This window comes from Rhizobium sp. BK176 (assembly GCF_024808055.1).
The window spans coordinates 279,744-336,086 of record NZ_JANUBV010000004.1; the positions used below are offsets into that span (position 1 = coordinate 279,744).

Annotated in this window: 53 protein-coding genes (1 of these 53 cut by a window edge); 31 read left to right on the forward strand and 22 right to left on the reverse strand. The window is 61.5% G+C overall.

The genetic code is table 11. From position 1 onward, the window contains the following. Positions 1–94, reverse strand: the start of a protein-coding gene (locus FHT76_RS16775) for an Rrf2 family transcriptional regulator (RefSeq protein WP_183752856.1). It extends 407 nt beyond the left edge of the window; 94 of the gene's 501 nt are visible here — the first part of the coding sequence; the start codon lies at positions 92–94; the stop codon falls past the left edge of the window. 174 nt (positions 95–268) lie between these two features. Between FHT76_RS16775 and FHT76_RS16780 the strand changes: the two genes are divergently transcribed. From FHT76_RS16780 to FHT76_RS16800, 5 genes are all read left to right on the forward strand, one after another. Then, complete coding sequence (locus FHT76_RS16780) at positions 269–1,024, forward strand: ABC transporter substrate-binding protein (RefSeq protein WP_183860344.1); 756 nt, start codon at positions 269–271, stop codon at positions 1,022–1,024. Between the two features lie 63 nt (positions 1,025–1,087). Further along, positions 1,088–2,341, forward strand: coding sequence for an FAD-binding oxidoreductase (locus tag FHT76_RS16785; RefSeq protein ID WP_183860342.1), 1,254 nt, complete (start codon positions 1,088–1,090; stop codon positions 2,339–2,341). Between the two features lie 51 nt (positions 2,342–2,392). Continuing rightward, positions 2,393–4,903, forward strand: coding sequence for a ligase-associated DNA damage response DEXH box helicase (locus FHT76_RS16790; protein WP_183860340.1), 2,511 nt, complete (start codon positions 2,393–2,395; stop codon positions 4,901–4,903). Positions 4,904–5,005: 102 nt separating this feature from the next. Then, entirely contained in the window at positions 5,006–5,731 is a 726-nt protein-coding gene (pdeM, locus tag FHT76_RS16795; RefSeq protein ID WP_183860760.1) for a ligase-associated DNA damage response endonuclease PdeM, read from the forward strand. Between the two features lie 158 nt (positions 5,732–5,889). After that, complete coding sequence (locus tag FHT76_RS16800) at positions 5,890–6,540, forward strand: glutathione S-transferase family protein (protein WP_183860338.1); 651 nt, start codon at positions 5,890–5,892, stop codon at positions 6,538–6,540. A 63-nt stretch (positions 6,541–6,603) separates the two neighbouring features. On the opposite strand, the gene FHT76_RS16805 is transcribed toward FHT76_RS16800, so the two are convergent. After that, complete coding sequence (locus tag FHT76_RS16805; RefSeq protein ID WP_114711272.1) at positions 6,604–6,834, reverse strand: hypothetical protein; 231 nt, start codon at positions 6,832–6,834, stop codon at positions 6,604–6,606. 392 nt (positions 6,835–7,226) lie between these two features. On the opposite strand from FHT76_RS16805, the gene FHT76_RS16810 reads away from it, so the two are divergent. Then, positions 7,227–7,529 carry a hypothetical protein gene (locus FHT76_RS16810; RefSeq protein WP_183752846.1) on the forward strand — a complete coding sequence of 101 codons (303 nt, stop codon included), beginning with the start codon at positions 7,227–7,229 and terminating at the stop codon, positions 7,527–7,529. 57 nt (positions 7,530–7,586) lie between these two features. Here FHT76_RS16810 and FHT76_RS16815 read toward each other — a convergent pair whose 3' ends face one another. After that, a complete protein-coding gene (locus FHT76_RS16815; RefSeq protein ID WP_183752844.1) occupies positions 7,587–8,168 on the reverse strand; it encodes a transglycosylase SLT domain-containing protein in 582 nt (193 codons plus the stop codon). Positions 8,169–8,407: 239 nt separating this feature from the next. Between FHT76_RS16815 and FHT76_RS16820 the strand changes: the two genes are divergently transcribed. Then, positions 8,408–9,475, forward strand: a complete 1,068-nt coding sequence (locus FHT76_RS16820) for a cyclic nucleotide-gated ion channel (RefSeq protein ID WP_183860336.1) — start codon at positions 8,408–8,410, stop codon at positions 9,473–9,475. Between the two features lie 38 nt (positions 9,476–9,513). On the opposite strand, the gene FHT76_RS16825 is transcribed toward FHT76_RS16820, so the two are convergent. Beyond that, positions 9,514–10,071 carry a dihydrofolate reductase family protein gene (locus tag FHT76_RS16825; RefSeq protein WP_183860334.1) on the reverse strand — a complete coding sequence of 186 codons (558 nt, stop codon included), beginning with the start codon at positions 10,069–10,071 and terminating at the stop codon, positions 9,514–9,516. 89 nt (positions 10,072–10,160) lie between these two features. On the opposite strand from FHT76_RS16825, the gene FHT76_RS16830 reads away from it, so the two are divergent. Beyond that, entirely contained in the window at positions 10,161–10,667 is a 507-nt protein-coding gene (locus FHT76_RS16830; protein WP_183860332.1) for a helix-turn-helix domain-containing protein, read from the forward strand. Here the strand turns inward: FHT76_RS16830 and FHT76_RS16835 are convergent, their stop codons facing one another. Next, the gene (locus FHT76_RS16835; RefSeq protein ID WP_183752830.1) at positions 10,668–11,474 is read right to left on the reverse strand and encodes a TIGR02186 family protein; all 807 of its coding nucleotides are present in this window, start codon (positions 11,472–11,474) and stop codon (positions 10,668–10,670) included. After that, positions 11,474–12,394, reverse strand: coding sequence for a sulfite exporter TauE/SafE family protein (locus tag FHT76_RS16840; protein ID WP_183860330.1), 921 nt, complete (start codon positions 12,392–12,394; stop codon positions 11,474–11,476). Before FHT76_RS16840 ends, FHT76_RS16835 begins: the two co-directional genes overlap by 1 nt. Positions 12,395–12,672: 278 nt before the next feature. Here FHT76_RS16840 and FHT76_RS16845 point away from each other — a divergent pair, with 278 nt between their 5' ends. Further along, positions 12,673–13,266, forward strand: coding sequence for a DUF922 domain-containing Zn-dependent protease (locus FHT76_RS16845; RefSeq protein WP_183860328.1), 594 nt, complete (start codon positions 12,673–12,675; stop codon positions 13,264–13,266). A gap of 24 nt (positions 13,267–13,290) precedes the next feature. Here the strand turns inward: FHT76_RS16845 and FHT76_RS16850 are convergent, their stop codons facing one another. Continuing rightward, on the reverse strand, positions 13,291–13,923 hold the full coding sequence (locus tag FHT76_RS16850) for a TerC family protein (RefSeq protein WP_183752827.1): 633 nt from the start codon (positions 13,921–13,923) through the stop codon (positions 13,291–13,293). Positions 13,924–14,203: 280 nt separating this feature from the next. Between FHT76_RS16850 and FHT76_RS16855 the strand changes: the two genes are divergently transcribed. Beyond that, entirely contained in the window at positions 14,204–15,826 is a 1,623-nt protein-coding gene (locus FHT76_RS16855; protein ID WP_183752825.1) for an ABC-F family ATP-binding cassette domain-containing protein, read from the forward strand. Between the two features lie 104 nt (positions 15,827–15,930). Here FHT76_RS16855 and FHT76_RS16860 read toward each other — a convergent pair whose 3' ends face one another. Further along, complete coding sequence (locus FHT76_RS16860) at positions 15,931–16,413, reverse strand: hypothetical protein (RefSeq protein WP_183860326.1); 483 nt, start codon at positions 16,411–16,413, stop codon at positions 15,931–15,933. A 535-nt stretch (positions 16,414–16,948) separates the two neighbouring features. Here FHT76_RS16860 and FHT76_RS16865 point away from each other — a divergent pair. The 3 genes from FHT76_RS16865 to FHT76_RS16875 all read left to right on the forward strand — a co-directional run bounded on the left by FHT76_RS16865 (position 16,949) and on the right by FHT76_RS16875 (position 19,507). Beyond that, positions 16,949–17,761 carry an arginase family protein gene (locus tag FHT76_RS16865; protein WP_183860324.1) on the forward strand — a complete coding sequence of 271 codons (813 nt, stop codon included), beginning with the start codon at positions 16,949–16,951 and terminating at the stop codon, positions 17,759–17,761. 79 nt (positions 17,762–17,840) lie between these two features. Beyond that, a complete protein-coding gene (locus FHT76_RS16870) occupies positions 17,841–18,956 on the forward strand; it encodes an NAD(P)/FAD-dependent oxidoreductase (protein WP_183860322.1) in 1,116 nt (371 codons plus the stop codon). Between the two features lie 122 nt (positions 18,957–19,078). Next, complete coding sequence (locus tag FHT76_RS16875; RefSeq protein ID WP_183860320.1) at positions 19,079–19,507, forward strand: plastocyanin/azurin family copper-binding protein; 429 nt, start codon at positions 19,079–19,081, stop codon at positions 19,505–19,507. 69 nt (positions 19,508–19,576) lie between these two features. Here FHT76_RS16875 and FHT76_RS16880 read toward each other — a convergent pair whose 3' ends face one another. From FHT76_RS16880 to FHT76_RS16895, 4 genes are read right to left on the reverse strand one after another with little or no spacing between them, the layout of a single operon-like run. Beyond that, the gene (locus FHT76_RS16880) at positions 19,577–21,793 is read right to left on the reverse strand and encodes a 3-hydroxyacyl-CoA dehydrogenase NAD-binding domain-containing protein (protein WP_259126450.1); all 2,217 of its coding nucleotides are present in this window, start codon (positions 21,791–21,793) and stop codon (positions 19,577–19,579) included. A 34-nt stretch (positions 21,794–21,827) separates the two neighbouring features. Next, positions 21,828–22,046: a hypothetical protein gene (locus tag FHT76_RS16885; protein ID WP_153269414.1), complete on the reverse strand. Its 219-nt coding sequence runs from the start codon at positions 22,044–22,046 to the stop codon at positions 21,828–21,830. 11 nt (positions 22,047–22,057) lie between these two features. After that, positions 22,058–23,266, reverse strand: coding sequence for an acetyl-CoA C-acetyltransferase (locus FHT76_RS16890; RefSeq protein WP_153269413.1), 1,209 nt, complete (start codon positions 23,264–23,266; stop codon positions 22,058–22,060). A 36-nt stretch (positions 23,267–23,302) separates the two neighbouring features. Further along, positions 23,303–25,099: an acyl-CoA dehydrogenase C-terminal domain-containing protein gene (locus tag FHT76_RS16895; protein WP_259126453.1), complete on the reverse strand. Its 1,797-nt coding sequence runs from the start codon at positions 25,097–25,099 to the stop codon at positions 23,303–23,305. Between the two features lie 204 nt (positions 25,100–25,303). On the opposite strand from FHT76_RS16895, the gene FHT76_RS16900 reads away from it, so the two are divergent. From FHT76_RS16900 to FHT76_RS16920, 5 genes are all read left to right on the forward strand, one after another. Then, a complete protein-coding gene (locus tag FHT76_RS16900; protein WP_183860314.1) occupies positions 25,304–25,777 on the forward strand; it encodes a VOC family protein in 474 nt (157 codons plus the stop codon). 138 nt (positions 25,778–25,915) lie between these two features. Continuing rightward, positions 25,916–27,409: a CHASE3 domain-containing protein gene (locus FHT76_RS16905; protein ID WP_259126456.1), complete on the forward strand. Its 1,494-nt coding sequence runs from the start codon at positions 25,916–25,918 to the stop codon at positions 27,407–27,409. Beyond that, the gene (locus FHT76_RS16910) at positions 27,406–27,843 is read left to right on the forward strand and encodes a response regulator (RefSeq protein WP_183752807.1); all 438 of its coding nucleotides are present in this window, start codon (positions 27,406–27,408) and stop codon (positions 27,841–27,843) included. The genes FHT76_RS16905 and FHT76_RS16910 overlap by 4 nt, the downstream gene beginning before the upstream one ends. Before the next feature lie 16 nt (positions 27,844–27,859). Next, positions 27,860–28,879 carry a histidine kinase dimerization/phosphoacceptor domain -containing protein gene (locus FHT76_RS16915; RefSeq protein WP_259126458.1) on the forward strand — a complete coding sequence of 340 codons (1,020 nt, stop codon included), beginning with the start codon at positions 27,860–27,862 and terminating at the stop codon, positions 28,877–28,879. Between the two features lie 236 nt (positions 28,880–29,115). Next, the gene (locus FHT76_RS16920; RefSeq protein WP_183860308.1) at positions 29,116–29,487 is read left to right on the forward strand and encodes a hypothetical protein; all 372 of its coding nucleotides are present in this window, start codon (positions 29,116–29,118) and stop codon (positions 29,485–29,487) included. Between the two features lie 13 nt (positions 29,488–29,500). On the opposite strand, the gene FHT76_RS16925 is transcribed toward FHT76_RS16920, so the two are convergent. Continuing rightward, positions 29,501–30,784 (reverse strand): cystathionine gamma-synthase family protein, encoded by a 1,284-nt coding sequence (locus FHT76_RS16925; protein WP_259126459.1) that lies wholly within the window; start codon positions 30,782–30,784, stop codon positions 29,501–29,503. A 120-nt stretch (positions 30,785–30,904) separates the two neighbouring features. On the opposite strand from FHT76_RS16925, the gene FHT76_RS16930 reads away from it, so the two are divergent. The 4 genes from FHT76_RS16930 to FHT76_RS16945 all read left to right on the forward strand — a co-directional run bounded on the left by FHT76_RS16930 (position 30,905) and on the right by FHT76_RS16945 (position 36,766). Next, entirely contained in the window at positions 30,905–31,363 is a 459-nt protein-coding gene (locus tag FHT76_RS16930; protein WP_183860305.1) for an Lrp/AsnC family transcriptional regulator, read from the forward strand. Positions 31,364–31,421: 58 nt separating this feature from the next. After that, entirely contained in the window at positions 31,422–32,123 is a 702-nt protein-coding gene (locus FHT76_RS16935) for an SDR family NAD(P)-dependent oxidoreductase (protein WP_183860303.1), read from the forward strand. A gap of 343 nt (positions 32,124–32,466) precedes the next feature. After that, on the forward strand, positions 32,467–36,264 hold the full coding sequence (locus tag FHT76_RS16940; protein ID WP_183860301.1) for a peptidoglycan-binding protein: 3,798 nt from the start codon (positions 32,467–32,469) through the stop codon (positions 36,262–36,264). Positions 36,265–36,550: 286 nt separating this feature from the next. Further along, on the forward strand, positions 36,551–36,766 hold the full coding sequence (locus FHT76_RS16945; protein ID WP_016552681.1) for a hypothetical protein: 216 nt from the start codon (positions 36,551–36,553) through the stop codon (positions 36,764–36,766). Positions 36,767–36,883: 117 nt separating this feature from the next. Here the strand turns inward: FHT76_RS16945 and FHT76_RS16950 are convergent, their stop codons facing one another. Then, positions 36,884–37,384, reverse strand: coding sequence for a MarR family winged helix-turn-helix transcriptional regulator (locus tag FHT76_RS16950; RefSeq protein ID WP_183860299.1), 501 nt, complete (start codon positions 37,382–37,384; stop codon positions 36,884–36,886). A gap of 54 nt (positions 37,385–37,438) precedes the next feature. On the opposite strand from FHT76_RS16950, the gene FHT76_RS16955 reads away from it, so the two are divergent. Beyond that, a complete protein-coding gene (locus tag FHT76_RS16955; protein ID WP_183860297.1) occupies positions 37,439–37,843 on the forward strand; it encodes a GFA family protein in 405 nt (134 codons plus the stop codon). A gap of 13 nt (positions 37,844–37,856) precedes the next feature. On the opposite strand, the gene FHT76_RS16960 is transcribed toward FHT76_RS16955, so the two are convergent. Further along, on the reverse strand, positions 37,857–39,062 hold the full coding sequence (locus FHT76_RS16960; protein WP_016552684.1) for an MFS transporter: 1,206 nt from the start codon (positions 39,060–39,062) through the stop codon (positions 37,857–37,859). 131 nt (positions 39,063–39,193) lie between these two features. On the opposite strand from FHT76_RS16960, the gene FHT76_RS16965 reads away from it, so the two are divergent. Continuing rightward, on the forward strand, positions 39,194–39,748 hold the full coding sequence (locus FHT76_RS16965) for a TetR/AcrR family transcriptional regulator (RefSeq protein ID WP_183860293.1): 555 nt from the start codon (positions 39,194–39,196) through the stop codon (positions 39,746–39,748). Positions 39,749–39,752: 4 nt separating this feature from the next. Here FHT76_RS16965 and FHT76_RS16970 read toward each other — a convergent pair whose 3' ends face one another. Continuing rightward, a complete protein-coding gene (locus FHT76_RS16970) occupies positions 39,753–43,256 on the reverse strand; it encodes a PAS domain-containing hybrid sensor histidine kinase/response regulator (RefSeq protein ID WP_183860291.1) in 3,504 nt (1,167 codons plus the stop codon). Between the two features lie 217 nt (positions 43,257–43,473). Between FHT76_RS16970 and mscL the strand changes: the two genes are divergently transcribed. Continuing rightward, positions 43,474–43,914 (forward strand): large conductance mechanosensitive channel protein MscL, encoded by a 441-nt coding sequence (mscL, locus tag FHT76_RS16975; RefSeq protein WP_183752784.1) that lies wholly within the window; start codon positions 43,474–43,476, stop codon positions 43,912–43,914. A gap of 124 nt (positions 43,915–44,038) precedes the next feature. After that, positions 44,039–45,205 carry a pyridoxal phosphate-dependent aminotransferase gene (locus tag FHT76_RS16980; protein WP_183860289.1) on the forward strand — a complete coding sequence of 389 codons (1,167 nt, stop codon included), beginning with the start codon at positions 44,039–44,041 and terminating at the stop codon, positions 45,203–45,205. 74 nt (positions 45,206–45,279) lie between these two features. On the opposite strand, the gene FHT76_RS16985 is transcribed toward FHT76_RS16980, so the two are convergent. The 4 genes from FHT76_RS16985 to FHT76_RS17000 all read right to left on the reverse strand — a co-directional run bounded on the left by FHT76_RS16985 (position 45,280) and on the right by FHT76_RS17000 (position 48,900). After that, the gene (locus tag FHT76_RS16985; RefSeq protein WP_183752780.1) at positions 45,280–45,591 is read right to left on the reverse strand and encodes a potassium channel family protein; all 312 of its coding nucleotides are present in this window, start codon (positions 45,589–45,591) and stop codon (positions 45,280–45,282) included. 134 nt (positions 45,592–45,725) lie between these two features. Further along, the gene (locus tag FHT76_RS16990; RefSeq protein WP_183860288.1) at positions 45,726–46,067 is read right to left on the reverse strand and encodes a hypothetical protein; all 342 of its coding nucleotides are present in this window, start codon (positions 46,065–46,067) and stop codon (positions 45,726–45,728) included. 97 nt (positions 46,068–46,164) lie between these two features. Continuing rightward, entirely contained in the window at positions 46,165–47,310 is a 1,146-nt protein-coding gene (cax, locus tag FHT76_RS16995) for a calcium/proton exchanger (protein WP_183860286.1), read from the reverse strand. 87 nt (positions 47,311–47,397) lie between these two features. Continuing rightward, positions 47,398–48,900: a DUF1254 domain-containing protein gene (locus tag FHT76_RS17000; protein ID WP_183860284.1), complete on the reverse strand. Its 1,503-nt coding sequence runs from the start codon at positions 48,898–48,900 to the stop codon at positions 47,398–47,400. A gap of 260 nt (positions 48,901–49,160) precedes the next feature. Here FHT76_RS17000 and FHT76_RS17005 point away from each other — a divergent pair, with 260 nt between their 5' ends. The 3 genes from FHT76_RS17005 (at position 49,161) to FHT76_RS17015 (ending at position 51,881) form a co-directional block, all read left to right on the forward strand. Then, positions 49,161–49,352 (forward strand): hypothetical protein, encoded by a 192-nt coding sequence (locus FHT76_RS17005; protein WP_183860282.1) that lies wholly within the window; start codon positions 49,161–49,163, stop codon positions 49,350–49,352. 292 nt (positions 49,353–49,644) lie between these two features. Beyond that, on the forward strand, positions 49,645–50,676 hold the full coding sequence (gene galE, locus FHT76_RS17010) for a UDP-glucose 4-epimerase GalE (protein ID WP_183860280.1): 1,032 nt from the start codon (positions 49,645–49,647) through the stop codon (positions 50,674–50,676). Between the two features lie 140 nt (positions 50,677–50,816). Beyond that, positions 50,817–51,881, forward strand: a complete 1,065-nt coding sequence (locus FHT76_RS17015; RefSeq protein WP_183860278.1) for an enoyl-CoA hydratase/isomerase family protein — start codon at positions 50,817–50,819, stop codon at positions 51,879–51,881. A gap of 3 nt (positions 51,882–51,884) precedes the next feature. On the opposite strand, the gene FHT76_RS17020 is transcribed toward FHT76_RS17015, so the two are convergent. Both FHT76_RS17020 and FHT76_RS17025 read right to left on the reverse strand, forming a co-directional pair. Beyond that, positions 51,885–53,945, reverse strand: coding sequence for an ATP-dependent helicase (locus FHT76_RS17020; protein WP_183860276.1), 2,061 nt, complete (start codon positions 53,943–53,945; stop codon positions 51,885–51,887). An 81-nt stretch (positions 53,946–54,026) separates the two neighbouring features. Next, a complete protein-coding gene (locus tag FHT76_RS17025; protein WP_183860274.1) occupies positions 54,027–54,305 on the reverse strand; it encodes a hypothetical protein in 279 nt (92 codons plus the stop codon). Between the two features lie 467 nt (positions 54,306–54,772). Here FHT76_RS17025 and FHT76_RS17030 point away from each other — a divergent pair, with 467 nt between their 5' ends. Together FHT76_RS17030 and FHT76_RS17035 are read left to right on the forward strand one after the other, a co-directional pair. After that, positions 54,773–55,030: a hypothetical protein gene (locus FHT76_RS17030; protein ID WP_183752764.1), complete on the forward strand. Its 258-nt coding sequence runs from the start codon at positions 54,773–54,775 to the stop codon at positions 55,028–55,030. A 151-nt stretch (positions 55,031–55,181) separates the two neighbouring features. Next, positions 55,182–56,330 carry an acyltransferase gene (locus tag FHT76_RS17035; RefSeq protein WP_183860272.1) on the forward strand — a complete coding sequence of 383 codons (1,149 nt, stop codon included), beginning with the start codon at positions 55,182–55,184 and terminating at the stop codon, positions 56,328–56,330. Positions 56,331–56,343: the final 13 nt, after the last annotated feature.

The window sequence follows — 56,343 nt, forward strand, 5'->3', positions numbered from 1 at the left end:
CCAACGCAGCAGCCGACAGCACACCGCCGTCGGACAGGCCGGCCAGCATCGAGACACTGTGGATTGCCTGCTCCACTCCATCGCCCAGTTTCATCGGATCGCTCCTTAATTCGTGGATAAAAAATATCCACGATTATGCTGGATGTCAAGCGGCATGTTCGAGCAGTCGAAATAGGCGATCGGTCGTGTTCGTCCGGGGTTGTGAAGCCGGATGGATTCGCTAAAGTCGGCCCCGTTGGGCAAAAACAATTCCGATAAGGGAACAGCAATGAGAAAGACGATTTTCCTGGCGGCCGCTGCCTTGCTTGCCGCGACGCATCTCGCCTCCGCCGAAGACAAGATCCGCATCGCAACCGAGGGCGCCTATCCTCCCTTCAACTACGTCGAATCCGACGGCAGCCTAAAGGGTCTCGACGTCGACATGGCGAATGCGCTCTGCGCCGAGATGAAGGCCAAGTGCACGATCGTCGCGCAGGATTGGGACGGTATCATCCCCGGCCTTCTGGCCAAGAAGTACGACGCAATCATCGCCTCGATGAGCATCACCGACGAGCGTAAGAAGCAGATCGACTTCACGAACAAATACTACACGACGCCGCTCGCGGTCGCCGTGCCGAAGGACAGCCCGTTGAAGGGTGTCACGGTCGACGACATGAAGGGCAAGACTGTCGGCGCCCAGGCGTCGACCACGCAGGCGGACTACACTAGTGACGTCTACGCCAAGGGCGGCGCCGAGGCGAAGCTTTACCCGACGCAGGACGAGGCCGTCGCCGACCTGCAGAACGGCCGCCTGGACGCACTGATCTCCGACAAGTTCGTGGTGGTCGATTGGTTGAACAAGGCCGGCAAGGATTGCTGCAAGCTGCTCGGCGACGTTCCCGGCACGGAAACGCAGGCCGGCATTGGTATCCGCCAGGGCGAGACCGACCTGAAAGAGCGCTTCAACAAGGCGATCGATGCGCTGGTCGCCAGCGGGAAGTATCAGGAAATCACCAAGAAGTATTTCCCCTTCGACATCTACTGATCGCGTGCCGATCCAATCGCGCGGAGGCCGAAAGCCTCCGCGCCCTTTGACCAAGTCCATCCGATGAAAACAGATATCCTCGTTCTCGGTGCCGGCATTGTCGGCGTCAGTGCGGCCATTCATTTGCAGGATCGCGGCCGCTCCGTCGTGCTTGCCGATCGCGGCGAGCCGGGCGGCGGCACCAGCTACGGCAATGCCGGGCTGATCGAGCGCTCCTCCGTCGTTCCCTACGCCTTTCCGCGGCAGCTCGGCGCCATTGCCAAATATGCGCTGAACAATTCATCGGATGTCCGTTACGATCCGGCCTACCTGCCGCGCATCGCCAAATGGCTGGCGCGCTATTGGTGGCATTCCTCGCCGACCAATCTGGAAAAGGCGACACGGGCGCTCCTGCCGCTGATCGAGGCCAGTGTCACCGAGCACGACAAGCTGATTGGCCGCGCCGGCGCCTCCGACCTCATCCGCGAGCGCGGCTGGATGTCATTCTACAAGAACCCGCGCCGTTTCGAGGCTGCCCGTGCAGAAGCCGAGAGCCTGTCTACCCATGGTCTGGCAATCCGCATTCTCGACGCCAGCGAGTTTCTGGCGCTCGAGCCCGCTTTCGCCGCGAGTGGTCGCAGCATCGCTGGCGGCGTGCACTGGCTCGACCCGAAGACCGTGACCGACCCGCAGGCGCTGACGACCGCCTATGCCAACCTCTTCACCGCAGCCGGCGGCAAGATGGTCCGCGCCGACGCATCGGCATTGCGCGAGGAGAAGAACGGCTGGTCGATCACGACGGATGAAGGCGAGATCGTCGAAGCCGGCGAGGTCGTCGTCGCCCTCGGCCCGCAATCCGGCCTGATCTTCCGCAAGCTCGGCTATCCCCTGCCACTGGCGGTCAAGCGCGGCTACCACCGGCATTATGCGCAGCGCGAGGGCAAGCCGCTCGGCCATTCCGTCGTCGACGAGGAAGCCGGCTACGTGCTGGCGCCGATGGCGCGTGGCATCCGCCTGACGACAGGCATCGAATTCGCCGCGCCGGATGCGCCGCCAAATACCATCCAGCTCCGCCGCGATGAGGCCCATGCCCGTCAGCTCTTTCCGCTTGGCGAACCGGTGGAGGCGACGCCCTGGCTCGGGCTGAGGCCGTGCCTGCCTGACATGCGCCCGGTGATCGGCCCGGCGCCCCGCCATCGCGGCCTCTGGTTCAATTTCGGTCACGCCCATCACGGCCTGACGCTCGGCCCGGCCAGCGGCCGGCTGCTGGCCGAGCAGATGGCCGGCAACGACACCTTTGCAGATCCCAAGCCCTTCCACCCGCATCGCTTCCTCTAGTTCGCGGGTCCGCCATTCTATTTCGGTTGCCGGTGCACTACCTTTAGCGCCGTGGACCAGATCGATTCCGAAGCCCGCGTTGCCCTGCCTCCGCCTTTCACCCGCTGGTTCGCGGACAAGGGATGGCGTCCGCGTGCCCATCAGCTGGAATTGCTGGCCCGCGCCGAGGCAGGCGACAGCACGCTGCTGATCGCGCCAACCGGCGCCGGCAAGACGCTCGCCGGCTTCCTGCCGTCGCTGACCGATCTGACGCGCCGCGGCAAGATCCCGCCCGGCTCGGCGTTTACCGGCATCCACACGCTCTACGTCTCACCACTGAAGGCGCTCGCCGTTGATATCGAGCGAAACCTGATGAAGCCGGTCGAGGAGATGGGGCTGCCTGTTACGGTCGAGAACCGCACCGGCGACACGCCCGTTGCCAAACGCCAGCGACAGAAGCTGAACCCGCCCGACATTCTGCTGACGACGCCGGAGCAGGTGGCGTTGCTGCTCGCCAACAACGAGGCCGAGCGCTTCTTCAAAGACCTAAAGTATATCGTCTTCGACGAGTTGCATTCGCTCGTGACCTCGAAGCGTGGCCATATGCTCTCGCTCGGTCTTGCCCGCCTGCGAAGGCTGGCGCCCGCCCTGCAGACAATCGGCCTTTCGGCCACCGTCTCCGACCCGATGGACTTGCAGAAGTGGCTGGTCGCACAGCGGGAAGGCGAGGACCACCATGCAGGCCTTGTCATCGTCGAAGGTGGCGCCAAGCCCGATATTTCGATCCTGTCGACCGAGGAGCGCATCCCCTGGTCCGGTCATTCGGCGAAATATGCGATCCCCGACGTCTACAAGCAGCTCCTCGAACACCAGACGACACTGCTCTTCGTCAACACCCGGTCGCAGGCCGAGATGCTGTTCCAGGAACTCTGGACAGTGAATGACGAAAACCTGCCGATCGCCCTGCATCACGGCTCGCTTGATGTCGGGCAGCGCCGCAAGGTGGAGGCCGCGATGGCGGCCAACCGGCTGCGCGCTGTCGTCGCCACCTCGACGCTCGACCTCGGCATCGACTGGGGCGATGTCGATCTGGTCGTCCATGTCGGTGCGCCGAAAGGCGCCTCGCGGCTTGCGCAGCGCATCGGCCGCGCCAACCACCGCATGGATGAACCGTCGAAGGCGATCCTCGTCCCCGCCAATCGCTTCGAGGTGATGGAATGCCAGGCCGCTCTCGACGCCAACTATATCGGGGCGCAGGATACGCCGCCAGTCGGCAAGGGTGCGCTCGATGCACTGGCGCAGCATGTGCTCGGCATGGCCTGCGCCGAGCCCTTCGACATGCTGGAGCTTTACGACGAGGTCACCAGCGCTTCGCCTTACGCCGACCTCTCCTGGGAAACCTTCGAGCGCGTCGTCGATTTCGTCGCGACGGGGGGCTATGCGCTACGCACCTACGAGCGCTATGCCCGCATCCGCAAGACCAAGGAGGGACGCTGGCGCGTTTCCAATCCGCAGGTCGCGCAGCAATACCGGCTCAATCTCGGCACCATCGTCGAGAGCCCGATGCTCAATCTGCGCATGGTCAAGCGTGGCGAAGGCGGGCGTATCGGCCGCGGTGGCGCGACGCTCGGCAAGATGGAGGAATATTTCTTCGAGCAGCTGTCGCCCGGCGATACCTTCATCTTCTCCGGCAAGGTGCTGCGCTTTGAAGGGATCCGCGAGAACGAGGCGCTCGCCAGCCAAGCCTTCTCGATGGATCCGAAGATCCCCTCCTATGCCGGCGGCAAGTTCCCGCTCTCCACCTATCTGGCGGATCAAGTGCGTTCGATGATCGCGGATCCCGATCGCTGGCGCCATCTGCCGGATCAGGTGCGCGACTGGCTGGCGATCCAGCAGGAAAAATCGATGCTGCCGAAGCGCGACGAGCTGCTGATCGAGACCTTCCCGCGCGGCAGCCGTTGTTACATGGTCATCTATCCCTTCGAGGGGCGACTGGCGCACCAGACGCTCGGCATGCTGCTGACGCGCCGGCTCGAGCGGGCCGGCGCCAAGCCGCTCGGCTTCGTCGCGACCGATTATTCGCTCGGCATCTGGGGCTTCGAGGACATGGGACTGATGATCCAGAACGACCGGCTCAGCCTCGCTGACCTCTTCGATGAGGACATGCTGGGCGACGATCTCGAAAGCTGGCTCGACGAATCCTTTCTCTTGAAACGCACCTTCCGCAATTGCGCCGTGATTGCCGGTTTGATCGAGCGCCGTCACCCGGGCAAGGAAAAGACCGGGCGACAGGTCACGGTCTCGGCCGATCTGATCTACGATGTGCTTCGAACCCACGAGCCGGATCACATCCTCCTGCAGGCGACGCGGCAGGACGCGGCGACCGGGCTTTTGGATATTTCACGGCTTGGCGATATGCTGAGGCGAATCAAAGGTCACATCACGCATCGTGCGCTCGACCATATCTCGCCTCTGGCGGTTCCCGTCATGCTGGAGATCGGCAAGGAGCCGGTGCATGGCGAGGCGCATGACGCGGTGCTGGCAGAAGCCGCCGACGACCTGCTCGCCGAGGCGCTGGCCTAGAATGGTGCCGGATAGGTTCGTGTCGGCTTACCATCCGGAATTGCATGAGACAAAGGCCTTCGAAGATGAAGGCGCTTTAGGAATCAAGGACTGACCAGATTGATGAATCGCCTAGCGCTCGCGCGTGAACTGAACGGACTGACTGCGCTGCCAGGCGTGGAGACTTCCGTCCATGGCGTCGCTGCCGTCTGTGATCCACTCGGCGCGCTCTACATGCCCGATGCCGGCATCCTCGTCGTCTCCGACCTGCACCTCGAAAAAGGCGCGGCCTTCGCCCGCCGCGGGATGATGCTGCCACCCTACGACACGCTGGCGACACTGACGGTTCTCTCTGCTGTCATCACCCGCTACGACCCGAAGCTGGTGGTCTCTCTCGGCGACAATTTCCACGACCGCGTCGGCTCGGCGCATCTGCCTGAGGCATTCCGGAGCCTGATTGCGGAAATGGCGCGCGGCCGCGAATGGATCTGGATCAACGGCAACCACGATCCAGACGGCACCGTCGATTTGCCGGGCACGTCTGCCGACGAGATACACTCTGGAGGCCTGACCTTCCGCCACGAGCCGAGGGGAGGCCTGCAGAAGGGCGAGATCGCCGGGCACCTGCATCCGGCAGCGACCGTGCGACGTCGCGAAAAATCCGTCCGCCGTCCCTGCTTTGCCACAGATGGCGCCCGCCTGCTGATGCCGGCGTTCGGTGTCATGACCGGCGGCCTCGACCTTCGCCACAAGGCGATGAAGGGCCTGTTCGACCACACGCTGCTGATCGCCCATCTTCTCGGGCGGGACCGGATCTACTCCGTCAGGTTCGGAAACCTTGTCGGGTGAAAAGTCCAAAGGGTGGAATGTGCGCCAGTCGCCTCGCTCTATGATCGGAGCGTTGACCGCCCTCAGATAACGGTTGATAGCACTCAAGAATGCGCGGATGGTGTCGGAATCTCGTTTAGCCCGTCGTCTTCAAGGCAGACAAGCTATGGAGAACAGCAATGACGATCACTATTACCGCCTTTGAACGGTCGCCGGATCGCGGCAGAGGTTTGGCGCGTGACATGCGCGTTCGCTGGGCGCTCGAGGAAGTGGGGCAGCCCTACGAAGTGCGCCTTCTTTCCTTCAAGGCTATGAAGGAAGCCGCACACCTTGCGCTTCAACCGTTCGGGCAGATTCCGAGCTATGAAGAAGGCGATCTCGTCCTATTCGAGTCCGGGGCAATCGTGTTCCATATCGCGCAGCGCCATGCCGGCTTGCTTCCGGTCGACACGAACGCTCGGGCGCGCGCAATCACCTGGATGTTTGCCGCGGTCACTACCATGGAGCAGCCGATCGTCGACCGCGAAGCAGCCAGATTTTTGGAAGGCGATAAGCCCTGGTATCAGGAGCGCCTGTCCATGGTCGACGAACGTATTCGCAAGCGACTGAACGAACTCTCTACCCAACTTGGGGATGCCGACTGGCTCGACAGCGAGTTCAGCGCGGGCGACCTGCAGATGGTGTCGGTGCTGCTCCGGTTGAAAGGATCAGGCATGCTGGACGAGTATCCGAACCTTGCAGCCTATGTCACCCGCGGCGAAGCGCGGGCTGCATACAAACGTGCGTTCGACGCTCAACTGGCGGTTTTCAACGCCGCATCGACCGGCTGACAAAGGTTCGCTCCAAGCTCGAAGCCGTCTCCAGCGTCTTCCGCTGAGCTTATGGGTTCAGTCCTAATCGCCGAAGTAATAGAGAGGCTGGCGCGTCAGTTCGCCGCGACCGATGTGGCCGTAGACGTCCTTTCCCAGGATCCAGAAGGAAATCGTTTGGGTTTCCATGCAGAAGATGTAATCACCGGAAATCCAGTGTTCTGCCTTGTTGCCGGAAATGGCATAGAGATAGTCGCCAATCTCATACATGACGGCCCGGTGCGAGCTGTGGTCGTATAAGTAGCGCTCTGCCATCTATTCTCCTGATTCCATTTCAGGAAGAATCCCATGGCTGCGAATGTATTGTCAAACAATACTGATGATATAGGCCGATCAACCCAATTTTGTTTCGGCAAAGGCGGTTTCATGCGGCCTTTACTGTGCTTACGAGGCCGATGTTAGGTCGTCGAGATGTTAAAGCTAGGCGATCACGAAGCACAGCATTTCGGCCGTGAACTTCGAGACAGATCCCTGAATCCCGCAGTCGATCATCGTGCAGTACGCTCGGTATGATGTCGCAAAGGCAATCAGCAACGTCTCCACGGTCGGCGGCCGATCTGCGTCCCGGTTGTCGTGAACAGTGCCGAATTCCTGTATGTTTATCGGACCGCCTCAGGTCATATGCGATCTGAGAAAAGGGGCCAAAAATGTCCACTCAAGCGCTACTAATCGTGCATGCCGATGTTCCGAATGAAGCGGATCGTGCCTCCTTCGATCGATGGTACGATCGCCATCTGCCAGAGGCATTGCGCGCGTTCGGGGCACTCCGGGCCTGGCGCGCCTGGAGCCGAACCGATCCTTCGAAGCACACTGCCTTCTATGAGTTCTCTAGCTTAGAAGCGGCGAACGTCGCTATTCAATCGTCGGGCAACGAATTTGATGGCAAATGGGGCGGGCGCGCGACACGCACCCGAGACATTGTCGAGGTTGCCCAGCGGCTACCGGACTAAGACTGAGATACTGTCAAAAGCTTCGCGTGCGTCTGCTTTGGCCCGGTAGAGGAGACCTCAATTGCACCCCTGCAACTGCTGCTGATAGGTCACCGCCATATTGCTGAATCGTTGCGCCGTCTTCTGCAGTTGCCCATTCGAGCGCCAGTCGCCGCGCATGTAGCCCTTCGGGCCGGAATAATAGGCGAGGTAGAGGTTGTAGGCATCGTTAAGCGGGATGCCGGTCGTTTGACTGTTTTGCGAATGGTACCAGCCGATGAAGTCGATCGCATCGGCGAAGTTGGTGCGGCGGGCAGCGAAGCTCCCGGTCGCCGATTGATAGTGATCCCAGGTGCCGTCGAGCGCTTGCGAATAGCCGTAGGCCGTCGATGGCCGCGTCCAGGGAATGAAGCCGAACAGCTTGGTGCGCGGCGGCCGCGCATAGGGCTGGAAGCCGGACTCGGTGTACATCGTCGCCATCAGGATCGGAACCGGAACCCCGTATTTACGCTCCGTCTTTTCCGCCGCGCGCTGCCAGCTCGTGAACATTCCGTCGCGCTGGTCGAAGACAGCGCAGATGTTTCGGGTTTGTTTGGGAGCCGTTGCACAACCGGCAGCAAGTGCCAGAAGCACGAGGACGGGGAGGGTACGGATACGCATTACAGAAAACCTCTCATTCCGAGAGATTACTAACTCGTAAATATTAACGAGCGGTTTTTAGTCGATTGGGAGTTGCCACGGGTGAAAGGGTGACCACGATTCGCCATGCCAGCGAGAGGCATTTGGCGCGGTCACCGGGCCGAGAGGTGCCGGAACAACGCAAGGGGCTGAACGCTCCCCTTGCGCGCGACCCCAACGTATCTATTGTCGAGAAATGCCGGGGCGGTTGGGAGTGTCTGATGTCGGCAGTGCCTTTTTCGAAGATTTCCTCGCCACTCAATGCGCTGCTTGCCGCGACCGGACTGCTGATGGTGGCTTTGCTTACGACACCGGATCTGACCCCGCAGGCGAGATTCGCCTGCCAGCTTGTGCTTGTCGCGATCTGGGTGGCCTACGTCTTCCAATTGGCCGGCACCTTGCTGTCCCGGCGACACCGCCTGCCGGGCGGAACACCACCTCTGCTGATCGACGTAATTGCGGTCCTGCTTCCCCTGGCCGCATTCCTGTTCGTCGGATCTCGCGATCGGAGCTTGTACTGCGCCATCTGGCTTCTCAAGCCGCTGCGGGACTCGAGCTTCTTCAGGTTGATGGCAAAGGTGGTTGTCAAAGAATACCGCAACCTCCTCGGCGTGACGTCGGTTTTCGCCAGTGTTCTCTTCGGCGCGTCGGTGGCCGGTTATGTCATTGAGCGGGATATCCAGCCGGACAAGTTCGGCAGCATTCCGCAGGCGATGTGGTGGGCGGTCGTGACCCTGTCGACGACCGGCTACGGCGACGAGATCCCCCAAAGCCTGGCTGGGCGGGTGCTCGCCGGGTTGGTGATGATGAGCGGCATCGGCATTTTCGCACTTTGGGCCGGTATCCTCGCCACGGGCTTCTACGAGGAGGTTCGCCGTCGGGATTTCGTGCGCAACTGGCAACTCGTCGCCGCCGTGCCTCTGTTTCAGAGTCTTGGCTCGGCAGCTCTGATCGAGATCGTCCGCGCGCTGCGGCCGCGCACGGTGCCCGCTGGCGCCGTGATTTGCCGCAAGGGCGATGTCGGCGATCAGATGTTCTTTATCGTCGAAGGGCGGGTCAGCGTTGCGACGCCCGATCATCCGGTCGAACTCGGTACTGGAAGCTTTTTCGGCGAGATGGCACTGATCAGTGGAGAGCCACGCTCGGCGACCGTCAGTGCGGCCACCGAGGTCTCTCTCCTGTCGCTCTCCGCCGTTGATTTCCAGATGCTCTCGAGCAGCAGTCCGGAGATCGCCGAGACGATCCGCAAGACGGCATTTGAGCGACGGGGCGGCTTGCCGAAGGAATGATTTAAAGCCACGGTATCGCATGACCGCAGCCACCGGCTTCATGCCCTGACCGGCTTGTAGCGCAGGATGACCGCGCCGCTCTTTGTTGTCGCACTGTCGAGCAGTGTCATGGGGATCTGCTGGCTGGCCGGTTTGAAGAGCGGGTTGCCGCCGCCGAGAATGACCGGCACCAGGCAGATGCGGACCTCGTCCACCAGTCCTTGCTGCAGCAGTGAATCTGCGAGTTCGGCGCTGCCGAAAATGAAGATCGTCTTGCCGGCCTCGATCTTCAATTTCTTCAGTTCCGGGACCGGATCGCTGACAACGCGCGTATTATTCCAGTCGGCCGTCGTCATCGACCGCGACACGGCGATCTTGGCAATGCCGTTCATATAGGCCTTGATCTTCTCTTCTCCCTCCGCCGCCGGCCAATAAGCCGCCATGCCTTCGTATGTCTTCCGGCCGAAGACCAGCAGATCGCCTTCCTCGCCGAATTGCTCGGCATAACGCTCGAGCTCGGGACCCCAAGCCAGATTGTGGAACTCGATATCCCACGGCTTCGTGCCTTCGAAGTAACCGTCGAGTGTCATCAGATTCCAAACGACAAGCTTTCTCATTTCGTCCTCCTTCCAACTGATTGCAATTTGCAACTGGTTGAAAGTTAGATTGACTGATGGCAAAATGCAAGCAGTTTTTGGAGATACTCATGGACGATGCTCACCGCTCCGGCTGCCCGATCAACCTGACGCTGGAAGTGCTCGGCGATCGCTGGAGCCTGATCGTCATCCGCGACATCATGTTCGGCAACCGGCGCCATTTCCGTGAGTTGCTGCAGAATTCGCAGGAACGAATCGCCTCGAACATTCTGGCCGATCGCCTGCGTCGCCTCGTCGACAGAGGGCTGCTCACAAGAGAGGACGATCCAAGCCACAAGCAGAAGGCCATCTACAGCCTGACGGAGATGGCGATCCAGCTGGTCCCGATCTTCGCCCATATGGGTGCCTGGGGCAGAAGACACCTTCCGGTGTCCGAGGAGCTCTCCATTCGCGCCGAGCTTTTGGAGACCGGGGGCGCGGAGCTTTGGGAGGGCTTCATGGACGAGTTGCGCGCCAAGCACCTCGGCAAGACGCTGCCTGCCGGAACGCCATCGGTGCTCGGGCGACTGACGGAAGCCTATCTCGATGTGGTTGCGCGCAAGACGAAATCCGCCTGATCAGTCCTTGCGGAACACCACGCTGGCGCCCCAGCCGGTAATCAGCGCCAGGAAGACGGAGAGCAGGCCATAGGCGATCGGCTGCGCGTGCGCCGCGTCCGTGATCATCTGCTCGATCCCGGTCTTGATGACGCGCAGCGGAACCGACTTCTCGGTGACGAAGTTGCCGCTCTTGAAGAGGTAGGCGCGGACGGTGTGCACGCCATTCGGAATATTTGCCGGGAGTCGCAGACTCGCCTTGAAAAGGCTGGAACTGACGAAGCGCACGCCGCTCGGGTCGCGATCGTAGAGACCGCCATTCTCCTGCAGCCGGCGAAAGGCCTGCCGGAACTCGCCAAGATTGCTGGCATTGCCGACGAAGCCGACCGGGGTCAGCGGAATGTGGTCGATCCCGATCCCCATATCCGTCAGGTCAAGCGGCGTGGTGATGTCGTCGAGCATGCGGGAGCTCGACATCGAATAGGAATGCGGCACCGCCTCGAAGGTCATCGAGCGGGTGTTGACCCAGATGCCGAAGACGCGCTCCTTGCGGCGTACCGTGGCGTTCTCCCGCGGCCCCTCGAGAACGACAACGACATCGTACTGGCCGATTGCCAACAGCAGACTGTCGGTGTTGGTCACCGCGCCGAAGATCGTGAGGTCCGCGCCGCGAAAATCCGAGGTGATGGCGATTTCACTGGTCGACGTGCCAATCTCAAGGCCCTCGGCCGTCGTTTGCGTTGCCTGCCCAGGGAGGAGCATTTGCGCCTCCGCGACAGCCGGCAGCATGATGACGCAAAGCAGCAGGGCGGTGAGAACGCGGCGCATCAGTTCCCCCCCATGACCACGGAGTAGACATCCGCCGGGGTGACAATTAGCGCAACGGCAAGGCGAAGGCCGACGGCGAGGACGAGAAGCCCAAGCAGCGCGCGAAGCTGTTCGCCGCGCAGCTTCTGTCCGACGCGGACGCCGTATTGCGCGCCGATGACGCCGGCAATCATCAGGATGAAAGCGAGCACGATATCGACCGAGAAGTTGGTCGCCGCCTGCACGACCGTCGTATAGGCGGTCACGAAAATGATCTGGAACAGCGATGTGCCGACAACCACGTTGGTCGGGATGCGCAGCAGATAGATCATCGCCGGCACCATGATGAAGCCGCCGCCGACGCCCATGACCGACGTCAGCACGCCGATGCCGAAGCCGAGCGCGATTACCGGGATAACGCTGAGGAAGATCTTCGACTTCTTGAACCGCATCTTGAGCGGTAGCTTGTGCACCCAATGGTGATGACCGGGGCGTCGCGGCGTTGGTGGCACGTTCTTCGCCGCGCGGCGCATGGCATTGACGCTCTCGAGCAGCATCAGGCCGCCGACGGTGCCGAGGAAGATAACGTAGAGCAGCGAGATGATGAGATCCAGCTGGCCGATCTGTCGCAGCAGCGAGAAGATCCAGATGCCGACCGTGGCGCCGGTCAGACCGCCGATCAGCAGCACGGTTCCAAGCTTCAGGTCGAGCGATCCGCGACGAAAATGCGTGATCGCACCCGAGATCGACGAGGCGACGACCTGGTTGGCGCCAGTGGCGACGGCGACGACCGGGGGGATGTTGTAGAAGATCAGCAGCGGTGTGATCAGGAAGCCACCGCCGACACCAAACATTCCGGACAGAAAGCCGACGGCTGCTCCCATGCCGAGAATGATGAAGATGTTCACCGACAATTCTGCGATAGGCAGATAGATTGTCACAGCAGACCCCAATCTATGAACTGCCCCCACAGGCAGGCGTCTTACATCCCGTTCGAATGGCACATCATACGGTGAAATCGTTGCCAGAGGCTTTCGATAAGCGACATGCAATCCGCTCGATAGCGTGATGCTCTCGAATAATCAGGCTTTTTTTGGGTTTTATGACAAGCCTTTAGGAGGAGGTCTCGGCAGAGCATCCGATCGCGGCAATCCGATCGCCGGTTGAATGCAAGGCGCCTGCCGACTAGGGTCCGAGCGTCATTGTCCGGGGGATTCGCGTGAAGGCAGGATTGGTTCGTTGGTTGCTGGTGGCCTGCGTCGTGCAGCCGTTTGCGGCGAGGGCGGAATGGCAACCGATCGAAGAGGTGCGGACTTATGCGGTGACGGGGAGTTCCGGCGCGGCGCTGTACGATTCCATCGGCGAAAACGGCCCGGACCTTGGCGGCAGCCGCGTCGTGGCGCACACAACCTTCAAGCTGACCTGGACCAGAAAATACGAGCGTCGCGGCAACGCCTGCGTGATTGCGGTGGCGCGGCCGAAGCTGATCATCACTTACACGCTGCCGAAGCCAGCCGGAAAGCTGCCCGCTTCGACGGCGGCAAGCTGGGCGACGTTCATCGCCGGCATCGAAACGCATGAGCGGGTGCACGGCGACTACATCGAGCAGATGGTCCGCGAGATCGAAGCGATGAGCCTCGGCTTTTCCGCCGACAATGATCCGGACTGCCGCAAGATCCGGGTCGAGTTGACCAAGCGGCTTGGCGAACTCTCGGCGCGGCAGCGACAGCAGGGCCGGGATTTCGACAAGGCCGAGATGAGCGAGGGCGGCAACATCCGCCGCCTCGTCCTGCAGTTGGTGAACGGCCCCTGAGGGGCCGCTCGAAGCTTTGCCGGATCAGCCCAAGGCGGCAGCGGCAACCGGAGCGAGGTGCGGCCAGACCTCCAGCGCGCCGCGATAGATCATGTTCAGCGCCACGTAGATGATGATGGCAAGGCCGAGATAGGCGATCCAGTGGTAGCGGTTGAGCAGGCGCGCGATGAAGTTCGCAGCGATACCCATCATGGCGATCGACAGGATCAGGCCGATGACGAGGACCGTCGGATGTTCGCGGGCGGCACCTGCGACGGCAAGCACGTTGTCGAGTGACATGGACACGTCGGCGATGACGATCTGGCTGGCGGCCTGGAAGAAGGTCTTCCTCGGCGCCGCCGCCCCTTCAGGGCCCTCGGCTTCCCCTCCGCTGCCGTTGCGCAGATCGCGCCACATCTTCCAGCAGACCCAGAGCAGCAGGATGCCACCCGCGAGCAGCAGGCCGATGATCTCGAGGAGCTGAACGGTGACGCTGGCAAGCGCGATGCGCAGCACGGTGGCGGCAAGAATACCGACGAGGATCGCCTTCTTGCGTTGGTCGGCCGGTAGCCCGGCGGCGGCAAGACCGATCACCACGGCGTTGTCCCCGGCAAGCACCAGGTCGATGAGAACGACCTGCAACAGCGCCGCCAAGCCGGCAGAAGTGAAAATTTCCATGTATGACAATCCCCGACTTTTCGAAACGCACCGCCGGCGCGTCGTTAACGCATAGATGATCGTTGATCGGCTGATCAAGTGGCGCTGGCGTATTGTGGAAAAGTTCTGCCGGCCGTTGCAGTTCCGCCGAAACCGACAAACAGCCTTCATTTTCCTCATTTAAGCTTCTTTGCATGGTCGGGGATTGGCCATGACGCGGCGAATGTGCTAGCGAGAGCCGCAAAAAGCCCCGGCCGGCATGATCGAGGGGCGCAGCAACGCTTTCGGACTCCACGCAGACATGATTCGTATCGAGAATATCAGCAAGCAGAACAGCCACCGCATCCTCTTCATAGAGGCATCCGCAGCCCTCAACAAAGGCGAGAAGATCGGCCTCGTCGGTCCGAACGGCGCCGGCAAGACGACGCTCTTTCGCATGATCACGGGACAGGAGCAGCCCGACGAAGGCCAGGTCGCCGCCGAAAAGGGTGTGACCATCGGCTATTTCAATCAGGATGTCGGCGAGATGGAAGGCCGCAGCGCCGTGGCCGAGGTCATGGAAGGCGCCGGTCCCGTCAGCGTCGTCGCGGCCGAGCTGCGTGAGCTCGAAGCGGAAATGATTGACCCCGACAAGCTCGACGAGATGGACCGGATCATCGAGCGCTACGGCGAAGTCCAGGCGCGCTATGAGGAACTGGACGGTTATGCGCTCGAGGGCCGTGCGCGTGAAGTTTTGGCAGGTCTGAGCTTCACGCAGGAAATGATGGACGGCGATGTCGGCGGACTGTCGGGCGGCTGGAAGATGCGTGTCGCGCTCGCGCGCATTCTGCTGATGCGCCCTGATGTCATGCTGCTCGACGAACCGAGCAACCACCTGGATCTCGAGAGCCTGATCTGGCTGGAAGATTTCCTGAAGACCTACGACGGCGCATTGCTGATGACTTCGCACGACCGCGAGTTCATGAACCGCATCGTCGGCAAGATCATCGAGATCGACGCCGGCTCGCTGAACAGCTACTCCGGCGATTACGGCTTCTACGAGCAGCAGCGGGCTCAGAACGAGAAGCAGCAGCAGGCGCAGTTCGAGCGCCAGCAGGCGATGCTTGCCAAGGAGATCAAGTTCATCGAGCGGTTCAAGGCGCGGGCCTCGCACGCTTCGCAGGTGCAGAGCCGTGTCAAGAAGCTCGAGAAGATCGACCGTGTCGAGCCGCCGAAGCGCCGCCAGACCGTTGCCTTCGACTTCCTGCCGGCGCCGCGTTCCGGCGAAGACGTGATCAACCTCAAGAACGTTCACAAGAAGTACGGTAGCCGCACCATCTACGAAGGCCTGGACTTCATGGTCCGCCGCAAGGAGCGCTGGTGCATCATGGGCATCAACGGCGCCGGCAAGTCGACCCTGCTGAAGCTGGTGGCTGGCTCCGCCGAACCCGATGAGGGCAGCGTCGCTCTCGGCGCCAGCGTCAAGATGGGCTATTTCGCGCAGCACGCGATGGATCTGCTCGACGGCGAGCGGACGGTGCTGGAATGGCTGGAGGATTCCTTCCCGCAGGCGGGGCAGGCGCCGCTGCGTGCACTTGCCGGCTGCTTCGGCTTCTCCGGCGACGATGTCGAGAAGAAGTGCCGGGTGTTGTCCGGCGGCGAAAAGGCGCGGCTGGTCATGGCCAAGATGCTGTTCGATCCGCCGAACCTGCTCGTCCTCGACGAGCCGACCAACCACCTCGACCTCGATACCAAGGAAATGCTGATCAAAGCGCTGTCGCAATACGAGGGCACCATGCTGTTCGTCTCGCACGACCGGCATTTCCTTGCTGCGCTTTCCAACCGCGTGCTGGAATTGACGCCTGACGGCATCCATCAGTACGGCGGCGGCTACACCGAATATGTCGAGCGCACCGGCTACGAGGCACCCGGCCTGCGGGGCTGACGGCGCCGGGGCACCCGTCGGCCTCCGGGCTCGACACAAAACCGCTATCGTGGCGACCTTCGCACAGGGTTGCCGCGCAGCTGCCTTTTGAACACCAGGCGCCGCTATTTCTGGCATTTCGGCGCTGCCGGCAGGCCGTAGCGGCCGGGAAAGGCGCTGAGCCGCGATCGGAGTTCCGGTTGCAGCCGTGCCGCCTCTGCCAAGCGACGCTCCAGATCGCGGAATTCCGCCGTGTCGTCGGCAGTCGTCTCTGGCATCCTGCCCATCATCCGAAGGATAGCCTGCCGCCGGTCCTCGTTGGCGCGCGTGCAAGGCGGAAAATAGGGGTGATAACCGGAGCCGTGCTGTATCTGTGCCGCTGTCAGCTTGCCCCGGCAGGCCCGAGCGCGACGGCAGCCGGGGATGACGCAATCCTTCCAGAAACTGCATTCGCCGGCCGCAAGACGGGTGATCACGCAGCCGCCGGGCCGCGCCTTCTCCTCGTCGTGGACCAGTCCACCATCCTCGAAATTCATGGCTTCGACGACGGCGAGCACCTCGACCACGGGCAGGGCGAGAAGTCTTTTCAGGAACAGGCTGCTTCTCATGCGTTTCCTCCACGGCGGCTCCGCCGCCATGTTTCGAGCATCGATCCGGAGAGCCCACGCAAATGCGGAACCTCACTGGTTGGTTTTATGGTGGCTCCGCATTTGCGTGGCCTTCGGCGTTCTTCGGGACTTCCGCTCCCTTCAGATGATCGCCTCGTCTCGCTGCGTCCGGGCATTCTCGCCCGGACTTGCATGGCTGAACCAAACCGGATGCTGGAACATCCGGGGGAGACTTATGACGGCAGCGGGTTTGACCCCGATGCCCGGCTTTCACCTCCCCGCGTGCGGCTGCACGTTACAGCCTGGTACAGGGCGCCGGCTCCCGCCTGCCCGCGAACGTCTCGCGAAACACTCCGGCGACGGAAGCGGGGCGATTGTAGGCATGGAGCCGAAGGGTGGGGAAAATCGGAGCGAATTTTTCTTCCGCGCCGGACCGGATGACCGAGTAGGTGCAACGTATGGATCCGCCACAAGCAGGCTTCCTCGATCTGCAAATTGCCTTTAGGGTTGCGGCGCATAGTCGGAGGTTGCAGTCTTGGCGAAGCGGGCAGAGTATACAGTTTTCCAAGGGCGTGCAGGCGATCATAACGATCTGGCCATTCCCGGCGCAAAGGCCATTGGCGAGGAGTTGGAAAGCCGCACTGGTATCTCGCCTACAGTGATCGGCACCCCGGCATCCGCATTGAATGCCGGCTGGCATGAAGAGCTGGATGCGGCTCTTCCATCGCTGAAGGAAATTCAGTCTCGCTTCGACGATGTATTTGCCGGAGGGGCAGTCTCGATTGCCGCAACCGGCCGGTGCGCCGTTTCTCTGGCGACGCTGCCGGCGGTCGCAAAGCATTTTCCCTCCGCCTGCATCGTGTGGTTCGATGCGCATGGCGATCTCAATCCACCGGAAGCGAGCCCGACTGGATATCTCGGTGGATTGGCGTTGGCAGGGCCTGTCGGGCTTTGGGATTCAGGCCTTGGTGCAGGCTTGAGCCTGGATCAGGTCGTTCTGGTGGGGCAGCGCGACCTCGATCCATTTGAACTTGATCTTATAGCGACGCACAACATTCCGCTCATCAAGCCGGGCGCTGATCTGGCAACTGAGCTTCGGAACGCAATAAGTGGTCGATCCGTCTATGTGCATCTCGACTGCGATGTCTTGGAGCCGGGCATTGTACCGACGGATTATAAGCACGAAGGCGGCCTATCGCTGGATGATCTGCGGATCTGCTGCGAGCTAATTGCAGAGCATGATTTCATAGGGATCGAGATCGCGGAGTTTCAAAGCGCCTGGAAGGCGAACGGTTCTCCCGTGTCCCCGAATGCTCTGCTCGATGCTTTGAAGCCCGTTCTGCGATAGCGATATCCCGAAACACGCTCGCTCGTCAGCGAAATCTCCTCTATGCTTTGTCCCGGCTTCCGGCCGCCGGAGATCTCTATTGACGGATGCAGAGACGATCATCATCGGCGCGGGACCGGCAGGATTAGCCTGCGCTGTGGCGCTGCAGGCGCGTGGGCGCTCGTTTGTCGTGCTTGAGAAAGGCGAGACGCTCGCCGCCGCCTGGCATCATCACTACGACCGCCTTCACCTGCATACCCACAAGAGGCACTCGGCCCTGCCGGGAATGCCGATGCCGCGGCATTTTCCAAGATATCCATCGCGGCTTCAGGTGATCGAGTATCTCGAAACCTATAGCTCGTCGAACGACATCGAGGTGAGATTTGGTGTGCGCGCGACGACGATCCGCAAGGACGAGACGTGGACCGTGGAGAGCTCTGACGGGACCTTGAAGGCGACGAACGTCATCGTCGCGACCGGCCTCGCGAACACGCCGATACGGCCGGTATGGGAAGGGCGGGAGCTGTTTGCGGGCAAACTTCTTCATTCCTCCGAGTTTACCAATGCCGCCGCGCTTGCCGCCAAGCGCGTCCTCGTCGTCGGCTTCGGCAACTCGGCCGGCGAGATCGCGCTGGAATGCGCCGAGGCCGGTCTTGACGTGGCGATGGCGGTGCGCGGCCCGGTCAGCGTCGTGCCGCTCGAACTGTTCGGTGTGACGAGCGCCAGCATCGCCATCGCGCAACGCTTCCTTCCCTATCGCCTGGTCGATGCGATGAATGCGCCGATCCTCAGCCTGCGGTTCGGCGACCTCGGGAAATTCGGGGTGGAGCGGGCAAAGGGCGGCCCGCTGACCGGCATCATCGAAAGGGGCCGTACGCCTCTGATCAATATCGGAACGATCGAGCGGATCCGGTCAGGAGATATCACGGTGTTCCCGGCTATCTCGAACAGCGAGGCGCGGCGCGTCAATTTCGTCGACGGCCGATCCGACATGTTCGATGCGATCGTTCTGGCGACCGGCTACCGATCAGGGCTCGAAGCGCTTCTGCCCGATTTCGCTGAGCGATTTGCCGGCGCTGACGGTCCCGCCCGCGGCGCGCTGCAGCCGGCGAATGACGGTCTCTACTTTTGCGGCTTCACTGCCGTGCCGACCGGTCTTCTCCGGGAGATCGGACTAGAAGCGGAAAAGATCGCGGCCTCTATCGCCGGCAAATAATGCGCTTTACGTCGCTTGAACCAGTATCGACTTTGCGTCGCAACCTGGTGGACCAGCCTTTCAGGTTAACGTCAGACGTGCTGCCTACGGGAAGCGCGGGCTGCAACGGAAAGGCTGATTTGATGAACAGGTACGCATGGTATGCTCTCGCAGCATCCGCCGTAATCGCAATTGCTTCGCCGTCATGGGCGGCAACGACGGTGAAAGTCACAGAAGGCGGCGAGGGCGGCGGGCCGATGACCCTGACGCTCGACCAGACCACGATCAAGGCGGGCGAAACGGTCTTCGCCGTTCATAACGATGCGATGACCGAGGATCACGAGATGGTGCTGGTCAAGCTGAAATCCGCCGACCAGAAGATCCCGGTGGTTGCTTCACGGCATCGTGTCGACGAAAAGCAGCTCAAAAGCATCGGCGAAGTCTCGGACCTCAAGCCGGGAGCGGACGGGCAGTTGAAAGCAAAACTTGCCCCGGGTGCCTATCTGTTGCTGTGCAATATCAAAGGGCACTACGAGGCGGGCATGCAGGCCGGCCTGACGGTCACGAAATAGCCGTTATCCGAGATGGAAGGCCAGCCGAAGGCGACGGCTGGCTTTTGCTTGAGATTGTCCGGTGGCGGCTTATGCCGCCGCCTTCTCCTTTGCATAGGGATCAAACCGGCCGTAGAAGGTCTCTCCCTTCGCGGCCATGTCCTTCAGTAGCGCCGTCGGCTTGAAGTGTGCGCCGTAGGTTGCCGAGAGTTTCTCGCAGAGGTCCACAAAGGTCTTCACGCCCATGCCGTCGATGTAGGAGAGCACGCCGCCGGTGTAGGGAGCGAAGCCGAAGCCGAGGATGGAGCCGACATCAGCCTCGCGCGGATCGGTGACGATGCCTTCTTCGATGGTGCGGGCTGCCTCCAGCGCGATGGTGACGAGGAAGCGCTGCTTCAGCACTTCGACGTCGATGTCGTCGGCCTTCTTCTGCGGGTAGAAGGTCTTCAGCTCCGGCCAGAGCGACTTCTTGGCCGGTTTCGCCGGATAGTCGTAGAAGCCCTTGCCGTTCTTGCGGCCGCGGCGGTCGAGTTCGTCGACCATCTTGTTGATCAGCGCCATATGCTTGGGATTGACGGCGGCCTCGCCGAGATCAGCGACGGTGGCCTTCAGGATCTTCTGGCTGAGATCGATCGCCACTTCGTCGTTCAGCGACAGCGGACCGACGGGCATGCCGGCCATCTTGGCGGCATTCTCGATCATCGCGGGCGGAACGCCCTCGATCAGCATGTCGTAGGCTTCGTGGATGTAGCGGAAGACGCAGCGATTGACGAAGAAGCCGCGCGTGTCGTTGACGACAATAGGCGTCTTCTTGATCGCGGCGACATAGTCGAGTGCCACGGCGAGCGCCTTGTCGCCGGTCTCCTTGCCTGTTATGACCTCCGTCAGCATCATCTTCTCGACCGGCGAGAAGAAGTGCACGCCGACGAAATCGGCGGGCCGCTTGGAGTTCCCGGCAAGGCCGGTGATCGGCAGGGTCGAGGTGTTGGAGGCGAAGATGGCGCCCTCGGGCAACACGGCTTCAACCGCCTCGATCACGGCCTTCTTGACCTCACGGTCTTCGAACACCGCTTCGATGACGAGATCGGCATCCTTGAGGTCGCCATAGTCGGCGGACGGGACGATGCGCGACAGCAGCGCCACACCCTCGTCTTGCGTAAGGCGTCCCTTACCGATCGAGTCCTTCACCAGGCCTTCGCCGACGCTCTTGCCCTTGGTCGCCGCTTCGATGTCGCGGTCGATGAGGGTGACGGGGATGCCGGCGGCGGCGGTCACATAGGCGATCGAGGCTCCCATGAAACCGGCGCCGACGACACCCACTTTCTTCAACACCGTTTTCGGGATCCCGGCGGGGCGGCGGGCCCCTTTGCCGAGCTCCTGCATGGAGATGAAGAGCGAACGGATCATCGAGAAGGCTTCGCTGGTCTGCAGAATCTCGGTGAAGTAGCGCTGTTCGATCTTGAGGCCGGTGTCGAACGGCACCTGCAGGCCTTCATAGACGCATTTGAGGATGGCGAGTGCTGCCGGGTAGTTGCCTGCCGTTTCGCGGCGCAGGATCGCGGGTGCGGCCGGCCAGAGCTGCGCTGCCGCAGGCGTCCAGATGCCGCCGCCGGGCGCCTTGAAGCCCTTCTCGTCCCAGGGGGCGACAGGCTTGAGGCCGTCCTTGATCATCTGCTTGGCTGCCGGGATCAGCTGATCCGGCTCGACCACCTGATGCAGGAGGTTCATCGCCTTGGCGCGCGCCGCCGTCAGCGACTGGCCCGTCGTCATCATCTGCAGGGCCGACTGAGCGTCGGCAAGCCTCGAGATGCGCTGCGTGCCGCCGGCACCCGGGAAGATGCCGACCTTGACCTCGGGCAGCGCGATCTTCACGGACTTGGCATTCGAGGCGACGCGGCCGTGGCAGGCGAGCGACATTTCGAAGGCGCCGCCCATGCAGGTGCCGTTGATCGCCGAGACCCAGGGCTTGCCCGAGGTTTCGATCTTGCGGAACAGGCCGGTCATGCGACCGACGAGATCGAACAGCTTCTGCGCGGCGCCATCGGGGTTGGTTGCCTTCTCATGCTGGTAGAGCGAGAACATCGACTTGATCATCGACAGGTCCGCGCCACCGGAGAAGCTCGACTTACCTGAGGTGATGACCGCGCCCTTGGTGGCGCTATCGGCAACCACGGCATCGACAATGGCGTCGAGCTCATCCATCACCTCTTCGGTGAAGACGTTCATGGATTTGCCGGGCATGTCCCAGGTGACAAGGGCGATGCCGTCCGCGTCGGTTTCGACGGTGAAGTTCTTGTAGGTGGTCATTGTGGGATTCCTCTTCCCTGAATTTCCCAAACTGTCAGAAGGCGCCTAGAAGGTAGCAAAGGGTGGCGATCAGACCGATCGGTACGGCCAACGCGATCCAACCGGCGACCCGGCTTCGTGCGGCATCCCGCTTCGACAAGATCGGTGGTCCTTTGCGGGCAGCCTGCGCCATGTCCTTCTCAAGATTGTGCTGTGCGAACTGCCGTTCGATCTCGTTACGTTCATTTTCGTAGACGTCACGGTCGATCGGCATCTCACGCTCCCTCAGACGCGTTCGATGATGGTCGCCGTGCCCATGCCGGCGCCGATGCAGAGCGTGACAAGCGCGGTGTTGAGATCGCGCCGCTCCAGCTCGTCCAGCACCGTGCCGAGGATCATCGCACCGGTGGCGCCGAGCGGGTGGCCCATGGCGATCGCGCCGCCGTTGACGTTGATCTGGTCATGCGGGACCTCGAAGGCCTGCATGAAGCGCAGCACGACGGCGGCGAAGGCTTCGTTGAGCTCGAAGAGATCGATGTCGGCAAGCGTCATGCCCGTGCGCTTCAGAAGCTTTTCGGTGACGTCGACGGGGCCGGTCAGCATCAGTGCCGGGTCGGAGCCGATATTGGCGAAGGCCTTGATGCGGCCGCGGGGCTTGATACCCATGCTCTCGCCGCCGGCCTTGGAGCCGAGCAGCACGGCGGCCGCGCCATCGACGATGCCCGAGGAGTTGCCGGCGTGGTGGACGTAGTTGAGGCGCTCGACCTCCGGATGCGCCTGGATTGCAACGGCCTCGAAGCCGCCCATCTCGCCCGGCATCTGGAAGGAGGGGTTCAGCGCTGCCAGCGCCTGCATGTCGGTGCCCGGGCGCATGTGCTCGTCATGGGCAAGGATAACAAGGCCGTTCTGGTCCTTGACTGGGATGACGGAGTTCTTGAAGTAACCCTTCTCCCAGGCATTCGCAGCGCGCTTCTGACTCTCGACCGCATAGGCATCGACGTCGTCGCGCGAGAAGCCATACTTGGTGGCGATCAGGTCAGCGGAGACGCCCTGCGGCATGAAATAAGCCGGGAAGTTCACCGACGGATCCATGAACCAGGCGCCGCCGGACATGCCGAGACCGACGCGCGACATCGACTCGACGCCGCCTGCGATGACGATGTCGTCGGCGCCCTGGGCGATCTTCGCCGCGCCGAAATTCACCGCGTCGAGACCGGAGGCGCAGAAGCGGGAAATCTGCATGCCGGGTGCCTTGGTGGAATAGCCTGCCTCGAAGGCCGCCCCGCGCGGGATCACCGCGCCGGCTTCCATGACAGGATCGACGCAGCCCATGACGATGTCGTCGACAGTGGCCGTATCAAGCCCGTTGCGGTCGCGGATAGCCTCTAGCGTCTTTGCGGCAAGGCGCACCGACGGTACCTCGTGCAGCGAGCCGTCCTTCTTGCCGCGACCGCGTGGCGTGCGCACGTGGTCGTAAATGAAAACCTCGGTCATTCCTCTATCTCCCTATCGGCGCGAGCGCCGTTGAACTCAAAAGGCCTCGGCGGCCAAGGTCATCATCGTTTCCGCACCGGTTTCGATCCGGGCCTTGCGCAGCGCCGTTTCCGGCATGATCCGCTCCATGAAGAAGCGCGCGGTGATCAGCTTGTTGCGAAGGAATGCCTCGCGATCCGCGTCTCCCGTAGCAAGGCCGTCCTCGGCAGCCTTCGCCATCTTCGCCCACATGTAGCCGAGCACGACGAGGCCGAAGAGGTGCATGTAGTCGGTCGAGCCGGCGCCGGCATTGTCTGGCTTGGCCATGGCGTGCTGCATGAACCACATGGTCGCCGCCTGCACGTCGTTCAACCCCTTCTTCAGGTTCTTGGTGAAGAAGGTCATCTGTTCGTCGTTACGGTTCTCCTCGCAGAAATCGCCGATTTCCTTGAACAGTGCCATGACGGCGCGGCCGCCGTTCTGGCCGAGCTTGCGGCCGACGAGATCGAGCGCCTGAATGCCGTTGGCGCCTTCATAGATCATGGCGATGCGCGCATCGCGCACATACTGGCTCATGCCGTGCTCTTCGATATAGCCGTGGCCGCCGAAGACCTGCTGGGCCATAACGGCGTGGTCGAAGCCCTTGTCGGTCAGGACACCCTTGAGGATCGGGGTGACGAAGCCGAGAATGTCGTCGGCGGTCTGGCGTTCCTTCTCGTCCGCCGAGCGGTGGGCGATGTCGGATTTCAGCGCCGTCCAGAGCAGGAAGGCGCGGCCGGCCTCGTTGAAGGCACGGATCGTCATCAGCGAGCGGCGGATATCCGGATGCACGATGATCGGGTCGGCCTTCTTCTCCGGCGCCTTCGGGCCGGAGAGCGAGCGGCCCTGGATGCGCTCGCGGGCGTAGTTGACGGCGTTCTGGTAGGCGATTTCCGAGATTGCCAGTCCCTGCAGGCCGACGCTGAGACGCGCCTCGTTCATCATCACGAACATGGCGCTGAGGCCCTTGTTCTCGGCGCCGATGAGGAAGCCGGTGGCCTCGTCATAGTTCATGACGCAGGTTGCATTGCCGTGAATGCCCATCTTGTGTTCGATCGCGCCGCAGGAGACCTGGTTGCGCTTGCCAACCGTGCCATCTGCCGTGACGAGATATTTCGGCACTATGAACAGCGAAATGCCCTTGGTGCCCTCGGGGGCGCCCTCGATGCGCGCCAGCACCAGATGGACGATATTGTCCGTCATGTCGTGCTCGCCGGCGGAAATGAAGATCTTCTGGCCTGATAGTCTGTAGCTGCCGTCTGCCTGCGGCACCGCCTTTGTACGCAGCAGGCCGAGATCGGTGCCGCAATGCGGCTCGGTGAGGTTCATGGTGCCCGACCATTCGCCGGAGACCATCTTCGGCAGATAGGTGTGCTTCTGCTCGTCCGAGCCATGGACGAGGATCGCCGCGATTGCACCCTGGGTCAGCCCGGGATACATCATCAGCGACATGTTGGCAGCGGACGTATATTCGCCGACAGCCGCATGCAGTGCGTAGGGGAGGCCCTGTCCGCCGAATTCCTCGGGAACGGCAAGCCCGATCCACCCGCCCTGGCAATAGGCGTCGTAGCCGCCCTTGAAACCATCGGGAACGGAGACCGATCCGTCTTCGTGGCGCACGCAACCTTGCTGATCACCTGAATAGTTGAGCGGAAATAGCGCTTCCTCCGCAACTTTCGCAGCCTCGCCGAGGATCGCCTCGATCATGTCAGGCGTGGCGTCGGCAAACCCCGGAAGATTGTTGTAGCGTTCCAGGCCGAGCACGTCATTCAGCACGAAGAGCGTGTCGTTAACCGGGGCCTTGTAGACTGGCATCGTTCGAATTCCTCCAATTCGGCACGCCGGATGACACCGGCATTCGAGAGTCTCTTACAAAATATTGACGTTTGCGTAAACGTCAAATTTTGCGCGGACTCGAATTTCTGATGACGATTGTGTGTGCGCTGTCGGGAAGGGCGGGCCAAGAACGTCCTAGGGCTGTCGAACCCATCATCGGAGCAGCAACGAGGAGGACAATCCATGCTCAAGGTCAGTTCGAACCTCTGGTTTGAGAAGGACGTCCGGGAGGCCGTCGAATTTTATGTGGCGACCATCCCGAATTCGTCCATGGGGCGCACGACCATCCTGCCGGCCGAAACGCCGAGCGGCCCTCCGGGCAGCGTCATCATCATCGAGTTCAAGCTCGGGCATCAGGATTTCGTGGCGATGCAGGCCGGCCCGCTCGATGCGTTCAACCACGCCTTCTCGGTCTCGGTACAGTGCGAGACACAACAGGAGATCGACAGGATTTGGCGCGCCTTCCTGGAGAACGGCGGCGTCGAAGAACAGTGCGGCTGGCTAAGGGATCGCTGGGGCTTGTGCTGGCAGATCGTTCCGCGTGTTCTGTCGGAGATGGTCGCAGATCCCGACCGCGAACGCGCCAAGCGCGTCACCGAGGTCATGCTCGGAATGGTCAAGCTCGATATCGCGAAGCTCGAGGCAGCGTATCGCTAGTCGCCCGGCTCGCGACTCCCTCCCGCAACGGCTCGCAGTCGCTGCGGGAGAACTGTTAGAGCGGCATACTATAAGGGTGCTATCTTTCGCGGGTGGCTGTGTATACAAGAAGGCGCCCACCGATAATGCGGATGCCTGATGACTTCCACCGCTGCCTTCTACCGTTCCAGTTTGATCATGCTCGCCGTCGGGGTGCTGATCCTGCTTGGCATTGTTGGCTCGTCGATCTGGCTGGTGCGTGCCAACAACAATTACTCCGAGGAGACGGCCTCGCTTCGTCGCGTGCGGAGTTCGATCGTTGGCCTTCTGACAACGGTGCAGGACGCGGAAACCGGCCAGCGAGGCTTTCTGCTGTCGAGCGACCTCAGCTATCTCGAGCCATACGACAAGGCGCTGCAGGCGTTGCCTGAACGCCGCAAGGCTCTGGTCGACAACGTCTCGCCGCTGCCAAACTACGCCCTGCAACTCGATGCACTGAGCACGGCCATAGACGGCAAGCTGCAGGAGCTTTCGACCACGGTTGCGCTTGCCAAGGAAGGCAAGCTCCCCGAGGCCGTGGCTATCGTTCGCGATGACGCCGGCCGCGAATACATGGATAAGGTGCGCACGATCCTCGGCGATTTCCTCGAGCAGACCGACGACCGCCTGCGCGTCCTCGTGCAGGCGCAGCTCTCGGCCGCCGGCAATCTGCAATGGGTGACGATCGGCGGTGCGATCGCGATCCTGATCGTGCTCGGCGGCGCGATCATGATCATCGTGCAGCATGTGCGCGATCTGCAGGCGGCAACCGACGAGGTCGAACTTCTCAACGTTGGGCTGGAGACACGTGTGCGCGAGCGCACGGAGGAGGTCATCCGCGCCAACCAGGAAATCCAGCGTTTCGCCTACATCGTCACCCACGATCTGCGCGCGCCGCTCGTCAACATCATGGGCTTCCTCAGCGAGCTCGACACGGCGATGAAGTCGGTCACGGCTTACATTCTTGCAGACGACAAGTCGCCGACTGCGGAGGAAATTCGCGAAGCCCGGCAGGCGGTCGAGGAGGACCTGCCTGAAGCTCTCGGTTTCATCCGCTCGTCGACGCGCAAGATGGACTCGCTGATCAACGCGATCCTGAAGATTTCGCGTGACGGTCGCAGGAAGCTTCAACCGGAGCGTATTGACCTCAAATCCCTGCTGGAAACGGCGGCCGCAAACGTTCAACACCAGCTGTCCGAATCCGACGGAGCGGTGGACATCCGCGTCCGCGCGGGCGCGGTCATCACCGATCGTTTTTCGCTTGAACAGATTTTCGGCAATCTTTTCGACAATGCTGTGAAGTACCAGATGCAAGGTCGGCCGCTGGCGCTTGAGATCGACGCCCGTCCGGATGGTCCGGGCCGCGTGCGGATCGATTTCAAGGACAATGGACGCGGCATCGGGCCTCAGGACCTCGAACGGGTGTTCGAGCTGTTTCGTCGGGCGGGAGAGCAGGATCAGCGCGGCGAAGGCATTGGCCTTGCGCATGTGCGCTCGTTAATACGAAATTTGGGCGGAGACATTACGGTCGAATCCGAACTCGGCCAGGGCAGCACCTTCATTCTGACGCTGCCGTCCGACCTCACGAAAATCGTCCGGAGCATGGAATCATGAAAGCCACGGGTCAGGAAGTAACGATCGTCATGATCGAGGATGACGAGGGCCACGCCCGTCTCATCGAAAAGAACGTGCGCCGCGCCGGCGTGCACAACGAGATCGTGCCCTTCACCCTCGGCAAAAGCGCGCTCGACTACATCCTCGGGCCGAGCCGCGATGGCGTGGTCAGCAAGGATCGTTATCTGCTCGTGTTGCTCGATCTCAACCTGCCCGACATGTCGGGCCTCGACATTCTCGAGCAGATCAAGAGCAACGAATACACCCGCCGCCTTCCCGTCGTCGTGTTGACGACCACGGACGACGAGCGGGAAATCCAGAAGTGCTACGATCTCGGCGCAAACGTCTACATCACCAAGCCAGTCGACTATGACGGTTTCGCCACCGCGATCCGCAATCTCGGCCTGTTCTTCTCCGTCATCCAGATCCCCTAACGAGTAGCCAATATCTGTGCGCATTCTTTACATCGACGATGATCCGGCTCTAGCCCGTCTTGCCACACGGGTCCTTGCGCGCAGTGATTTCGAAGTCATTCATGCCCCGTCGATCACCACCGGGCTCGAACTGTTCGAAGCCGAGGAATTCGAGGCGGTCGTTCTCGATCACTATTTCGAGAACCAGACGGGCCTGCATTTCCTCGAGGCAATCGCCGAAACCCATCGGCGAACGCCGGTTCTTTATGTGACAGGGTCGAGCGACGCCGACGTGGCGATCAAGGCGCTGAAGGGTGGCGCTGCGGACTACGTCGTCAAGACCGCGACGGACGACTTCTTCCCGCTTCTCGTCAGCGCGCTCGAGCAGGCGCTGGAAAATGCACGCCTGCGCAGCGAGAAGGAAGAGGCGGATCGGCAGCTCGTCGTCGCCAAGGAGCGCGCGGAACTGCTGCTCGCCGAAATGAATCATCGTATCGCCAACAGCCTGTCGCTTGTTTCAGCGATGATCCGCATGCAGATGCAGATTGCTCGCAGCGATGAAACGAAGACGGCGCTTGACGAGACGCAGAACCGGATCACGGCGATCGCCGGCGTCCACCGCAGTCTCTACACGTCAAGTGACGTCGGCGAAGTGCAGCTCGACGTCTATCTGCGGCCGCTGCTGGCAGAGTTGCACGGCACAAGCAGTTTTTCGCGCGGCATAGCGGTCCAATCCGACCTTTGCCGCATATCAACGACCGCCGACAGGGCCGTTGCACTCGGCGTCATCCTGACAGAGTTGGTGACCAACGCGATGAAGTACGCCTATCCCGGGGCGGAGGGCGAGGTGCGCGTTGTCCTGCGAAGAACCGAAGACGGCGGCAATGTGTTGTCCGTCGAGGACGATGGCGTCGGCTTCGATCGGGCGAGCGGGCCAAAGGGGACCGGCCTCGGCACACGCCTGATCAACGCCATGACGACGACACTCGGTGCGGAGATCACCTACGGCCGTGATGGTAAGTCGACGGGCACATATGTGGCCGTGCGCTGGCACTGAGAACGCGATCACGAACGGTCGCGACCGGCAGACCTGGCCTGTCCATGTGTTCCATCGATGCGTCGGGGCGGCGTGTTGAATCGGACAAAGCCCATAGCGCGACACAGAAATGATAATGATTGCCATGCCTGTGCGTGAAGCTTTCGTCTAACCTTTGTCGGAACTGTTTGCTTCCGGGAGAAGACACGCTAGATTTCGCAGGCAGACTGATGAAAGAGCTTTGGAGGAGCGATTTTATGAGACGGATGTGGCCGGAGGAGTTCAATTCCATTCTCGATGGAGCCGAGGAAGTCACGCTGGAACTGCCGGCTGTTGAGCACGAAGACGGCTCACGCAGCGAAGCGGTGAGCCGCAAAGCCCTGAAGGTCCGCATATCCATGGAGGACTATGAGCGCATCTGGCCGCTGGCCGAAATGCGTTACCGTCTCGACGGCAAGATGGCCGGCAAGGCGATCACCCTGATCACGACAAGCCCGCACTATCATCGCTGGCATCCCGCCGATGGCGGCAGTGTCGACAAAGTGTCCGACAGCGGCCGCCACTACACGACGAAATATGTCGTCGTGCATTTCCTGCTCGACGATGTGAGGGAAACGGCGGCCGCCTAGGCCGCCGCCCAAATCACGCGGCGTCCAGCGCCTGTTGCAGATCGGCGACGAGATCATCCGGATGCTCGATGCCGATCGACAGGCGGATCGTCGATTCCAAAACGCCGATCCGTTGGCGCACGTCGGACGGCACGCCGGAATGCGTCATCGTTGCCGGATGGCTGGCGAGCGATTCCGTGCCGCCCAGGCTGACCGCGAGCTTGAAGATCTGCAGGGCGTTCAGGAACTTGAAGGATGCCGGCTGACCGCCCTTGATGTCGAAGGAGAAGGTGGATCCGGCACCGGTGCACTGCGCCGCAAAGGTCTTTCCAAGCGGTGAGTTGGCATCGTGATAGGGCAGGTAGTGAATCTTCTCGACCTTCGGATGCTCGCGCAGGAAATCGGCAACGACGCGGGCATTGTTGTCAGCGCGCTCCATGCGGATCTGCAGCGTTTCCAGCGAACGACCGAGCATCCAGCAGGAGTGCGGGTCGAGCTGGGTGCCGATGGCGCCGCGTAGCGCCTTGACCTGCTTCATGACTGCCTTCGAGCCGAGGGCTGCGCCGGCGATCAGATCCGAATGGCCGCCGACATATTTGGTCAAAGAATAGAGCGAAATGTCCGCCCCGTGCTCAATCGGTCGCTGGAAGACCGGACCAAGCAGCGTGTTGTCGCAGGCAATAACAGGCGTATGCCCCTGCTTCCTGCCGATCGCGTCGGCGACGCGGCGGATCATTGCGACATCGACGAGGCTGTTGGTCGGATTGGCTGGCGTCTCGACGAGGATCATTGAGACCCGGCCCTTGGCCATGGCTTGTTCCGCAGCCGATTGCACCGACGCTTCGCTGACGCCGTCGGCGAAGCCCACGGCAGCAACGCCGAGATTGAGGAAGGTCTTTGCCAGCAGCGTCTCCGTTCCACCATAGAGCGGTTGCGAATGCAGGACGGCATCACCCGGCCGGACGAAGGCCAGCAGTGTTGTCGCGATTGCCGACATGCCTGACGAAAAGAGGGCGCAGCTTTCGGTCCGTTCGTAGACCGCAAGCCGGTCCTCGACGATCTCGCTGTTGGGGTGATTGAAGCGGGAATAGACCAGCCCGGCGCCCTTGCCAGCTGGTGGCTCCTTGCGGCCGGAGACATAATCGAAGAAGTCGCGGCCATCCTCGGCAGACTTGAAGACGAAGGTCGAGGTCAGGAATACCGGCGGCTTGACTGCCCCTTCCGACAATTCCGGATCGTAGCCATAGTTCAGCATCTGCGTTTCGGGATGCAGGGCGTGGTTGCCGATGTGGGTCTTGGAAGGGTGCGGTGCGGTCATTGTCGTCTCCTCGCGCGATGCCGTGATGCTGGCAAATTATATCAGAATGCGACGGCTGTTCTTGCTATTTGCCGCGCGGTTATGCTCTTTGAAGCAACTTAGTGCGGAGAATGAAGCATTGTGACGCAGAAAATTGCTGACGAGATGGATCGGAAGATCCTCAAGGAGTTGATGAATGACGCCCGTCTGCCAAACAACGAACTTGCCGAGCGAGTCGGACTTTCTGCATCCGCTTGTCTTCGCCGTCTGCGCCGGCTGGAGGACGCGGAAATCATTCAGGGCTATACGACCCTCGTCGATCCGGCGGTCGACGGCTGGACGATGACGGCGCTGGCTTCGGTTCGGCTCAGTCGCCAGCACGAGGATGAAATCCAGATGTTCGAGAGTGCGGTTCGCGGATGGGACGAGGTGCTCGAGTGCCATCTTGTCACCGGATCACGGGACTATGTGCTGAAGGTGATGAGTTCGGGTCTCGAGGATTACGAGCGCTTCATCAAGGAAAAGATTGCCCGGCTGAAATGCGTCGATACTATCGAGACCAGCTTCGTGATGAACACGATCAAGGCGCGGCGGGTGTGATATCCGCGAGAGCTTGATCTTGCGCCCAGGTTTCGGACAAAACGACCGGAGGATAGCGATGACCGAGTTTCCCTACCGTTCCGCTTTGATCGTCGGTGCAGGCCCGGGTCTCAGCGCCTCGCTTGCACGTCAATTGACGCGGCGCGGCGTCAAGGTCGCGCTGGCGGCGCGCAACGTTGACAAGCTGAGCAAGCTCACTGACGAGACCGGGGCGAGGATGTTTGCGGCGGATGCCGCCCAGCCGGCGTCCGTCGCGGCGCTTTTCGATGAGGTCGCGGCAGCCATCGGCGATCCGGAGGTTGTCGTCTACAACGCCAGCGGCCGGCTACGTGGCCCCTTGGCCGAACTCGATCCGGCAGCGGTCGAGCAGGCAATTGCCGTCAGCGCCTATGGCGGCTTTCTCGTCAGTCAGCAGGCGGCAAGGCGCATGCTGCCGTATGGGCGCGGCGCAATCCTATTTACCGGAGCGACGGCGAGCGTGAAGGGATATGCCCAGTCGGCCGCGTTCGCCATGGGCAAATTCGCGCTTCGCGGCCTTGCCCAGAGCGCTGCCCGTGAACTCGGGCCGAAGGGCATTCACGTCGCCCATTTCATCATCGACGGTGGAATCCGATCGGAGATGCGCCGGGAGGATCCGGCCAAGCCGGATGCGATGCTCGACCCCGATGCCATCGCGCAGACCTATATCGACGTCCTGCTGCAGCACAGGAGCGCCTGGTCGCAGGAAATCGAGGTGCGACCGTGGACGGAATCGTTCTGATAGCGGCCTAACATGCGCACACCGCCTAATGTTGCGGACGCGGCACGCGCAGGTCGGTTTTGACACGGAAACCGGCCGAAAATCCTCAAAAGTTAAAAAAATCTCACGCCGATTAACGGGTTGTTTACCACGTTTCGTGAATGGTGCTGTCTGAGCATTGGCGACTTGCATTCCTTTTTTCAGTCTCGCGTTTCATGGGAATGCCGCTACGCCGTACAGGTTGAGGAAAGTCTAATTGATTATCCCTTCATGAACGGTGCTCTCGTCCGCATTCCGGTGCGGCGGTGACGGAAGCCAATGATCGGCCCTGACGAGGGTTCGGACAGATGAAGCGAGCAAGAAGATGAACGGATCGCGATCAAATTCCCCACGGCATTCCGACAGGGCGTCGCTCGATGCGCTGAACCGCACCATCGAAGGTCTGGAGGCGAGGATCGAGGGCTTGATCGGCACCAATCCACGCGATCAGCGTCAGCGCGCTCCCGCGCCGGAGCGTGAGATCTATGCCGATCCCTATGTCGCCCGCGCGCCCTATACGGCCGAAGCGCGACCCGATCCTTTCGCCGAAATTCGCCAGCGCCAGCGCATCCTCGAAGCCAGCCGCGAACGCCCGGCAGCGCGCGAGCCTGCCTCCTACACGCGCGAGCAGCCGGCGGCCGCTCCGCGTGCACCTCTTCCGGTCGCCGAACGCGCGCCGCGCGCCCCGGCTCCGCAACCGGGCAACAGAGCCGCCGAAGACACGATGACCGAGATCGCGCAAGCGCTGGTCAACCTTCGCCAGGACCTGAAGCGTGACATCTCCGATGGCGTGACCCGGGAAATGAATGCGCTGCGCGACGAAATCCGCAGCATCAAGGTTGGAGCGGAAGACCGCCGCTTCGCCGATGACATCCGCGCCGATATGAGCCGTCTCGCCAGCAGCATCGACCAGCTTGCCGGCCGTTCCAACGCGCCTGAGGCGCAAGGCTTGCGAGGTGAGTTCGAAGAGCTGCGTTCGCTGATGGACGGGCTCGCACGCGAAGATTCGATCCGCCACATGGAAACCCGCTGGGACGGATTCGAGAACCAACTGCACGCGCTCGACACCGCAGGCCTGCAGGAGGAGCTTGTCGCGCTCGCCTACCGGCTCGATGACATCAAGCGCCATATCGGTGGCATGGGCGATAGCCCGGCCGTGCGGGTTCTCGAAGACAAGCTTATCTCCATCGCGACGGCGATGGAGCAGTTCGGCAGCATGATCCAGCCGCACGACCGGGCGATGTCCGAGCAGTTTGCGGCGATGGACAGCCGCCTCGACGAAATCAGCCGCGCCATCGCCGCAACCAGTCGTGCGGCCGCAAGCGGCGATCCGGCCATGATGCATCGCCTCGAAGGCCGCCTGAATGCGCTTGGCGACCAGATCGACATGATGGGCCGCAGCGTTGCCAGTCGGGCCGCGCCGACGGATGCCCTGGCGGATCGGCTCGAAACTCTGACGCTGCGCGTCGAGGAACTTGCCAACGCCGAGGCAACGTCGCGCCTCGATGAACGTCTGGAGCACTTGTCCTACCTGCTCGAGCGAAACCACAAGGCTGCGCCGCAGCCGGAGCTGACAGGCGCACTTGCCGACATTTCGCGCAAGATCGATGCGCTCGAGACCGGTTCGGTCAATGATGCGCTGGCGCAGCGCCTCGACTATCTCGCCCGCCGCATCGACGAGATGGACTTCCAGCCGCTTCAACCTGTCGCGGCCCCAGTGGACGACAGCGCCTTCCGCCGCATCGAAAGCAGGCTTGGCGATATCGCCGCGCGCCTCGAGGAGAGCACTGCAGCACCGGCGGCCGACCCGCACGCGCTGAAGAGCCTTGAGGATCAGATCGCAAACCTGTCGGCGCTGATGAGCGAGCCACGACCTGCGGCCGAGCTGCCGGCGGAGTTCGACAGGCGGATGGGCGCCATCGAAGACTACATGGCGACCAGCGACGAATATATCATCGAGGCTGCCCGCCAGGCGGCGGAAGCAGTGGTCGAGGCCTATGCGAGAAGCGGCGCCCTGCAAGGCGGTGCACCGGCAGCCGCCGACATGTCGGCGCTGAATGCGCTTGCCGAAGACCTGCGCCAACTGGAAGATTTGAGCCGCAGCAGCGAGGAGCGCACGCACAAGACCTTCCAGGCGCTGCATGAAACGCTTGTTCAGATCGCCGAGCGCCTCGACACCATGGAAGATCGCGCCGTCGCAAGACCGGCGCCGAGAATGCCTATCGCCGATGTCGATTTCGCGGTCGATCCCTACGCGATGATGCAGGCTGGCGCCGAAGACGCCCTGAAGCCCGTTGCGTTCGGAACCCGTACATCGGTCAGCCGCGAGCCCGAGGTTGCCGAGGAAGCACCCCTCGTTCCGGTCATGGCGGCAACGGATACCAGTGTGATCGCGATCGAGGCAGCGACGAAGACGGCAGCCTCTCCCTCGAAGGGCAGCCTGCTTTCCAGCCTTGGCAAGCGTCTGCTGCCCAGCAAGAAGGCGACGGCGGAAACGGCCGTCACCGAACGGACCGTTGTCGATCCTGCGCCGTCGATCGATCCGGTCGATGTGATGCCACCGGAGGCCGCCAATGAGCCGCTTGAACCGGGCTCGGGTGCACCTGACATCAAGAAGATCCTGGAGCGGGTGCGCGCCAGCCAGAACGCCGCCCGGACAAACGCCAAGCCGGCAACGGAAAACGAGCGCGCCGACTACATAGCCGCCGCTCGTCGCGCCGCGCAGGCCGCCGCCATGGAAACCGAGCCGACCGCCAAGCCGCAGCTGGCGAAGGCCGAGAAGAAGGCAAAGGACAAGGATACGACCAAGGGCGGCGCTTTCTCGCGCTTCCGCCGTCCGATCCTGCTCGCCGTCGGCGCAGTCCTGTTGGCGATCATGGCCTTCCCGTTGGCCCGCACGCTGACCAGCGGCCAGCCGGCGCCGTCCGCCGAAGTTGCAGTACTGACGGATTCGTCCAGCAATGTCCTTCCGGTCGATAGCGAAACCGCACCCGACCAGGTGGTAGCAACCGCTCCGGCAGTCCCGGCCGAAGAAGCCCCTGTCGTGCCGCTCGCAAGCGCCGATCCAACGCCCGCACCGGCCGTACCCGACCACTTGACGGCGACAGCACCATTGAATGGCGATGCGGCCGCTCCACTTGCGCCCTCCGGCACTCCGCAGGATGCCTCCGGCTTCGTGGCCAAGGATACGGCCCCGGTTGCCGCTGGCGTGGCCGCCGCGCCCGCCCCGGCGGTGGAAACAGCCGGCATCGCCATTCCGGACGTCGTGCAGCCGAAGTCGCTTGCCGATGCCGCCAAAAGCGGCGACCCGCTGGCGCTCTTCGAGATCGGCGCCCGCTATAGCGAAGGTCGTGCCGGCATTGCCGCCGATCCGAAGGAAGCGGCACACTGGTACCAGCTTGCGGCCGACAAGGGCTTCGCGCCGGCTGAATACCGTCTCGGCAACATTTATGAAAAAGGTACGGGCGTTGACCGCGACGTCGCCAAGGCGAAGCAGCATTACGAGCAGGCCGCCAACAGCGGCAACGCAAGCGCGATGCACAATCTCGCCGTGCTTTATGCATCGGGCGCGCTAGGCCAGCAGGACTACAAGGCGGCCGCGGACTGGTTCATCAAGGCGGCCGACCTCGGCATCGCCGACAGCCAGTTCAATTTGGCGATCCTTTGCGCTCGCGGCAACGGCGTCGTGCAGGACCTGACCGAATCCTACAAGTGGTTTGCGATTGCTGCCAAGGGCGGCGACAAGGACGCCGCACAAAAGCGCGACGAAGTGGCGAACGCGTTGAAGCCTGATCAGCTGGAGAAGGCGCGTGCCAAGGCTGACCAATGGAAGGCGGCACCGCTTGACAGCAAAGCGAACGCTGTCGACGCTCCTGACGAGTGGGTCGGCAACGCCACCAAGACCTCGACCGTCGACATGAAGAAGGCGATCCGCAACATCCAGGCGATCCTCAACAACAACGGCTTCGATGCTGGTCAGCCGGACGGCGAGATGGGCGCGAAGACGGTCGCGGCGATCAAGAACTTCCAGAAGTCGGTCGGCCAGGAGCCGAGCGGCAAGATCAACGACGATACGGTGAAAGCTTTGCTGGAGCGCAATAAGGGCCCTGCCACCAAGGTCTGATGGCAGCGCGCCAGGCTCTTGGGGCGACGCGCCTGCTCGCGTGGGCAGGCCCGTGCAAGCTTCGCCGAGTATTTATGGGCAAGCTTGGAGTCCGTTCATGCGGCTCAGAGGCGGGCGGTTGTATCTATCGCAGCTCAAGAAGAATAAATTTCGCATTTGGCGCGTGTTGTTCCAAAAATGCCATTTGCAAAATATTGCAACTATGATTCTTCTTGCTGCGTAAGTGCTCTGCGTATCGTGATTCGGTGAATGTCTTTGATGCTGAATGATTTGGCGGAGATTCCGAATGATTAGTCTTGATATTGAGAGTTGGGCGCTGACGCGAGCTCACCATATCGTCCTGAACGAGGGGTTGAATCTTGCGAAGGCGGCGCAAGATCTGGATCGCAAACGGTCGCGCACACTGGTTTACGAGCTTCAGAAAGTCATTGCTGCCGCCATCCTTGAAGCGCATGCGGCCTCTTTGAATTCCGACAGGCAGCTCGCTGCCCAAGAGACCTGATCGCAGTCCGTCGCGGGAGCCGCCGGTCCAAGGGGTAGAGCCAGGCGCCTGCTTTGCGTCTTCTTCGTTGCGATTCTTTTCTGGCAGCTTGCATCGGTCGACTGGACGATCGTCTGCCTATGGTTTGCCGGCCTCCGCGTCGAGGGTATCGATCAATCTGGCCATGACGAGCCGGGCTGCCTCGAGCTCGGTGGCGATGAAGGACTGCCCGAGCCTGTCGGCCCAACCTGCTTGCGCTATTTCGATAGCGGCGAGGCGGGCTTCACCCTCCTTCGTCAGCTGTACGAGCTTGGCGCGCTGATGCTGCGGGTTGTCGACGTAGCTGATCAGCCCATCATCCTCCAACGTGTCCGCCAGCCGCTGCACACCCTGCCGGGCGACCCCGAGCATCCGGGCGATCTGCGCGACGGAATGTGTGCCGTTTCGCGCCCCCGCGAGTACCTGCCAGCGAGCGCTCGTCTGCCCGGCGGGCTTTGCCAACTCATCGCCGGCGGTGGTCAGGCGACCGGCAAGCCGCAATGCGGTGATAGCAAACAGCGAGAACGCATCGCCTTCCACCGTCCGCTTCGAATGGTTACGTTTGACAACATGTTGTCGCTTTGCTATCTCGTCAATCATGACAACATATTGTCATTATTGGGAGCTCTTGCAAAGGGCCGGAGGAGGAATTCCATGAAGAAGACCTACACGGGCAGCTGCCATTGCGGCGCGATCCGCTACGAGGTCGATGTTGACCTGCAGGCTGGCACCGGGCGTTGCAATTGCTCGGTCTGCGGCAAGCGGCGTTATTGGGGGGCCATTGCTAAGCCCGAGGATTTCCGTCTGCTATGTGAAGAGACGGCGGCTGGCGATTATCAGTTCGCAACGATGAGCGGCCATCACCGCTTTTGCACCACCTGCGGCCTGCATGCCTACGGACACGGCCATATCGAGGAGATCGGCGGGGACTACGTGTCAATCAACGTTGCCTGTCTCGACGACATATCACCAGAAGAGCTTGCCGCACTGCCCGTCCGCTTCATGGACGGGCGCCACGACAACTGGTGGAACGAGCCCGCTGTGACGAGTTACCTCTAGACGCTGAAAGGCTCTAGCCGCAGGCCGGGACTCTCGCAGCCCGGCCGCGCTCGGCGCGAAGACCGAGCAGCCCGGCTCCGCTCACGAGAATGATCGCCGTTGCATAGAGGTCGGCGGTTATTTGGTAGCCGAGCGATTTGGTCAGGAAGCCGGCGAGGATGGCCGGCAGGCTGAAGGCGAGGTAGCTCTGGATATAGAAGGCGGACAGGAGGCCGGCACGCTCATCAGCCTTTGCAAGTGGCATGATTGTGCCGATTGAGCCGAGGAAATTTGTGCCGAAGCCCGCGCCTGTCAGGAGCGTGCCGATAAGCAGCAGCGGGACGTTGCCGAGATGGACGCCTGCGACGACGGTCAAAATTCCAAGTGTGGTCGCGGCTGTGCCGAAGCCGAGATTGGCGGCGCCGGACTTGTTCCTCCTGCAATAGACAGCCACTGCGCCCGATACCATCAACGCGGTCACGATCGAGCCACCCGTGAGCGGCGCCCGGCTGCCGGTTGTGCTGGCAACCAGTGAGGGGACCAGCGAGAGGTAGAACCCGCCAAGCGTCCAGTTGGCGATGTTGATCGGCGTCACCAGGGCGAGCGGGCGTTTCACCTGCGGCGGAATTGAGATCGTCGGTTTCAGCGAGTTCCAGAAACCCGGCCGGCGACCACCGGTTTCGCCGGTCGCCCAGATCGCGGCGGCCTGTCCTGCGAAAGCAGCGAGCAGGATCGCATAGACGAGGTGAAGCGGGAACGGTCCGTACTGGATCAGAGCGCTGGTGCCGATGGCGCCGACGGCCATGCCGGAAAGCGGCGCGATCGAGTTGACGAGTTGGCCCTTGGCGCGGTCGATATCGACAAGGGCTGCGCCGATAGACGCGCCGGCAATGCCGGTTGCCAGTCCCTGGACGATCCGCGCGGCAACCAGCCAGCCGGGACCGCTTGCCACAACGAACAGCCCCATGGCGATGATCTCCAGAATGAGCGCCGTGAAGATCACCGGCTTGCGACCGAGGTGATCGGAGATCGAGCCGGCGATCAGCAATGCTGCGAGGAGCGCGAATGCATAGACCGCGAAAATGACGGTGATCAGCACCGGCGAGAGGGCAAGATTTTCCTGATAGATCCGGTAAAGCGGCGTCGGCGCGGCCGATGCGCCGAAGAAGGTTGCCAGCGTAATCGCGTGGAAGCGGATCGGATTGCGCGAGGTCTCTGTGGAATTGGCGGCGCGGAACATATAGCCTCTTAAAGCTAATTCGATGCGTTAGCCATTTAGGTCGACTCAACGCTAAAAGCAAATAATTTGCGTTAATGGATCGGTCAAAGATTTTGAACCATGCGCCGGGCAGGAAGACAGGACTTAAGAATATGGCAGCTAAGGAAAATCTCCGCCCCGGTGGCCGCAGTGCCCGAGTGCAGGCGTCCGTGCATCAAGCGGTGCGCGCGCTGCTTGCCGATATGGACCGGGCGGATGTCACGATCCCGCTGATCGCCGCAAGGGCTGGTGTCACGCCCTCAACGATTTACCGTCGCTGGGGCGATCTGCAGGAACTGCTGGCGGATGTCGCTGTCGAGCGCCTGCGCCCCGACATGCAGCCAATCGACACCGGCAGCGGTCGCGGGGATCTTCAAGCCTGGGCGGAGCAATATGCCGAAGAAATGTCCTCGGGCATCGGACGCGAGATGATCCGTGACGTGCTCGCCGCGCAAGACAACGCCAACGCCTGCCAGTGCTCTGCCTTCACGCGTGAACAGATGCAGCTGCTGAGCAACCGGGCGCTTGCCCGTGGCGAAAGCTTTCCGACTGTCGATGCCGTCATGGATCAGGTCGTTGCACCTATCGTCTACCGCATTCTGTTTGACGACGCGCCGAGTGCGGAGCGCGTGCGTGGCCTTGTGGCCGAGGTAATGACCAAGGCCTAGCCGCTCACTCGGCTGCCGCGCGTTTGTGCGCCGAAATCTGCGTAATGTGGGCCCTGAGCGCCGCCGGGCGTACCGGCTTGTGTTGGATGCCGATTCCGTGTCGCTCCGCTTCGGCGCGGACCTCCGGCGTCCGATCCGCCGTGACGATCAGCGCCGGGATGAAGGCGGCGAACCGTTCCCTCAGCGTCAGAATGGCGGCAACGCCTGTGCCGTCGCCAAGGTGGTAGTCGGCAATAACCAGGTCCGGAGGCGGCTGACGGGCACCGAGCCCGCTGATGGCGCTTAGCGAATCGACGCACTGGACCTCGCAACCCCAGCCGCTGATGAGGAGCTGCATGCCTTCCAGGATGTGCGGCTCATTGTCGACGCAGAGGACCTTCAGTCCCTTGAGGCTCTGCGCCGAATGCTCGACCGGCTGCACGGCGCCAACCGATTCGACCAGCCTGGACGTCTCGCGCGGCATGACGATGCGGAAGTCCGTGCCCTTGCCGTGCGTCGAATGCAGTTCCACCGGGTGATTGAGAACGCGCGCGATGCGGTCGACGATCGACAGGCCGAGGCCCAGTCCAGAGGCCGTCTTGGCACCCTCGTCGAGCCGAGCGAACTCCTTGAAGACCGTCCGGAACTTCGACGGCGGGATGCCGATCCCCGAATCCATCACCTGGATCACCACCTGGTTTCCGCGCCGCCGCGCGCCGACCAGCACCTTTCCGTCGACTGTGTACTTGATCGCGTTGGAAACGAGGTTCTGCACCAGGCGGCGCAGCAGGTTCGGATCGGAACGGACCCTGAGCGTGGTTGGCATCACCACCAGTTTCAGCTTCTTTTCGCGGGCGATCGGCGCGAAGTCGGTCTGAATCCGCTCCAGTAGATCGGAAAGCGGCACCGAGGCTAGCCGTGGCCGCATGGCTCCGGTATCGAGCCGCGAAATATCCAGCACGGCTCCAAGGATGGTCTCTACCGATTCCAGCGCGGAATCGATGTTGCGAACGATGGCGCTGCTGTCGGACTGGCCCATGCGCTCGACCAGCGCCGATGAGTAGAGCCTGGCGGCATTGAGCGGCTGCAGGATGTCGTGGCCGGCGGCGGCAAAGAAGCGCGTCTTGCCGAGATTGGCTTCATCCGCCGCTGCCCTTGCCTCGCCGAGTTCGTGGTTGACGCGAGTGAGCTCGGCGGTTCGTTCGGCAACGCGCTGTTCCAGCGTTTCGTTCGCCTGCTTCAGCGCCCGGTCGGCTGCAACGCGTTGGGTGATATCGGTAAAGGTCGCCACGATACCTTTGTCCGGCATTGCGTTCGAGCGCACTTCGATGATCCGCTCGCCGCCGCCGAGCACCAGCGCGAAGGGCTTGTCCAGCGTCAGGAAGTGACGGACGGTGTGGTGCACGTCGCCGGCTGGAATATCGCCGCGCTGGCTGAGGATCGCCACGATGTCAGCCAGCGGGAAGCCGACTTGTCCGGCGTTTTCGGGCAGATCGAGCAGTTGTCGGAAGCGTCGGTTCCAGATCGTCAGGTTGTTCGAGCTGTCGAAGACCGCGATGCCCTGGTCCATCTGCGAAAGCGCTGTCTGCAGCATGTCCTGGTTATATTGCAGCGCCTCGCTTGCCTGGTCGAGCAGCCAGGCCGTATCGGCGGAGGCGTCCTCCATCTTCTGAAGGATCAGCGACAGAACGAGCCGGGCGGAGGAGGATCCGATGGCGCTGCCGAGCAGCTGCTCGGTGAAGTGAATGAGCGCCATGTCCGCCGGCTGATCGTCCTCCAGCTTGCGGCCCGAATTCTGCTGATAGGTCTGGAACGACCGTTCCATGCGCTCCTCACCGAGGTAGCGCGAGATTGTCGCCTTCAGGTCGGCGATGCTGATGCGAGTTTTCCAGCCGCGCGTCGCAAACTGCGAGCGCGACTGCCGCTTGACGAAGATGCCGGCCTGGATGCGTTCGAGCGGTCGCGCATTGCGGGTCACCGAACCGATGATGAAGAAGGCCGTGTTGACGAGCAGGCTCATGACCGTGGCATTGACCAGCGGGTCGGCGTCGGGCCCGCTGAAAACCGTCGTGCCCGGAAACAGGAATCCAAGGACCGCCCTTGCGACGGAAGAGTAGTCCGGTCCGCCAAGTGATGGGAGGAACAGCAGGTAGATCCAGATCACGAAGCCGGAGGTCAGCCCCAGGATGGCGCCGCGCGCGTTGGCCCGCCGCCATAAGAGGCCGCCGAAGAGCGAAGGCGCCATCTGGGCGATGGCGGCAAAGGAGAGCAAGCCGATCGAGGCAAGCCCGGTCGTGCTGTCGGTCGATCGATAATAGGCGTATCCGAGTAAAAGCACGGCGAAGATCGCACTGCGCCTGACGTTGAGCAGGGTTTTGGCGAAGTCGTTGCGCTGTCCGGTACGGTCGGTCAGCTTCCGGTGCAGGAAGATCGGCATGATGATGTCGTTGGACACCATGATCGACAGCGCCACCGATGCGACGATCACCATGGCCGTTGCTGCCGAAAACCCGCCGATAAAGGTGATCAGCGAGACAACAGGCATCTGCCCGGCAAGCGGCAGCGAGAGCACATAAAGATCCGCATTGCCCCCACCGCCGAAGGTTAGCAGGCCGCCGATCGCTACCGGCAGCACGAAGAGATTGATGACGATGAGGTATAGCGGGAACAACAATCCCGCGAGCCGGAGCTCCCGCGCCGTCCTGTTCTCGACAACCGTGACGTGGAATTGTCGCGGCAACATAATGATGGCGAAGGCCGACAGCAGAATGAGGGTGATCCAGCGGCTGAGCGGCGTCTGATAGTGGAGAGCCGAGAGCACCAGCTGGTTTTCGGCGGCCCTCTGCCAGAGGTCGGACGGGCCGTCGAATAGGAACCAGATCACGCAGACGCCGGCCGTCAGGAAGGCGAACAGCTTGACGACCGACTCCATGGCAATGGCGAGGATCAGCCCGTCCTGGTGTTCGGTTGCATCGGTGTGGCGCGTGCCGAACATGATCGCGAAGCAGGCGAGGACCAGAGTGACCAGCAGCGGCAGGTCAAGGAAGTAGAGATTGCCGCTGCCGATGCCGTAGTCCGACGGATCGAGCATCGCCGTTACGGTGGTGGACACCGATTTGAGCTGCAGCGCGATATAGGGGATGGCGCCGACCAGCGAGATCAGCGCAACGATGGTCGCGACCGTGGAATTCTTGCCATAGCGCGCAGAAATGAAGTCGGCGACGGATGTCAGCTTTTCCGCCTTGGCGAGCTCGATGATCCGGCGCAGCAGCGGCATGCCGAGCGTGAACATCAGGACCGGTCCGATATAAATCCCCAGGAACTCCAGCCCGCGCTGCGATGCCTGTCCGACGCTGCCGAAGTAAGTCCAGGATGTGCAATAGATCGCAAGGCTGAGTGCATAGACGACCGGCCGCCCGCCTGGCGGCGTGCCGAACATCCGCCGCTTGCGATCGCCATGGCTTGCCACGGCAAAGAGCAGCAGCAGATAGCCGAATGCAGATGCGAGTATGACCCAACCTGGCAGCATCGAACCTCCGCCAGCGCACCACGCGCCGGCTCTCCCGGATGCTTCGAGACTACGGCAATTCCCCACCTTTGAACATCAGGGGGCATCTAGGCATTAAGTCAAAGGCCGCTCACCCCAGCCGATATTCTGTAATTAGCGATTGAATAATTGCATCGAAGATGTAGCTAATGAAAACAATGACCTGTCAGTGAAACTGCATCAGAGGGAGACGGATCGGATGCTCAACGAGTTCAAAGCATTTATCGCCCGCGGCAATGTCATGGACCTTGCAGTCGGTGTCATCATCGGCGGTGCGTTCGGCGGTATCGTCAAGTCGTTGGTGGACGACGTCATCATGCCGATCGTCGGGGCTCTCTTCGGGGGCTTCGATTTCTCGAACTACTTCATCGGTCTGTCGTCCAACGTCAATGCGCCGACTCTGGCCGCCGCACGCCAGCAGGGTGCGGTTCTTGCCTATGGCAGCTTCATCACGGTCATGATCAACTTCCTCATTCTCGCCTGGATTATCTTCCTGATGGTCAAGGGCGTGAATACGCTGCAGAAGCAGGTGGACAAGCAGCTGAAGCTCAAGCAGGCCAAGGAAGAGGACGCTCCGCCACCGGCCGATGTCGCGCTTCTGACTGAAATCCGCGACCTGCTGGCCAAACGCCCGGCCTGATGGCCTTGAGCCCGCCGACGAAGGCCGGGCTCGTCCATCCATCACGAAAAACGATATTGCATCACCGATTGTCATGGGATTTGCCGCCGCTTTTGCTTTAAGTAGGCGCAAACCGGAGTGATGCATGTCGATTGTGAGCAGCCTTAGCCCGCGCGCCGTCCTGGCGCCCGAAAGCGGGATCGTCGAAGTCGTCAACTATGCCCGTGGCCGTGATGGCCTGCTGCCGCTTTGGGTCGGCGAGGGGGATTTGCCGACGCCCGAGTTCATCAACAAAGCGGCGATGGATGCGCTTTCCGGCGGCGAGACCTTCTATACCTATCAGCGTGGCATTCCCGAGCTGCGTCAGGCGCTCTCTGATTACTACGCCAGGCATTTCGGCGTCACCCTGCCGGTCGAGCATTTCTTCGTCACCGGTTCCGGCATGCAGGCGATCCAGATCGCCGTGCAGGCGCTGACCTCGCCAGGCGATGAACTCGTCTACTTGACCCCTGCTTGGCCGAACATCGCGGCAGCCCTGGAAATTGCCGGCGCGCGTTCCGTCGCAGCCCAGCTGAGTTTCGAAGGTGGCAAATGGGCGGTCGATCTCGATCGCATCGCGGCGGCCATCACGCCGAAGACCAAGGGACTGTTCATCAACACGCCGTCCAATCCAACTGGATGGACCGCAAGCGAAGACGACCTTCGGGCCATCCTGGCGCTGGCGCGCACGCATGATCTCTGGATCATGGCGGATGAGATTTATGCCCGCTACTACTTTGCTGGCGGTCGCGCGCCCTCTTTCCTCGACGTGATGGAGCCGGACGACAAGGTGATGTTCGTCAACTCCTTCTCGAAGAACTGGTCGATGACTGGCTGGCGTGTCGGCTGGATTGTCGCCCCGCCGCAGGCCGGTCAGGTGCTCGAAAACCTGATTCAATACTCGACGTCGGGCGTGGCGCAGTTCATGCAGCGTGGCGCTGTAGCGGCCCTGAATGACGGCGACAGCTTCGTGCAGTCCAACATCGACAAGGCCAGGCGCTCCCGCGACATCTTGTGTGACGCGTTGATCGCCACGAACCGTGTCGAGACGCTGAAGCCGGACGGTGCCCTTTACGCATTCCTGAAGATCGACGGCGTGACCGACAGCCGCAAGGCGGCGATCGACATCGTCGACAAAACGGGTGTTGGCCTGGCGCCGGGCGCGGCCTTCGGTCCGGGCGGTGAGCTCTTCCTGCGCGCCTGCTTCCTGCGCGATCCGGCCCAAGTCCAGATCGCCGCCGACAGGCTGTGCGACTACATCCTGAAGCTCTGAGCGAATTTGCGGCATATCACGCGGCGCCAGCCAGCTCATGAGCTGGCCTCGCCGCTCCACTCGGCCCCGTCACTCTACTCGGCTTTGCCGCGACCTGCCGCGTCAAGCGCCTGCACGCTGGCGGCAGCAACTAGGCCGGTCAGGACGATTCCGGAGAGTCCGATCGGCAGGATGAGCATCCGCGCCACAGTATGCTTGGGCGCAAGGTCGCCATAGCCGATCGTGAGACCAGTTACGAAGGTGAAGTAAAGGGTTTCACCGATCCGCCAACCCTCGATCCGACCGATGACAAACCCGGATCCGATCATGATGACAAGGACTCCCGAGAAGATAGGCCAGAGTACGCGAACCTGCTGAAGCAGCGCGGCAAAGAACAGCCGTCTCATCCGTTTGGCTTGGTTCCTGGAGCCTGCCGACATCGTCATGTGCCTTTCGAGATCGCGTGCGATGCATGCTACGCCTGCAAACGGATAAATGGCCCTGCGCGACGTTGTGTCATGGAAAGGGTGCCGAGAAGGTTTCAGTCACCAGGACCGTCATCATAGTCATCGTCGTCGTCATCATCGTCGAACTCGGTAGGGTCGACCACGGCGACTAAGTAGACTCGCCAGCTTCGGTCGTCGTCGGACAAGGACGCCGTTGCTGTCGCGGGCCGCTGCTGCCAAATCTCAAGCTCCGGTGGCGAAGGTTCCCGCAGCCCTATCGGCGAAACGCCGTCCCAGAGCGAACGGCCCTCATTTTGCAGCACGCGGAGATCGCGCAGCAGTGTCCTGTCGGTGAGCCGGGTTGCGGCATCGACATCGTTTGCCGCTTCAAAGGCGATGACACCGCGCCCCGAGACTTCGGCCACATAGACGGTCATTTTCGATCCTTTCGCGAGATGACTGGACGGCATGCGAAGGCGAAGTAATTCGGCGACACGCTCGTCAACCCGCCTGCCGTGGGATGGCCCCGTGGCATCACGACGGATTAGTCGGAGGCAAGACAAATAACGTGAACGCGAAAATTGCATAAAGCGCCAGAGCCATGACGCCGACATACCAAGCCCCACGGCCGCCATTGGACAAGAGGGCCGCGGCCAAGGCGGCGACGATCATCATCGTCACGGCGCCCCGCCAAAACTGCAATGTCATGGGTTCCGGGCCGATGAAATAGCTGACGAGCACCAATACCGGCGCGACAAACAAGGCAATTTGGGCTGCACTCCCCAGCGCAATCCCGACACTGAGGTCCAGCCGATTTGCACGAGCGGCGGAAAACGCTGTGGTCATCTCCGCCGCCGCACCTACCAAAGCGACGACGATGAAACCCACAAATGCCGGCGTCATCCCGAGGTGCTCGGCGGCAGCCTGAACAGAGCCGACAAAGATCTCGCTGACCAGTGCGACCAGCAGCGTCACGACAATCAATATGGCGATGCTCAGGCCAAGCGGCCATAGCTTTTCGTCTTCTTCCGCGTGGCTGACGCTTGCGAAAAGCTCGCGGTGTGTCCGCAACGAAAACAACATGCCCAGCGCATAGACGGCAATGAGAAGGATCGCCAATCCAAGGCTCAGCTTTTGGGAGACGTCAAGTGCGGGAGGCTGGTCCACCTCGCTGATCAGTGAAGGAACCAGGACAGCAATCGTCGCGAGGAATAGCAGGCAGGCCTGAAAGCGAGCATTGACCCGGTTGAATTCCTGAACGTGATGCTTGAGCCCCCCGAGCAGGAACGACCCTCCCAGCATGAACAGGGTATTGGTGACGATCGCGCCGGCGAGCGACGCCTTGACCAACAGGTATTGTCCGGCCTGCAAAGCCGCGAGCGATATCACGAGTTCGGTCAGGTTCCCGAGCGTAGCATTGAGCAAGCCGCCGACGGCGTCTCCGGTCCTGGCCGCAACCGCTTCGGTTGCGCGGCTGAGGAGCGCGGCCAAAGGTACGATCGCGACGACCGAAGCAAGGAACAACAGCGTGTGGCGATCGGGAAAAATCCGTTCCAGAAGAATGACGACAGGTACGAAAACGATCAGCCCGAGAACCGGTGCGTGACGGATTTCGTCGATGACAACTCTTCCCACCGAAGACGGCGGCGCGATGGAAGGCCTTTCCCCAAGATTGCCCATATCTTTTGTCCGGAATCGGAGCGACCCAAGACGAAGCCTACCACCTTTCATAATTGCTGTCGCGACGTCTTGAACGTGTGGTGCAGCCTATTTCAACTTGACGACGTCATCCGGTTTCCATGTCTGGTCGAAGAACTCGACTCCAGTTCCATAGAGACGCACAGCGGCAATGAAGTCACGGCCCGCGACCGTCTGGATCCAGTTGCTGTCAGGAGCCTCCGCTGGTTTGGTCGCTCCGAAATAGAGGTCGACCGATCCGTCATCGTTGGTCTTCACCTTGTAGAAGGCATTGATCGACGGCAGGAGCTGCTTTGTCTCGGGCATCGAGCCATCGGTAACATTGTACGCTGTGACGGCCCAGAACAGCGCGGCGGGCGGGTGCGGCGGCAGGTGTAACTTGTAGGAATTCGAGCCGTTCAGGAAATCGCCATCCGCATCGCGGGCTGTGAATGGATACTTCGAACCTGCGTCGAGAGTTCGCATGACCATGGCGGGAGCTGAGGAATAGGCGAATTGGAAGTAAGAGGCGCGCTGCAAGACATCCAGATAGCTGTCCTGCATCCATTCGGCGGTGCCGCCCGCCCAGATGTTCTCGTACTGCCGATCCGTATAGTACAGATTGCGCTTATCGGGACGGCCGAGCTGGCGGCTTGCCAGGATCATCTTGGGTGCGGTTTCGATAGCTTTCTGCAGGGCGGCGTTCTGCTTGTCGGTGGGTTCAAACGGCTGGCCCTTGATGATGCCGACCGAGGCGAGCACGCCGCGGGTCACAGGATCGATCGAGGCAACGGGCTCGTAGTCGACGAACGCCTTCAGTTTCGTCCAGTAGGTGCTGCCCGTCGGATACATCATATTGACGCGCTTGCCGCTGGCGTCGGGAAACTGCATGGGCTTCACGTCCTTCTCCGGAGCCCAGAGGGGGTAGACGCGCGTCCGCTCGGCATTTGCGGCGGCGGGAGCCGGGTCAGGTCCGTTCTCTCCCTTTGCCATGATGGTGCGGAAGAACAAGAAGACGTTGTATGTCGGCGACTTGAATGCGAAGTAGCCCTTCGGTACTTCCCCGTCATAATCTGGCGGCAACAGCAGATATAGCCCGCCCCGCGCCCTGTCGGGACCAATCGCGCCGACATCGGTGAGTGTGTGCTGGTAGAAGTCAGTAAACATGCCGATGACGTTCGGGGGCGCAGCCACGACCAACGGCCCGTCCTTCTTGAGGTCGAGATAGCTCATCGAGTAGATGACGTCGGCGTTGGGTGTTGGAACCCATGTACGGCTGTCCATGCGCTCCTTCCAGATCGGCAAGACATTGTAGCCGGCGCCGAAGGTTGCTTCCGAACCGTCCCGCATGCCGATGGTGTTGAGAATGGGCAGCGTCAGGACATAGGCTTGTACGGCGTTCTGATAGTAGAACTCATCGCGAAGCGACTCCGCTTCCTGCTGCGGCAGCCAGTTTCCCTTGTTGATCTGCTCCATGAGAGGAGGGATTTTACTGTCGTCCTGCGCACGGAGCGACGAATTGCTCATGGAAAGTGCAACGCCCGTGAGCGACGTCAGAAGCGAGGCATACGCCAAAGCCGCAAGCCGGTTCATTGGGGAACTCCTAAGAATGAGGAACAGATCATTCGCCGGTGGATCGGGCCATTCTTTTCGCGTTCGCGTAAGTACGTTACGGTAAATTTTGCAACGGGTGGACGATCGTGGACGCTCGGAGCGCCGGGAGCCCGAAGACAGCGCCCTACCCAAGACCCGTCACCTCGTTCAGCCTTCGGACCCCAGACAGCCGGCATACCGGCTATACAGCTTGGACATGTTTGGTGTAGCAATTCCCTTAGAGGTTTAGGGGGTGCATCTTGGTCAGGAAGATAATTTCCCTTGTTCTGGGGACCGTTTTGGTACTCGCCGGGATCTACGGCCTTCTGTATCTGCTGTTCTTCACCGTTGATCCCGTCAGAACTCTGTACTTCCTGGTTCCCATCGGTTTGTTCGCCGTTGGGATAGCCATTCTCTGGGAAGATCTGACGGCATTCATTCGACGCGATTGAAACTTGGAAGGTTGGTTGTCGCCAACGGCGTTCACATCGCCGCTTAGGCGACCGGCGCCCCGATGGTGCATTGTCTGGTCCGTAGCAACAGGCGGTTGATCGGAGCGACGGATTTCGAAAATAGTCCCCCCGAAACGGCACATCCATAAAATTGTAACAGAGCTCGAAATCCGCCCCTAACCAAGCCGTCAAACTTACCGGCGTGGAAGCCCCTCGGGGCTCATTCGATAGGAGATTCTGAAAGGAAAAACGGCGTCAGATGCCCCGCGTGAATGAAGCGGGGATGTGGGATATGGCAATTTTAGTCACGGGCGGGGCGGGCTACATCGGCAGCCACATGGTCTGGACATTGCTGGATGCAGGCGAAGACGTCGTTGTGCTGGACAACCTTTCGACCGGGTTTCGCTGGGCGGTGGCTCCGCGCGCACGCTTCTATCTCGGTGATGTCGCCGATGCCCAGTTGCTGAAGACGATCTTCATCGAGAACGACATCGAAGCCATCATTCATTTTGCCGGCTCGGCGATCGTGCCCGTATCCGTTTCAGACCCGCTTGCCTACTACGACAACAATTCCGGCAAGACGCGGGCGCTATTGAGCGCCGCAATCAATGCGGGCATCCGTCATTTCGTCTTCTCCTCGACGGCAGCGGTTTACGGTCCGCAGATGACGTCCGAGCCGGTCAAGGAGACGGCGCCGCTCAATCCCGAAAATCCTTACGGCCAGTCGAAGCTGATGACGGAATTCATGTTGCGGGACGCGGCGGCGGCCTACGATTTCGACTATGTCGCGCTGCGCTACTTCAACGTCGCCGGCGCCGATGCGCTGGGGCGTACGGGCCAATCGACATCTGGCGCCACCCACCTGATCAAGGTCGCCTGCGAGGCGGCTCTTGGTAAACGCAGCGGCGTGCAGGTTTACGGCATCGATTATCCGACCCATGACGGCACCGGCGTCCGCGACTACATCCACGTCAGCGACCTCACCGCGGCTCACCTGAAGGCGCTGCAGCATTTGCGCCATGGCAGCGGCTCACTGGTTGCCAATTGCGGCTATGGCACCGGCTATTCGGTGCTCGACGTGCTCAACATGGTCACACGCCTGCACGGGCATTCCTTCAAGGTTCACATAGCGCCGCGGCGTCCAGGCGATGCGGCAAGTGTCGTCGCGGACTCAGGCCTTGCCCAACGCGTTCTGGATTGGAAGCCGAAGCACGATTCGCTGGAGACGATCGTGCAGAGTGCGCTCGACTGGGAACTGTTCCTGATGAACCGCAACGTCGACGATCTGCAAAGCCTTCACCGGGCGCTCGCCGCCTCGTTCTGAGAAACAAAGCCCATCCCCAGTCCCAGCCATCGACTATGCCGTCGAGTGCGTTAAGGTGGCATGACGCTTGGTAGCGCCGTTTTCGTCAAGGCGAGCCCGGATCGTGATACCAACGCGCAACGGGAAACGAGGAGGTCAGCATGCGGGACGAGGTTCAGCAGAGTGAGGTGATTGTCGAACGGCGTGCCTCGGCCGGCATCATCCGTCTCAATCGACCGCGTGCGCTGAACAGCCTGACACTCGACATGGTCCGCGCCTTTGCCGATGCAATGGACGACTTCGCGGCGGACGCCAATATCGCCACCGTGATCGCCTCGGGGGAAGGGGACCGCGGCTTCTGCGCCGGCGGCGACATCCGCGCACTGCATGAAAGCGGCCGGGCCGGTACTGATCTGGCTATGACCTTCTGGCGCGAAGAATTCCGCCTGAATCACCGGATTGCCACCTATCCGAAGCCCTATGTGGCGCTGATGGACGGCATCACCATGGGCGGAGGTGTCGGCCTCGGCTCGCATGGCCGCCACCGCGTCGTGACGGAGCGAACCAAGCTTGCCATGCCGGAAACGGGTATTGGGTATTTTCCGGATGTGGGGGCAACCTGGCTGCTGCCGCGCGCACCCGGCGAAGCCGGTACCTGGATGGGTCTCACGGGCCTGACCGTCGACGCGGCTGATATCATCTATGCCGCGCTGGCCGATCATTACATCGCGTCCTTCCGGCTGCCTGACGTCGTTGATACGCTGGCGGAATTGCCCCGAAACGCAGGGACGCGCGATGTCGAGGCGGTCCTGAAGAACCTTTCCAGCGATCCGGGGACGAGCGCCATAAAGAGCAACCGCGACCTGATCGAACGTTGCTTTCATTTTGGCACTGTCGAGGAAATCATCCATGCGCTCGAGAAGGAGCCCGGCGAATTTCCCGCCGAAACACTGCGGGTCATTCAGACGCGCTCCCCGACCAGTCTGAAGCTTGCGCTTCGTTTGTTGCGTCAGGGAAGGCAGAGCAGAAACATCGCCGAATGCCTGAACCACGAGCTCGGCGCCTGTCAGCAGATATTGAAAAGCCCGGATTTCTACGAAGGCATCCGCGCAGCCATCATCGATAAGGATCGCAACCCACACTGGATGCCGGCGACACCGGAAGCGGTCGACCAGGCGGCGATCGATGCCTTCTTCCGGCCCGCCGAGCCGCCGCTCGCGCTCTGAGCTTCAGCGCCACATGCCGCGCATGCGCGCGCCGACATCGACACGCACTTGCCGCGCCTGGTGCGACGCGCCGCCGTCGGCTCTCGATTGCGGCCAGCCGACCACCTCGAAGAACTGCAGCAAGGTTGCCGGGATGAAGCGCGTGCGCGAGGCGTAGACATGCTTATCACCCTGCGCGTTCTGGCCGTGCGTGAAGAAGCGTTGCGGCACGACGAGGTCGAGATTGTCCTTGGCGCGCGTCATCGCGACATACAGCAGTCGCCGCTCTTCCTCGATCTCGGCGCTCGTGCCGACCGCAAGGTCGGAGGGGATGCAGCCATCGACGACGTTCAACATGAATACGCGTGTCCATTCCTGCCCTTTGGCGGAATGGATCGTGGAGAGGATAAGATAATCCTCGTCGAGCAGCGGCACGCCTGCCTGGTCGCTGGTGGCATCCGGCGGGTCGAGCGTCAGCTCCGTCAGGAAGCGCTCACGGGAAGGATAGCCGCTGGCAATCTGCTCGAGTTGCAAAAGGTCGGCCTGGCGGGTCGAGGCGTCGTCGTGCAGGCGTTCGAGATGCGGCGAATACCATTCGCGGACAAGGCCGATCTCCGCCGGCCAGCCGGCCTTTCCGGTCTTCACCTCCTGCAGCATCGCAACGAAGGCCGTCCAATCCTCGCCCGAACGGGGAGGGGCCGGCAGTTCGGCAAGCGCCTGCATCGGGCTCGCATCTGCCGCCATCTGGTCGATGACGCGCTGCGCCGTCGAGGGCCCGACGCCGGGGAGCAACTGCATCAACCGGAAGCCGGCGACGCGATCGCGGGGGTTCTGGGCAAAGCGCAGGGCAGCCATCATGTCCTTCACATGGGCGCTGTCGAGGAACTTCAGCCCGCCGAACTTCACGAACGGGATGTTGCGGCGGGTGAGCTCGACCTCCAGCGCGCCGCTGTGATGCGAGGCGCGGAAGAGCACCGACTGCTGCTTGAGCGTCACGCCTTCTTCGCGGTTCTCCAGCACCTTGTCGGCGACATATCGCGCCTGTTCGGTTTCATCGCGCACGGTGACGAGCCTCGGACGCTGAGCCGACTGGCGCTCGGTCCAGAGGTTCTTGGTGAAGCGTTCCGAGGCGAGGTCGATCACGGCGTTCGCCGCAGCGAGGATTGTCTGCGTCGAGCGGTAGTTGCGATCAAGCGTGATGACGTTGGCCGACGGACTGAACGCCGCGGGAAAGTCGAGGATGTTGCGCACGGTGGCGGCGCGGAAGGAATAGATTGACTGCGCATCGTCGCCGACGACAGTCAGGCCTTGCCCGCCGGGCTTCAATGCGAGCAGGATCGACGCCTGCAACCGGTTCGTATCCTGGTACTCGTCGACAAGGACATGATCGAAGCGGTTGCCGATATCGTCCGCGATCATCGGTTCGCTGACCATCTGCGCCCAGTAGAGCAGCAGATCATCGTAATCCAGAATGTTCTGGCTCTGCTTGGCCTCGACATAGGCGCCGAAGAGGTCTCGCAGCTGGTTCTCCCAGGCCGAGCACCAGGGGAAGGCGTCGCGCAGAACGAGACCAAGTTCACCTTCCGAATTGACGACGCGCGAATAAATCGCAAGGCAGGTGCCTTTGGTCGGAAATCGGCTCTCCATCTTCGAGAAGCCGAGTTCGTGCCGGATGAGGTTCATCAGATCGGCGCTGTCTTCCCGGTCATGGATCGTGAAGGCGGGGTCGATGCCGATCTGCTCGGCGTAGTCGCGCAGGAGCCGCGCCCCGATCCCGTGAAAGGTTCCGCTCCAGGCCAGCGCATCCGCCATGATCCCGGAATTGCTGCCGAGTACCTGGGCGCAGATACGCTCGACACGCCGCGCCATCTCGGCGGCCGCCCGCCGGGAGAACGTCATCAGAAGGATACGGCGTGGATCGGCGCCCTTGACGATCAGGTGCGCAACACGGTGCGCCAGGGTGTTGGTTTTGCCCGAACCAGCGCCGGCGATCACCAACAGCGGGCCGGCAACGTGGCTGCCGTCAGTGAGCGTGCCGTATTCGACGGCCGCGCGCTGCTGCGGATTGAGCTTTTCAAGATACATTCAGCCGTCCGGTTGCTTCGGCGGAGAATCGCCCCGCGAAAATATTCGACGTTCCTTGAATGTTCTCGAACGGCGCGTGTGTCAAGAACCGCCTCGTGAGGGGAAATCGGGCACGATGACGCGTCGCACGAGCTTCAGGCTGCGATCCGGTTGAAGGATATAGGTCTCTTTGACCCTGCTGCCGGTGGAGTCATAGAACGAATTGTAGATGGCACTGCCCGGCGGAGACTTGGTCAGCTTCGTGCGCGGCTGCCCGCCATAGGTGATGCTTCCCGGAATTGGCTGAACCTCGGTCGAACTGTCCGTCGTGCAGCTCGATAGCATGACGAGCGATAGAATTGTCGGAAGCAGACGTCTCATCGTTGCAACCCCCACCCAAGCCGTTGGTATATATGGCCCGGCCGGTCGAGACGCCAAGTAGCTTGCACCGGCATCGGTGAGATTCTTTCGAGTATAGATTGGTGCAGCCCGACTAAAGCGCCAGCATGGCGTCAGTCGATGCGGGCTTTTCTATCAGAGGAAGGGTTACGTCGGACGGACCGTTTGGTCTGGCGGGAGCCTTGCTCGCAAGGGGCTATGCCCAGGGCCGCAGCTGCGGGCATTAGGCGGCCTACCCAAATATAATACTGTAAGGTCATCCGTTTTGGCGCGCGCATACAGCATGTAGCTGGGTGCCCGGAAACATCCGACTATCATTATGTAAAATCATACAATTTAGCCTGATCGAAAATACGAAGAATTAACTGTGCGAAAGTAGTAGCGGCGGCACTGGAACTAAAAGCGCTTTTCATTAGTTAATGCTTGTAATCAAAACACGGGAGAAGCGCATGCAAAGACTTCTTCGATTGGGAGTGCCGGCATTTGCGCTGGCAATAGGGACCTTCATCACCCCAGCTTCGGCTTCGCTCGAGATTACGAGCGACTACTCCGCCCTGCCTCGGGATGAAATGGCAATGAACGAATACACTGGCTCCGTGTCCTGCACCGAGCCGGCGACACACTATGTTCCCTCGTTCATTCGATCGTTTGACGGCACCATTATCGGTGTCGGCTATCTCGAGGTGCAGAGCGACGATCGTTGTTGATCGCCTCATTTCGTCATGGAATCCCTGAAATAAGGTAGCCAAGGTCGGCGCTTCCCAAGGGCGTCGATCAACTTTTCTGGTTGCGCGTTGTGCATTGCAGCACATTGCGTTAGCTTCCCGCGAAGCTGAGCCTCAACCAGAAGGATACCCTATGATCATTGAGAGCAAGCGGATCGGATGCCTCGACGGGCTGCGCGGGCTAGCCGCGCTCTGGGTCCTCCTCGGCCACAGTCTGCAATTGACGGGCTGGCACCTTCCGATCCTTTCGTCGCCGGATTTGGGCGTCGACCTCTTCATTATGCTGTCCGGCTTTCTGATGGTCTTTCACTATCGGCTGCGCGAGACGGCCAACCCCTGGGAAAAGCCGGCCACCTGGTTCGGCTTCTGGTTGAAGCGCTTTTTTCGCATCGCGCCGCTCTATTATGTGATGCTGTGTGTGGCGCTGCTTCTAGGTCCGCAGCTCTATCAAGCCCGCATGGTCATCGACACGTTTCTCGCGCATGGCCCGCAATTGCCGGAGCGCTATCTGGACGACAGCCTGCGTAATCTTCTCATGCACCTGAGCTTCCTCTTCGGGCTGCATCCCGCTTACGCGTTCCGCACGGCGTTGCCGGATTGGAGCCTCGGTCTGGAAATGCAGTTCTATACCGTGTTTCCGATTGCGATGCTGCTCTTGAGGAAAACCAGATGGCTGCCGGGCGCCGCCTTGATTGCGCTTATGGGCTTTGTAATCGCAAAGGCGATCCAGGCTGCGCATATCGACTTTCCGATGCCGTCTTTCCTGCCACTGAAGATGCACGTTTTCCTGTGCGGCATGCTGATCGCCAATGGGTTGTTCGTGACGCCGCGGCAAACCGTCATGAACGGCCTCTTGGCAGTCATTCTGGTGATGATTCCGATCGGCGGCGATATGACCACGACGAAGATCGGCGTCCGGCTGCTTCTCGTCGTCGGCTTCTTCGCCTTGGTGCATTACCACCTGCTGCCGGGCCTGATTGGAAAGCTTGGCGACCGCGTTTCGTCACTCATGGGAAATCGCTTCTGCCATTGGCTGGGCGAGCTTTCGTTCGGCGTTTACCTGATCCATCTGCTGTTGCTGCAGCCGATCGCCGCGTTCGTCATCAGGCATTTCGGGGCTGGGATTTCCGCACCGGAACGATTTGCGATCGTTGTCGCCGCTCTTTTGCCGACGGCCTATGTGCTTGCATACCTGGGCTTCACCCGTATCGAGGGACCGGGTCAGAAGCTCGGGCGTAAGGTTCTTGAAAGGATCCGCGGGCGCCGGCTCGAGCCGGCGTGATGGGGCGAGCTAT

Coding starts and splice junctions, on each gene's coding strand:
- FHT76_RS16940 (WP_183860301.1), top strand. CDS start 32,467: ATGAACGGATCGCGATCAAATTCCCCACGGCATTCCGACAGGGCGTCG.
- FHT76_RS16815 (WP_183752844.1), bottom strand. CDS start 8,168: ATGCGTATCCGTACCCTCCCCGTCCTCGTGCTTCTGGCACTTGCTGCC.
- FHT76_RS16820 (WP_183860336.1), top strand. CDS start 8,408: ATGTCGGCAGTGCCTTTTTCGAAGATTTCCTCGCCACTCAATGCGCTG.
- FHT76_RS16875 (WP_183860320.1), top strand. CDS start 19,079: ATGAACAGGTACGCATGGTATGCTCTCGCAGCATCCGCCGTAATCGCA.
- FHT76_RS17020 (WP_183860276.1), bottom strand. CDS start 53,945: ATGTATCTTGAAAAGCTCAATCCGCAGCAGCGCGCGGCCGTCGAATAC.
- FHT76_RS16830 (WP_183860332.1), top strand. CDS start 10,161: ATGGACGATGCTCACCGCTCCGGCTGCCCGATCAACCTGACGCTGGAA.
- mscL (WP_183752784.1), top strand. CDS start 43,474: ATGCTCAACGAGTTCAAAGCATTTATCGCCCGCGGCAATGTCATGGAC.
- FHT76_RS16925 (WP_259126459.1), bottom strand. CDS start 30,784: ATGACCGCACCGCACCCTTCCAAGACCCACATCGGCAACCACGCCCTG.
- FHT76_RS16895 (WP_259126453.1), bottom strand. CDS start 25,099: ATGCCAGTCTACAAGGCCCCGGTTAACGACACGCTCTTCGTGCTGAAT.
- FHT76_RS17035 (WP_183860272.1), top strand. CDS start 55,182: ATGATCATTGAGAGCAAGCGGATCGGATGCCTCGACGGGCTGCGCGGG.
- FHT76_RS16810 (WP_183752846.1), top strand. CDS start 7,227: ATGTCCACTCAAGCGCTACTAATCGTGCATGCCGATGTTCCGAATGAA.
- FHT76_RS16805 (WP_114711272.1), bottom strand. CDS start 6,834: ATGGCAGAGCGCTACTTATACGACCACAGCTCGCACCGGGCCGTCATG.
- FHT76_RS16935 (WP_183860303.1), top strand. CDS start 31,422: ATGACCGAGTTTCCCTACCGTTCCGCTTTGATCGTCGGTGCAGGCCCG.
- FHT76_RS16955 (WP_183860297.1), top strand. CDS start 37,439: ATGAAGAAGACCTACACGGGCAGCTGCCATTGCGGCGCGATCCGCTAC.
- FHT76_RS16825 (WP_183860334.1), bottom strand. CDS start 10,071: ATGAGAAAGCTTGTCGTTTGGAATCTGATGACACTCGACGGTTACTTC.
- FHT76_RS16985 (WP_183752780.1), bottom strand. CDS start 45,591: ATGAGACGGCTGTTCTTTGCCGCGCTGCTTCAGCAGGTTCGCGTACTC.
- FHT76_RS16910 (WP_183752807.1), top strand. CDS start 27,406: ATGAAAGCCACGGGTCAGGAAGTAACGATCGTCATGATCGAGGATGAC.
- pdeM (WP_183860760.1), top strand. CDS start 5,006: ATGAATCGCCTAGCGCTCGCGCGTGAACTGAACGGACTGACTGCGCTG.
- FHT76_RS16945 (WP_016552681.1), top strand. CDS start 36,551: ATGATTAGTCTTGATATTGAGAGTTGGGCGCTGACGCGAGCTCACCAT.
- cax (WP_183860286.1), bottom strand. CDS start 47,310: ATGGGCAATCTTGGGGAAAGGCCTTCCATCGCGCCGCCGTCTTCGGTG.
- FHT76_RS16780 (WP_183860344.1), top strand. CDS start 269: ATGAGAAAGACGATTTTCCTGGCGGCCGCTGCCTTGCTTGCCGCGACG.
- FHT76_RS17025 (WP_183860274.1), bottom strand. CDS start 54,305: ATGAGACGTCTGCTTCCGACAATTCTATCGCTCGTCATGCTATCGAGC.
- FHT76_RS16785 (WP_183860342.1), top strand. CDS start 1,088: ATGAAAACAGATATCCTCGTTCTCGGTGCCGGCATTGTCGGCGTCAGT.
- FHT76_RS16905 (WP_259126456.1), top strand. CDS start 25,916: ATGACTTCCACCGCTGCCTTCTACCGTTCCAGTTTGATCATGCTCGCC.
- FHT76_RS17000 (WP_183860284.1), bottom strand. CDS start 48,900: ATGAACCGGCTTGCGGCTTTGGCGTATGCCTCGCTTCTGACGTCGCTC.
- FHT76_RS16980 (WP_183860289.1), top strand. CDS start 44,039: ATGTCGATTGTGAGCAGCCTTAGCCCGCGCGCCGTCCTGGCGCCCGAA.
- FHT76_RS16855 (WP_183752825.1), top strand. CDS start 14,204: ATGATTCGTATCGAGAATATCAGCAAGCAGAACAGCCACCGCATCCTC.
- FHT76_RS16970 (WP_183860291.1), bottom strand. CDS start 43,256: ATGCTGCCAGGTTGGGTCATACTCGCATCTGCATTCGGCTATCTGCTG.
- galE (WP_183860280.1), top strand. CDS start 49,645: ATGGCAATTTTAGTCACGGGCGGGGCGGGCTACATCGGCAGCCACATG.
- FHT76_RS16965 (WP_183860293.1), top strand. CDS start 39,194: ATGGCAGCTAAGGAAAATCTCCGCCCCGGTGGCCGCAGTGCCCGAGTG.
- FHT76_RS17030 (WP_183752764.1), top strand. CDS start 54,773: ATGCAAAGACTTCTTCGATTGGGAGTGCCGGCATTTGCGCTGGCAATA.
- FHT76_RS16860 (WP_183860326.1), bottom strand. CDS start 16,413: ATGAGAAGCAGCCTGTTCCTGAAAAGACTTCTCGCCCTGCCCGTGGTC.
- FHT76_RS16950 (WP_183860299.1), bottom strand. CDS start 37,384: ATGATTGACGAGATAGCAAAGCGACAACATGTTGTCAAACGTAACCAT.
- FHT76_RS16890 (WP_153269413.1), bottom strand. CDS start 23,266: ATGACCGAGGTTTTCATTTACGACCACGTGCGCACGCCACGCGGTCGC.
- FHT76_RS16850 (WP_183752827.1), bottom strand. CDS start 13,923: ATGGAAATTTTCACTTCTGCCGGCTTGGCGGCGCTGTTGCAGGTCGTT.
- FHT76_RS16960 (WP_016552684.1), bottom strand. CDS start 39,062: ATGTTCCGCGCCGCCAATTCCACAGAGACCTCGCGCAATCCGATCCGC.
- FHT76_RS16900 (WP_183860314.1), top strand. CDS start 25,304: ATGCTCAAGGTCAGTTCGAACCTCTGGTTTGAGAAGGACGTCCGGGAG.
- FHT76_RS16835 (WP_183752830.1), bottom strand. CDS start 11,474: ATGCGCCGCGTTCTCACCGCCCTGCTGCTTTGCGTCATCATGCTGCCG.
- FHT76_RS16885 (WP_153269414.1), bottom strand. CDS start 22,046: ATGCCGATCGACCGTGACGTCTACGAAAATGAACGTAACGAGATCGAA.
- FHT76_RS16880 (WP_259126450.1), bottom strand. CDS start 21,793: ATGACCACCTACAAGAACTTCACCGTCGAAACCGACGCGGACGGCATC.
- FHT76_RS16800 (WP_183860338.1), top strand. CDS start 5,890: ATGACGATCACTATTACCGCCTTTGAACGGTCGCCGGATCGCGGCAGA.
- FHT76_RS16920 (WP_183860308.1), top strand. CDS start 29,116: ATGAGACGGATGTGGCCGGAGGAGTTCAATTCCATTCTCGATGGAGCC.
- FHT76_RS17015 (WP_183860278.1), top strand. CDS start 50,817: ATGCGGGACGAGGTTCAGCAGAGTGAGGTGATTGTCGAACGGCGTGCC.
- FHT76_RS16990 (WP_183860288.1), bottom strand. CDS start 46,067: ATGACCGTCTATGTGGCCGAAGTCTCGGGGCGCGGTGTCATCGCCTTT.